Origin of the sequence: Terasakiispira papahanaumokuakeensis (genome assembly GCF_001709345.1) — a bacterium.
GTDB lineage: Bacteria > Pseudomonadota > Gammaproteobacteria > Pseudomonadales > Halomonadaceae > Terasakiispira > Terasakiispira papahanaumokuakeensis.
On the sequence record NZ_MDTQ01000001.1, the window covers coordinates 2279298 to 2331176 of the forward strand.

A 51879-nucleotide genomic window follows, 5' to 3' on the forward strand; every position below is an offset into this window, starting at 1 on the left:
GCAATAGAGCTGGGGCTGACGTTTGAAACGGATGACGCACACCAACTGTGGGCTCAATTTGAACCCACTGAACAGGTGACGATCGTAGAGCCCTGGCAGTTAGGCCCCATTGCAATGGAAGCAGGCGTGGATACCACGGCCTGTCCGATTGATCAGCAAGCGGCTCACGAACTCATCGACATCATGCGCCGCGGCCAGCCTGACAAAATATTGTTAGGAGGCCCTAAAGCCGCTGAAATCACCATTTACTGCAGTCAAAATCAACTGATTGCCGGCATGCTCGTGACCCCTCCTCGCGGCGCCGAAAGTGAAGACCTCAGCCGAGAGCAAATTCAAGAAGCACTCAAAGCCGCACGGATTACACAAGGAATCCGCGAAGACATTCTGAATGATTTTCTAAGTCCAGAACATCAGCAAGCATTTCGAGCCCATGGCATCCCCGAATGCTGGCTCGTCGCTTTTGGCCAGGCCGCGCATCAAGGTGAAGATGGCTGGCTCGAGTCATTAGTTGATGATGTGTCAGATCGGAGACCCGTCATTCACGAAGAAGATGACCGCGTCGACTTTCTGGATCATGGTGAATTTCCCCATGTCGACCCTAACACCCCTTTAGCTCGCCGCCATCCCCCCACGGAAGGCCAAAACGGCTTTACGGTGACGGGCAAAACCCTCAAGGGCCGTGATGGTAAAGAAATCAATTTCCGATTATCCGATAACTCGGTGCACGTCTCATTTGAAGATGAGAACCTCTTGCTCTCCAGTATTGCCGGCTTACCGGTACTGCACGAGCATGGCGCCAAGGTTGATCAGGTCCTTAAAATCGCAGAAGTAGGCCTTCAAAGTGGACATATTGATTTTGATGGCAGTGTCCAAATCAAAGGCAATGTCAATGCTGGCATGCATGTCAAAGCCACAGGGGACATCAAAATTGGCGGTCTAGTTGAAAAAGCCTCTATTGACGCCGGTGGCAACATCGAAATCGGTGGTGGCGTCATTGGCCATAAATCCAATAGCCCTGAAAATCGCTGGGGGGAACAGAGCGAACCGGGCAAAGACGATGCCATTTTAAAGGCCAAAAACAACATCAAAGCCCGTTTTATTCAAGAAGCCTGGGTTGAGAGTGGCGGCACCATTGTGGTTGAGAAACAAGTGATGCACTCTCACTTATATGCAGAATCAACCGTACAATTAACCGGACAAGGTAAAATTGTCGGCGGGTTCACACGGGCCAATGCCAAAATTGATACCGATACAGCAGGCGTTCCAGCCAATATTCCGACCCACCTTGAAGTCGGCATGTGTGAATCGTTAAAAGCAGAACTGACCGAACTGAATCAACAGCGCCACAAGCTGACCGAACAGATGGAACAGCTTAAAGAGGTCGTCGAAAAGCTGAAACGCTCACGCAAACCCGTCCCGGATGAGAAAAAGCGGCAAATCCTTAAAGCCAAACAAACATTAACGACCCAAGCCGAAGCGCTCAATGAAGAGCATGATCGTATTGAAATGAGCATGGCTCAGCAACAGATTGCCAGAATTCAAGTCCGAAAAGTGTGCCACCCTGGTACCAACTTGGTCATTGCCGGAAAAAGCTATGCACCTCGTAACGAACTAGGCAAAGTCACTTTCTTTTTGCGTGATGGCGACATTCGCATGCGTTAATGGCTCGTCACCCCGGCCACTCATCAGACGGGAGTCTGAGGGTGGCCATGATATCTTATAAACCGCCATGACACCTTGTAAGCCGCCATAACACCGCGAAGCCATAATACTGATCGTGATGCCGACACCTGATGCCTTACCTCACACCGATACGTTGCCCAACACTCAGGCAACTTTGTCTCCAGATCATCACTGGCCGGTGTTTTGCACCCCACCGCAACGCGTCTGGCCTCAATACACCGGACCTCAATACACTAGGCCTCAATACACCGGACCTCAGACATCAGCACAATCGACACTGCATTTTGCGCTGACTCACTTCAGCGTCTCCGATTTTGTCGTCGATGAATTTGCCAAACAACAGATCCCTCTGGCATCAGGCATTGATCAGGCCGTGCCTAAAAGACAAGCCGAATACCTGGCAGGACGCTTGTGCGCACGAGAAGCCTTACAGGCGCTCACCGGACACCTCATTGTGCCTTCGCGCAACGAGGATCGATCCCCACAATGGCCGCAAGGGATCACCGGCGCCATTACCCACAGCCATGGCATTGCCGCCGCGTTAGTCGCCCCGACATTAACTTACGCCGGTATTGGGCTTGATATTGAACAGCTCATCACCGATGACAAAGCCCAACGTTTGGCTGAACATATTTTGACGCCCGAAGAAATGACACACTGGCATCAAGAATGGCAGGCTCAACCTGGGCCATGGCTCACCCGGATTTTTTCGCTTAAAGAAGCTTTATTTAAAGCGCTCTACCCCATCACCGGCACGCGGTTTTACTTCCAGGATGCCAAACTGAGCGAGTGGGACAGCACAACGGGTGACGTTCAACTCACACTATTAACCGACCTATCACCTCAGTGGCATCGTGGGCAAACAGTCACTGGCCAGGCCATCACACCTGAGCGCTGGCCTGACTATGTGTTCAGCCGTGTGCTCATTAAGTCCTATCAAGATTGAATTCCGCTCAACGACGATGGCACATCATCAATGCAGCGCGTTTGTGCGGGAAATCAAAATCACGCACATGCTCAAACCCGAATTGCTGAAGATAACCGATCATCTTGGCGTTATCCGCACGCGGCTCGGAGACTAATCGACGGGTGCTCGGTTCATCCGCCCACAGATAATCCATCAATGCAGGCAACCAGCAGGCGACTTTATGGGGCCCACGGTGATGCGCCTCACCGACGAGCATATGCAACCCACGATCATAAGGATCGACCTCATAATAGGGCCCCAAACGATCTTCCAGCGCCCAGTACACATCAAAAAAACCAAACGGCTCATCATTAAAACAACCGATCAACTGAAGGCAATGCGGATCAGCCGCCAATTGCTCAAGATGCGCTTGATGGACCGTGATGTCATGCGCTTCATCCCAAAAAGCCGCCACCCGTGGGATATTTTGCCAACGATGATAAAGCGCAAGATCGTGTTTAAGGCCTGGCCCGATCTCCAAAGTGCGAAAGCTGATCCACATATTCAACGTCTGGTCATAACGCCGAAAGACCTCGCCTTGGGGTTTTGGCGGCCGTTCGGGTTGACCGGCAAGTGGCGTAGTGGTGGACGAAGTCATAATAGGACGCCTTCGGGCTGAAGCGGGGGAGCACAAATACTTTCCAGACGCTGTCGTTCTTTCTGATCAAGCCCATGCGCCTGAGCCATGGCGACCACCACCCGGCGCTCCCCTGAAAAGGGCTCACGGGCATGGGCTGCCAGCATATTATCCAGCATCATGACATCCCCCTGCTGCCAAGGAAAAATGACTTTGCACTCATCCAATACCCCGCGCACCTCGTCCAAGGCACTGACCTCGATCGGCTGACCATCCCCGTAATACACATTGCGCGGCAACCCCTCCTCGCCCACGGTCTCCAACAAAACGTCTTGGATTTCAGGTTCCAGGGCCGACATATGAAACAAGTGAGCTTGATTGAACCAAACTCGATCTCGGGTACGAGGATGGACGGCAACGGCCTGACACTGCTGAGCCGTACGCAAACAGCCGTCGTCCAGCCACTGCGCCTGAATGCCCTGAGTCCGACAAAAGGCATCGACTTGCGCCGGGTCATCGGTATTGAACACTTGCGGCCAATCCACATCCAAGCCGTTGCCGTAATGGCGAACATAACGAAGCCCACGGTCTTCAAAGCGTTTTCGCAATGCGGCATCTAACCGTTGATAAACCTGTCGACTATCCGCGATCGGCGTTTCACCGCCATGATCGGCCACTTGTGCGGAATAGAACCAAATCCGCATCGGCCACTGGGTGGTATAAGCCTGCTCATTATGGAGTGAGATTGTCCGTTGCGCCGGATACTCTGTTGACGTGTAAACCCCTTCTCCCGTCACTTGAGTTCTCGGTGTTGAGCCAAACTCATAACTTAATAACGGATCACCAAACCCTGCAGCAAACGCCTGGAAACCCGCTACATCGGGATCATCAAACCCCCGAAATAACAAAGCGCCTGTAAGCTCCAACTGTTGAACCAGAGAGTGCAATTGATCTGCCGATAACTGTGAGAAGGACATCCCTGCCTGAGTCGGTCGAACCTCAAGCGGAAAACCATCAGCGAACTGCAACCCGGGTATCGGATGATGCTCAATGCTCATCGTCACGCCTCCATGGCTTGGCGCAAGCGCTTCGGTCTCATATCGGTCCAGACTTGCTCAATATGCGCCAGGCAGGTCGCCTTATCCCCTTCGACACCCACGCTCTGCCAGCCCTCAGGCACCGGCTTATGTTGCGGCCAAATGGAGTACTGCTCCTCGTCATTCACCACCACCACAAACGTCGCGTCTTCTTGATCAAAACTCATCGTGCACCTCAATATTGTTGAAAGATTTTTTAAAAACACCCTTGAATGAACACGCCCCTGGCACAATTCAAGCTAGGTCTCGCGCCAAGTCGCCTGTAAAGAGGACGTATAAGGTGCGTTAAAATTTATCGTTTATCGTGGCTTCAGGTGTCCTAAAACGACGCCCCCCTAAAATGACAAAGCCCAAAAACAAAGAAGGCGGCCAAAAGGCCGCCTTCGTCAGCGATCAAATCAAACATCACCAGTGATAAGATACCGTGCCATTAATGGTCCGCTCCGCGCCCCAGTAGCAACGCCCGGCGTTATTACACTGAGCGACATATTCCTCATCAAAGAGGTTCTGTACATTCAGTTTAGTGCTCCAATGGGCGTTAATCTGATAACCCAGTAAAGCATCCACTAACACCTGGTCTTCCGTTTTCAACGTCGGTGTCGCCTGACCCGCCCCCGGATAGCTATAGGAGCGACCAAGGTAACGAACGCCGAGACCGGCCATCAAACCATCCAGCGGCCCTTTATAGAAACGATAACTGCCCCAGATAGAAGCTTGATGACGTGGCACGCCCGTCATTTGCTTATCTTCATAGCGAGAGCCCGCATCGTCTTTGATTCGGGTATCCACATAAGTGTAGGCCGCCGTCATCTGCAGATTATCGGTCACCTGAGCCTTCACTTCTAACTCAGCACCTTCAGCCTCAGATTTGCCGACCTGACGATACTCACCCAGCGTGCTGTCGTAAGTCACATCATCGTCTTTAGTCATACGGTAAGTGGCGGCCGTAATCTCCAACGCAGCCCCTTCCGGTGCATACTTCACCCCGATCTCGGCTTGGTCACCCGTAATCGGGTCAAAAGTGCCGCCCGACCCCGTCGAGAACTGCTGAACGGGCACAAAGGTCGTCGCATAACTGATATAAGGCGAAATACCATTATCAAACTGATACATCACCCCAGTCTGCCAGGTCACCTCATGATCCGTGCCTTCGGTATTGGTTGAGGCCAAGCGATTATCGTACTCACTCTTCGCCCAATCATAACGAGCCCCGAGTAAGGCAATCCATCCCCCAGATTTCAACTGCCACTGACCATAGAGACCGGCCAGATTTTGTGTAATCTCATCATCAGACGCCAATCGAGAGGTCCGTGGCGCGCTCGCCCATTGCGGATCAAAAATATTGATCGGCTGATAATCGTTCAGCGCCAAAGTTTGGGTGTTCGGCGGCATCCCCACATACTGGGTCTGATCAAATGACAAGCGGTCAAAACTGGCACCGATCAATACCGTATTCGCCATATTGTCAGTGTCAAAATGACCGACCAATTGGTTATCAATTGAGAAAGTCTGAGAATCATTATCGCGATCGCGCCCGTAAGCCAGGACAAAGTCATCCGTACCATCGCCGGCAGCCCCATTCGGGAACATGCCAGGCACAACAGGCAAGGTTGGCGGATAAGTCCACCAGGTTTCATTACGGTCAATCAAAGAACGCATATAACGCGCGTTCTGACGGAAGGCCCAGTCATCATTGAACTGATGCTCATACTCATAACCGAGCGTCCAGAATTTACGATCAAACCCATCCCAGCTGGGGTGCCCCAGGTTCGTATCCAGATCTAATTTTCCACCATGGGGATTATCATACAGCGTGCCATAAGCCGGCAGACCCAACTGAATCTCAGTATCATCTTCTTGATATTGAGCCAACAATGTCAGCGTGTCTTTCTCCGTCATTTTAAAGGTCAAAGACGGTGCAATATAAAAACGATCATCGGACATGCTATCGGTCTGCGTATCGGCATCCCGATTCAGCATCACCAAACGCCCCAGTACACGCCCGTCATCGGTCAGCGCACCCGACACATCCACTGAAATCTGCTTACGGCTGTGAGTGCCATAACTCAAATTAATTTCACCCTGACGGGCTTCAGTGGGTCGTTTACTGACCATATTCACCAAACCGCCGGGCACATTCTCACCATAAAGAATCGCCGTCGGCCCTTTCAGCACTTCAACCCGCTCCAGCCCGAAAACCTCCGCTGAAGTCGAATAGGCATTGGCTTGCACGCGCAGCCCATCGCGGTAAGTGCCATAACCGAAATCACGCTGGTTCATCCCACGGATATAAAAAATATCCCCCGCCAAACCATCGCCCGCCGCAAAGGGCGCAGCAGAGACCCCAGGCATATAATTCAGGACATCGCTAAGGGTCATGGCCCCCAGGTCTTCAATCTGCTGGCGCGTCGTGACGGACACTGAACGCGGCGTCTCAGACAATGGCGTATCGGTTTTCGTCGCCGTCAGACTGCGCTCCGCCAAATACCCTCGATCCGGCCCCACAGGGCCGGATCGATCCCCCATCACCGTAATATCTTCAAGCGTTGTCGCGTCCTCCTGACGCTGATCTCCATCAGCCGGTGCCTCCTGAGCCAGCACATAGCCCGATGACAGTGCGAGAGCAGAAGTCATGAGCCCCAAACGCCATGAGGGCAGTCGCTTATCTTTTTCGGTCATGCCTGATATCCCTTAAATCATCATGATATTGCGGTGAAGAATGAATCAGAATGGACGTCACACACTATCCATCACCTGAATGAAATCGATCACCATCTTATTGAATCAAAAAACACAACACAAATAATAATGATTCATATTTATCGCCATTTTGCTCACAACCGGCCTATGACGGTGTCTCCAGCCGATGGACGTCTAACTGATGAACCTCCAACCGATCAGACTCCAACCGCTGGGTGAGCGCCGACAACAAATCAGCGTGACGAATAATGCCAAGGTGATCGGTATCCAATCCCTCAGAAGCCGCCAACGGCTGCCCTAGCGCGGCTGTCAGCAATGCTTCAGCGCCCGCATTATTCTCTGGTGATTGCATCGCCCACCACGCATGGACAGGCGCTTGAATCGACCGGATTCGACGATGCTGACGCGCCAGCCTGCGCATATGCCGCTCCAATGTCATCAACTGTTGCCACTCGTCTTCTGCAACATCATCCGGTAATGACGGTTCTTCATGACCGCGTGACGTCACCCCCGCCCCGGGCACATAGCCATCCACCAACCCGACAAACGCCACCGTTTGCCCTAACCGCTCCAACAGTGCCGCCATTTCCAGCACCAAGGCGCCCCCCATCGACCAGCCCAGTAGGTAGTAGGGCCCTTGGGGCTGCTGAGTCCGCAATGCTTTCACATAATCCCTGGCCATCCCCTCCAGACTGACATCACGCCACTGACGGTCTTGAAGCTGCCGGTTTTGCATGCCCCACACCGACCAGTGAGCCGGTAAATAACGCGCCAGGGTGTAATAACCCACCACCGTACCGCTCACCGGATGTGGGCAGAACAACGTCGTCGCACTCTGGGCCGGGCCCCCTAAATGCAGCAAGGGATTCAACGTCGACTGCCGAGATAAGCTTGAGCCCCCCTCGGCCTTATCGACATCGGGCCTTGCCATCGGCACTCGGCGCATCAACTGCTGCAAGTAATCGCCCATCCGTCCCAGCAAATCCTCCATCTGAGCTTGCGGATAGCGCTGATGGCTGTAGCGACAGTTCAAGGTCAGCTGCCCGTTATGGATCTGGCCATTGATCTCAACCTCATGCGGCCAAAGCGCTTGCGGCGCGATACAAGCCCCCATCGATTCCGGAGCGACCTGGAAGCGCTCATCCGTCTGCGTCAAATCAAACTGGCCAAGGTAATTAAAGACGAGCGGCGCTTGATCCCCCCCCTGTAAAAGGGCTTGGTCTTCCGGCGTCCCGTAATAACGCAAAGCCCCGAACCCCAGCCCTTGACCCGGCACCGCCGCCTGAGCCTCTTGGACAAGCGTCAAGGTCTCCAGCAGAGCACCGGCCTTGGGCAAGCGCAGAGGATAGAGCGCCGTAAACCAGCCCACGGTATGGCTAACATCCTGTGCTTCTCGCCACCCATTACGGCCATGGCTTTCCATCAAAATACGCGGCTGCTCTATCGACCCCCACGCCTTCAACGCCAAGGTCAACGCCGTCAGCAAGAGCGTTTCAATCCCAGTCTCATAATGCTTCAGCGTGGCGCGCAATAAGTGCTCGGTGTCCGACGACGTCAACGACCACTGACAATGCACCAGATCCCGCTGCTGACGACGCCCTTCAGGCCAAGTCACCGGCCACGCGGCCCTCATCATGGTCGCATCAGGCTGCGCTTGCGCTTGCCAGAAGTCGCGCTCATCGGCCCACCGCCCCGCTTGTGCATCTTGCTGTAATTGATGTGCCCACTGCTGATACGACGTCGCGGATGAGGGCAGCGCGACCACTAGCCCGGCTTCACACTGCTGATAAGCACGGGCCAAATCGCCTAATAACAAGCGCCAGGACACCCCATCCACCAGCAAATGATGCAGCACCATCAATAAGCGCTGAGCCCCATTGGGCAACTGAATCAACCGAATCGCCACCAACGGCCCTTGCGCCAGATCCAACCCGGCCTGAACGCCTTCACAATAAGGCGTGATCTCACCTTCATCAGTGAGCGCCACCACTTGAAACACCGACTCCACCGCGATATGGCGTTGATAATGCCCTTGCCAACCATGGGGCGCCTGAGCCTCTTCGAGGAAGGTCAAACGCAGCACATCATGCTGCTGTAGCAAAGCCGCCACCGCTTCAGCCATCCGCTCAGGCCTTAACGCGCGCGTGACCGTTAATAGAAGCGCCTGATTCCAGTGCGACAGCACTTGATAAGCCGCGTCAGCCGCGTCAGCCTCTAAGGTCTCGATCAACTCAGGCTGCTGACTAAAAAAATGCGCTTGAATCGGCGTCAGCATCTGCACCCCTTGACTCGCCGGAGAGGCCGATGCCGTCTCATGGCCTTCAAGAGGCGTCATCGCCGCCGCCATCGCGGATAACTGAGGCGCCGCAAAGATCGCTTTCGGCGTCAGTGACCACCCAGCCTGACGCAAATGCGTAATCAAACTGAGCGACTGAATGGAATCGCCGCCCAACTCAAAGAAATGACTCTCCCGATAGACCGCCACGTCACCGAGCAAGGATTGCCATAACTGGGCCAGCAAGCACTCCCGCGTCCCTTCCGGCGCAACGTGCAACGCTTGATCCACCACCGGCTCAGGCAACGCCTGACGATCCAACTTGCCATTAGGCAAGGTCGGCAACTGCGCCATCATCACCCAATGGGTCGGCACCATATAACTCGGTAAGCGGTCGCGCAGCTGGGCTTGAAGATCGGTTTGAAGACTGGTTTTAAGATCGGCATGAAGATCAGCTTTCAACGCCGCTTCAGGCTGCACATACGCCACCAGACGAGCGCCTGCATCCCCTTCATAAACCGCCACTAAGGCCGCTTCGACGCCGTCACAGGCGGCCAGCGCCGCTTCAATTTCACCCAGTTCAATGCGGAAGCCGCGTAGTTTGATTTGCTGATCCATCCGGCCCAGATATTCCAGCTGGCCCGCACGGTTTAACCGTACCCGATCACCGGTGCGATATAAGCGCTTACCGGCTCGGAAGGGGTTGGGGACAAAACGTTCAGCGGTCTGAGCCGGGCGATCCAAATAACCCCGTGCTAGAGCGCCACCGAGATACAGCTCTCCGGCGACGCCGGGCGGCAGTAGGTTCAGATCCGTATCCAGCACATAGCCTTGACGTACACCAACCAGATCCCCAATCGGGGCACTGGCGCTGTTGAAATCTGCTTCATCGGCGGCCACCCGCCACAAGGTCGGCGTGACCACGGTTTCAGTCGGGCCATAGCCGTTGATAATCCACTTCGGCTTCAGGTGTTCAATGGCATGCTGCATCATCTCCCGACTGAAGGCTTCACCGGCAAAGCAATAAGTATGAACCCCCGGCGCACGCCCTTGCACTTCGGCCCACTGGGCCAACTGACGCAAATAGCTCGGTGGGAAAGCAGCCACAGTAATGCCCTGTGCGATCAGGCACTCATAGGTCTCCTGCACGCTCCAGAGCCGCTGATCTCGAATCACAATCCGCGCGCCATAACTGAGCGGCGTTAACCAGCGTTCATGAGCCCCATCAAAGCTGATCGAGAGGAAGTGTAATTCTCGATCCTCCGGGGTCAGCTGATAGCGTGCCCCAATGGTCTGGCAATGCATCGCCAGATCACCCTGAGCCACCGCCACGCCTTTGGGCTGACCGGTTGAGCCCGAGGTATAAATCAGATACGCCAGTTGCTGCGGATGGTAAGGCACTTCCGGTGCGGTGGTCGGCTGATCGGTTAAATCCAGTGACTCCAGATTGACCTGACGGCCGACCGACAGATCACGCATCAGCGCAGCAGTAGGCGTATGGGTCAATAAGAGATCCGCCCCGGCATCGCTGAGCATATAACTGAGCCGTTCCAGCGGGTAATCTGGGTCCAGCGGCACATAAGCCCCGCCCGCCTGATGCACCGCCAGCAAGGTGACAAAGAGATCAATGCCACGATTGAACGCCACCCCGACTCGGCTTTCGGGTTTCACCCCTTGCGCGATGAGCCAATGTGCCAATCGATTGGCCCGCTCGGTCAGCTGGGCGAAGGTGATCGATTGAACATGAGCCTGTGAACCGGCTTCAGCTTGTGGCCCCATTTCAACTAATGCCACCGCCTCCGGTCGCTGCTGCGCTTGTGCTCGGATCTGTGCATATAACGGGCGTGGGTCCAGTGCGGGGCGTTCATGACATTCGTCATCACCCCGGTGATCAGAAGGCGTATTCCAGTGTTGCCAGATCAACTGATCCGCCTCGGACAACAGCGTCAATTGATGCAACGGCGTGTCTAAGGTCTCACTGAACTGGGTCAAGATCGTCACAATCTGGGCGCCCATACGGGCCACGGTGTCAGCGTCTAAAATATCCGTCGCATAATCGAGGTAGCCCGTCAGCTGGCCGGTGTCATCTTCCTGAGTCCCCAACACCAAATCAAAATGCGCCTGCTCCGCCGGGCAAGCGAGCGGTCGCGCCGTCACACCCGGCAACTGAGATAACGCCGATTGATCCAGCACCTGATGGTTATAACTCACCTGAAAGAGCGGGTTCACACTCAAACTCCGTTCAGGCTGTAACACCTCAACCAGCTGCTCAAAGGGCAAATCGGCATGGGCTTGTGCGCCGCGCATCCGCTGTTGCACCTGATACAGCAGATCAACGCCTTTGAGCGTCCCGGCCACTTCGGTGCGCAACACCAGCGTATTGACAAAACAGCCCATTATCTCGGCAGTGCCGGGTTGGTCACGCCCCGCAACCGGGATGCCCACACGCAAATCCGCCTGCCCGGTAACCCGATAAAGCCAGGCCTCAAACCCGGCGAGCATCAGCGTAAACAATGACACTCGATGCGCCTTGGCCTGTTGTCGAAGACGCTCGGCCAATGATGACGGCCACTCAAAACCATAACGCGCACCACGCCCATCCCGCTCCGCCGGACGCGGACGGTCCGTCGGTAACGCCAACACAGGTGCCTCATCACCTTCATCCGCTAAGGTGTCACGCCACCAGGCTAATTGCGCTTGTAAGTGGGGCGCCAACTGAGTCCGCTGCCAGACCGCATAATCGGCGTAGCTCAAGTCAGCCTGACGCGAAAGGGCAAGCCCGGGCATCGATGCAGCAACGTCATGCTGCGGTTTTTCACGACCGGCCCGTTCTTCACAAGCCAACCGTTCTTCACAAGCCAACCGTTCTTCACAAGACAACCGTTCTTCACAAGCCAACAGCTCTTCACGATAAGCCGTTACCCAGGCCGTCAAGAAACGCTGTAGAGACCAACCATCGGCCAGAATATGATGCACACAGAGTAATAAGCGCCATTCCGCCGAGTCGTCGTCCTGAGCGTCGGAGAGACGGACCAAATGAGCCCGCCACGGCGGCGCCGCCTCCAAGTCAAACGGCGTCTGCATCACCTCGGTTTGATAGGCCTCAAAGGCCTCGGGCGTGACCGTCGCTTGCACAAGCGGCATCCGGAAATCAGGCAGCATCTGTTGTTGCGGCAACGCCTTCGCTGGCCCGCTTAACGCCCGACCGACGGGCCCGTTAGCAGCCTGAGCGCCCCCGGCGGATAAATCACCGGGCATGAAGCGCGTGCGCAGTATGGCATGATGGGCCACCAGCCGATCCAAAGCGCGTTGCAGCGCCTCAGGGTCAACATCCCCGGTCAGGCTTAACCCCGCCGGGAGATGATAGGCGACACTCTCAGGCGTCAATTGCGCCAGGAACCATAACCGTTGCTGAGCAAATGACTGCGGCGCCTGTACCGCATACTCAGGCTTGGGCCTAGGCGTCAATGCCGGTAATGCCGGTAATGCCGTCTCACCATGCGCGATCGACGCCGCCAACTCGGCCAAGGTGTGAGTTTCAAACAAGGTCCCGAGCGACAGGGTGACGCCCAAAGCGGCCTCAATCTGATGCACCAGCGTCACCCCCAGCAAGGAGTGGCCCCCCAAAGCAAAGAAGTTATCCTGCCGCCCGACCGGTGCCTCCAGGTGTAAGACATCGGCCCATAACGCCGCCAGCGTCGTTTCAATGGGGCCTTGCGGCGCTTCAAACACCGCCTCCTGACGGACCGGTTCCGGCAGCGCTTGACGATCCAACTTGCCATTGGCGGACAAAGGCAGGTGATCCAAGGCCATGAAGTGCGTCGGCACCATATAGCTCGGCAGTTGCGCCTCTAGATGTTGACGCAAGGCGGTCAAGTCCTGTTCGGTCAAACCCAGTGCTGCGGGCGCCACATAGCCCACCAGTTGATCATGACGGGCGACCACAACGGATTCCGTCACGCCGGGGAAGCTCGCCATCACCGCTTCGATTTCCCCCAGCTCGATACGCAAGCCACGCAGTTTGATCTGGTGGTCCAAGCGGCCCAGGTATTCCAGGGTGCCGTCGGCACACCAACGCGCCAGATCACCGGTGCGATACAGGCGCTCGCCGACGGCTGAAGAGGCCGTGTCACTTGAAGAATGCGGAATAAAAGGATTCGGAATAAATCGCTCGGCGGTTAACCCCGGCTGGCCGTGGTAGCCCCGCGCCAAGCCAATGCCGCCGATATACAGCTCCCCCGGCACCCCGATGGGTTGCGGGTTCAATTGCGGGTCGAGAATATGAATCTGCAAGCGGGTGATCGGTCGACCAATCGGCACCTGAGCCCGTGGATCATCTTGCTGACAGGTCCAGTGGGTCACATCAATCGCTGCTTCGGTCGGGCCATAGAGATTATGCAGTTGGATATGCGGCAACCGTGCTAAGGCCAATGTTTGCAGCGGTTTCGGCAGGGCTTCACCACTACAAATGACATGCCTCAGCGATGGGCATGAATTCGATGCGGTTGACTCAGTAGACAAATGATTCACAAAAGCCGACAACATCGACGGCACAAAATGCAGCACGCTGATACCCGACTGCTCAATCACTTGATGCAGCTGGGCCGGGTCTTGATGGGCGCCCGGTGCGGCCACCACCAGTTCAGCGCCCACCATTAATGGCCAGAAAAACTCCCATACCGACACATCAAAGCTGTAGGGCGTTTTTTGCAGCACCTTGTCCTCGGCACTCAGCGGATAGGCCTGTTGCATCCACTGTAAGCGGTTCAGCAAGGCCTCGTGCGTATTGGCGACGCCTTTGGGTAAGCCAGTGGAGCCGGAAGTAAAGATCACATACGCCTGTTGCTGGGGATATAACGTCACGTCCGGTACAGTGGTCGGCCCAGCCGATAGATCCAGCGATTCCCAATGTAAGACCGTGATGGAGGTCTGAGGCAAGTCCTCGTATAAGGTCAGCTCCACCCTCTGATGCGTCAGTAGATAACCCGCACCAGACTGCTCAATCACGCGCTGTTGCCGCGCAGGCGGGTGTTCCGGGTCCACCGGCACATAGGCCGCACCGGCTTTGAGAATGGCGTACAAGGTCACCACCAAAGCCTCGGAACGCATCATCGCCACAGCGACCGTATCTTCGGGCTGAACCCCGCGAGCGATCAACTCATGAGCGAGGGCATTGGCCTTGCGGTCGAGTTCGGCATAACTGAGTTGGGTTTGTTGGCCATCCGGCTGCCACACCGTCAGCGCAATCCGGTCGGGATGCGCCTGTACTTGTTGCTCAAAGCGGCGGGGGACTGGCGCGCTATCGGGTTCACTCGAAGCCGCCGTCTCATTCCACTGCGCCAATTGCTGGCGCTCCGCCGGGCTGATCAACGGTATCTCACCCATCGGGCGATCAGGCGCGGCCAGTAACTGCGTTAACAGTTGCTCAAAGCAGGTATGCCAACGGGCGATGGTATCGGCATCCAGTAAATCCGTCGCGTAATGCCAATCACCAGTGAAACGGCCATCGGCTTCGGCCACAAGATTCAAGGCCAGATCAAATTGAGCCCCTAGATCCTCGGTCTCAACAATATGGACATCAAGGCCCGGCCACTGAGGAGGCAACGTCGGCGCTTGCTGATAATCCAGCATCACCTGAAACAGCGGGTTATGGCTCAAATCGCGCTCGGGTTGTAATGCCTCAACCAACTGTTCAAAGGGCAAATCTTGGTGCGCCTGAGCGGCCAAGACGGTGTCACGGGTCTTCGCTAACTGCTGTCGTAACGTCGTGTGAGCCTGCACCTCACCCCGCATGACCTGAGTATTCACAAAGAGCCCGATCAAATCTCGCACTTCAGGCCGCTGGCGGCCAGCCATCGGCACCCCAACGCGAATGTCCGTTTGCCCACTCAAGCGCGCCAAGAAGAGCTGATACACCGTCAACAGCAGCATAAAAGGAGACGCCTGTTGCTCGGATGCCATCGCCACTAACGCTTGGCTCGTCTCCGTGGCCAAAGTAAAGCGCAGCCGCGCGCCTGCCTCAGAAGGCCGGGCCGGGCGCGGCCGATCATAAGGCAACGCCAGTACCGGCTGATGATCCCCCAGCTGTGCTTGCCAGAAGGCTAACTGACGCTGGCCTTCACCACCGGCTAACCACTCTCGCTGCCAATGAGCAAAATCCAGATATTGAATCGGCAGTTCGGGCAATTCAGGTCGATCAGACAATTCAAGTCGATCAGACAATTCAAGTCGATCAGACAATTCAGGTCGATCAGACAATTCAGGTCGATCAGACAATTCAGGTCGATCAGACAAATCGCCTCTCGACTCCCCCAATGCCTGACGATACAAGGCATTCAAATCACGCAACAGAATCGGCACAGAAGCGCCATCCGATAAGGCATGGTGCATGCACAACAATAAACGCCAGTCCGTCTCGCCCAGCCGCACCAACTGCACCCGCCACAAGGGGCCATGATCAAGTGCAAACGGCTGCGTGAAGCATCGTTGCGTATGCGCTTTGAATGCAATGGCCGGTTCTGGCTCAGCCCGCAGGTCAATCACCGGTAATTCAATCGACGCCACCGGTTCAACCACTTGCTGCGGCGGCATGCCGCCCAATAAGGCCGTGCTTAAAATCTGATGACGCGCGCTTAAAGCGGTTAAGGCACGCTGCAACGCCTCGACATCCAACGCGCCCTGCAAGGCCAAAAGGCCCGGCAAGTGATAAGCACTAGAGTTCGGCGCAAGCTGGTGCAAGAACCACAGACGTTGCTGAGCAAACGATTGCATCCCCCGCTGCTGATGGCGGGCGGGAATCTGATCCCGCGCGCCGGGGATGTGTTCAAGCTCACCGGCGCCGTCTAAAGCCGCCGCCATATCCGCCAGGCATGGGGTTTCAAACACCTGACGCAGCGAGAGTTGAAGGCCTTCTTCATATCGCAAGCGTGAGACCAATTGCGTGGCCAGCAGCGAATGGCCGCCGAGTTCAAAGAAGTGGTCATACCGCCCCACCGAACCCAGCGCCAACAGCTCACACCACAGCCTAGCCAACCGCTGCTCCATCAGGGTCTGAGGCGACGCCTGGGTCGCCGAGGACACCACCGGCTCAGGCAACGACTGACGATCCAACTTGCCATTAGGCAAGGTCGGCAACTGCGCCATCATCACCCAATGGGTCGGCACCATATAACTCGGTAAGCGGTCGCGCAGCTGGGCTTGAAGGTCGGCTTGAAACGACGCTTCACTGACGTCCACCTGATCTTGCGATTGCCCCTGAGCCTTGGGCTGAACGTACGCCACCAGGCGTGATCCGCTCTCCGTTTCTTTTAAAACAGCTAAGGCCACATCGACGCCGTCACACGCGGCCAGCGCCGCTTCAATTTCACCCAGTTCAATGCGGAAGCCGCGTAGTTTGATTTGCTGATCCATCCGGCCCAGATATTCCAGCTGGCCCGCACGGTTTAACCGTACCCGATCACCAGTGCGATATAAGCGCTCACCGGCTCGGAAGGGGTTGGGGACAAAGCGTTCAGCGGTCTGAGCCGGGCGATCCAAATAACCCCGTGCTAGAGCGCCGCCGAGATACAGCTCTCCGGCGACGCCGGGCGGCAGTAGGTTCAGATCCGTATCCAGCACATAGCCTTGACGTACACCGACCAGATCCCCAATCGGGGCACTGGCGCTGTTGAAATCCGCTTCATCGGCGGCCACCCGCCACAAGGTCGGCGTGACCACGGTTTCAGTCGGGCCATAGCCGTTGATAATCCACTTCGGCTTCAGGTGTTCAATGGCATGCTGCATCATCTCCCGACTGAAGGCTTCACCGGCAAAGCAATAGGTATGAACCCCCGGCGCACGCCCTTGCACTTCGGCCCACTGGGCCAACTGACGCAAATAGCTCGGTGGGAAAGCAGCCACAGTAATGCCCTGTGCGATCAGGCACTCATAGGTCTCCTGCACACTCCAAAGACGCTGATCTCGAATCACGATCCGCGCGCCATAACTGAGCGGCGTTAACCAGCGTTCATGAGCCCCATCAAAGCTGATCGAGAGGAAGTGTAATTCTCGATCCTCCGGGGTGAGCTGATAGCGTGCCCCAATGGTCTGGCAGTGCATCGCCAGATCACCCTGAGCCACCGCCACGCCTTTGGGCTGACCGGTTGAGCCCGAGGTATAAATCAGATACGCCAGTTGCTGCGGATGGTAAGGCACTTCCGGTGCGGTGGTCGGCTGATCGGTTAAATCCAGTGACTCCAGATTCACCTGACGGCCGACTGAGAGGTCACCCATCAGCGCAGCGGTCGGCGTATGGGTCAATAAGAGATCCGCCCCGGCATCGCTGAGCATATAACTGAGCCGTTCCAGCGGATAATCCGGGTCTAACGGCACATAAGCCCCGCCCGCCTGATGCACCGCCAGCAAGGTGACAAAGAGATCAATGCCACGATTGAACGCCACCCCGACTCGGCTTTCGGGTTTCACCCCTTGCGCGATGAGCCAATGCGCCAATCGATTGGCCCGCTCGGTCAGCTGGGCGAAGGTGATCGATTGAACATGAGCCTGTGAACCGGCTTCAGCTTGTGGGCCCATTTCCACCAACGCCACCGCCTCCGGTCGCTGCTGCGCCTGAGCGAGGATCTGCGCGTATAACGGACGTGGGTCCAGTGCGGGGCATTCATGACGCTCGTCATCAACTGAGTAACGCTCGTCATCACCCCGGTGATCAGAAGGCCTGTTCCATTGGTGCCAAGTGGCTTGATCCTCAGGGGTTAACAGGCTGAGCTGGTCTAACGGCTGATCAGGCATGTCGACAAAGGTGTCTAGCAGGTGCTGCAGATGGGTCAGCAAGGCCTCGGCTTCGGCGCTGGCGACCTGTTGGGCATTGGTATGCAAGTGCAAGACCAGTTGCGCGCCAGCTTCCACCGCCAAACTGACCGGATAGTGAGTGTGCTCTGAGATCGTTAAATCGCTAAAACCGGCTTCGGCGCGCAACGCCTCATCGACCGGGAAGTTCTCAAACACTAATAAGGTGTCGAACAACGACTGGCCCGCAAACGACTGATCGCTGGCTTGCCCAGCCCATTGCTGTAATTGGTACAGCGGCACCGTGTCATGTTCACGCAAATCCAAGTTGTGTTGTTGCAGCTGCGGCCACCACTGGGCCAGTGTTGAGGTGGCTTCCCCTTCACGATCCGCATCATGCCCCGGCGCCAACACCAGTGGCAGGGTATTGATCAATAACCCCAAGTGACGATCAATGTCCGCCACTTCAGCCGGGCGACCCGCGACGGTGACACCAAAGGTCACTTGTGACTGCCCGGTATAACGCTGAAGCAATAAGGCCCAGGCCGCTTGTACCAGGGTATTCAGCGTCACATGGTGATCCCGCGCCAGGGCGGTCAAAGCGTCTTGATCCAGCACACATTGACGATGCTCGTACACCGGTGGCCGGTCTTGAGACGACTGTCGTCCCAAGGTGGGTGCGAGTAAGGTGGGCGCGAGAAATGTCGGGGTGCTCAATGTCGCCAACTGAGCGCGCCAAAAACGCTCACTGGCCTCATGCTGACGCTGTGACAACCACTGAAAATAAGGGCGGTAATCGGCCGCAGGCGCTAACGATTGCCCTCGCACCTGCTGCATCACCTCACTGAGCAAGCGAGCACAACTCCAGCCATCCAACAGAATATGATGGAAGGTCCAGATCATATGACAGCGCTGCCCCGGCAACGCCATCAAATGCCAACGCATTAAGGGCGGCTGATCCATCGCAAAAGGGGTCGCTTGGGCTTGTGCCTGGGCTTGTTCGAGGGTCTTTTCGAGGGTCTGAGCGATCGCATCAGCATCGGCTAAATGCGTATATGACGTGACCTGAATCGGCAACGACACTTGCGCGGGAAGCCACTGCACCGGCTGCCCGTTTGGCCCGGTTAAAAAGGCCGCACGCAATACCGGGTAACGCTTCAAGACCGCCGTCCAAGCCTCAGCCAGTTGATCGGGCGTCACCCCATCCAGCGTCACCGCCACTTGGTTCGTATAGGGCTGGGCCTCCCATTGACCTTCAGCCTGAGCCTCCCACTGACTGTGGAAAAAGAGCCCTTGTTGCATCGGGGTCAACGGCAGTAAGTCCACCAATTGAGCCGCGGGCACGGGCAAAGCATCCAACGCGGCTTGATCAAAACTCGCGGGCAACCACGGGAAATCGGATGGGGTGACGCCGGAATATTGGCGGCATAACGCCAACACCTCATCCAGCGCCGTCATCATCCCCTGCATCAGCGTCTCGACTTCAGACTGCGGGTAACGGGCCTGGCTGAAATGGCAACTGAAACGTAACTGACCTTGGCTCACCTCCCCTTCAATCGCCATTTCATAGCCCAGCGGCGACTGCAACGACATCGCCTGACCCGGCACTTCCGGCGCCCGCCGCCAAGTGACCGGCGCCGCTGTCGTCCCTGAATCGGTCAGACCTAAGTCGGTTTGACCTAAATCGGTTTGGCCTAAGTCGGTTTGACCTAAATAATTAAACCACAGCATATCGGCGACATCGGGCAAGGCGGACTCGCCTTTAAGTTCGCGCAACACACCAAATCCGAGGCCGCCATGAGGCACCGAACGCAGCCGTTCTTTCAGTGTTTTCAGGTCATGCGCCAAGTCACCAGAACCCGGCAACAGCACCGGATATAAACTGGTCAACCAACCCACGGTCCGGCTCAAGTCGACGCCATCAAACAAGGCTTCGCGACCATGGCTTTCCAACGCAATCAACGTCTCGCCTTGCCCGCGCCAGCGACTTAATGCCTGGCCTAAAGCGGTCAGCAGCAGGTCATTAATCTGCGTTCTAAACGCCTTAGGGGCTTCACTCAATAAGGCCTGAGTCTGCTCAACGCTGAGTTGTTGATGGATCGTGACCCGTTGCGCCAGCGTATTGGCGCCTTCAGGGTCACAGCCCGGCAGTCCGGGGGCGGCAGGCAAGCGCTGCCAAAACGGGGCCATTTCGAGCAGAGATTCACTGCGGCACCATTGTTGTAGCTGAAGCGCCCAATACTGGAACGACGTGGCCACTGGGGCCAGCTGTGGGGACTGCCCATATAAGACCTGTTGGTAGGCCTGCACCAGATCGTCTAACAGAATCCGCCAGGAGACTCCATCCACCGCCCAGTGGTGAATCACCAATAAGAGCCGGGCCTCCGACATCTCCGGCAGTTCCAGATACAGCGCCCGCAGCAAAGGCCCTTGATGCAAGCTCAGACTTTGCTGAGCCTCGGTAAAGCAACGCTGCATCGCCTCATCTCGATCTTCCGTCGAAGCGTCCAAGACACGATGCCACAGCAGGTCCTCATGCGCCGCTTCCGCTTGATACCACTGGCCGGGCGTTTGCTGGTCGTCATCTTGATGAGCCCCCGCATCAAAACGCAGTCGCAGGGCGTCATGGTGGCGAACCAGTGCGTGTAAGGCGTGATCCAGGGCATCCAGATGAAGCGGCGCATCAGGGATCAAGAGGACAGATTGATTCCAGTGATCTGGCTCTGGCATCGCTTGCGACCCAAAGCGCTTTTGAATCGGCGTCAGCGGAAACGCCTGCTCATAGGTCACCGCTTGGGTCTGACGCTGCGCGCGCGCCTGCTGCAAAGCATCATGATCACGCTGTTCAATCTGCCGGGCTAACGCTGCCAAGGTCTGATGTTCAAAGATATCGCGGGGCGTGATCACCCAATCATGGGTCTGAGCCTGGGCAATCACCCGAAGGCTCAGAATGGAATCCCCCCCTAAAGCAAAGAAGTTGTCCTGCCGCCCGACCGGCGTCTCCAGCGGTAAAACCGAGGCCCATAACGCGGCCAATGTGGTTTCAATTGGGCCTTGCGGCGCTTCAAACACCGCCTCCTGACGGACTGGTTCCGGCAGCGCTTGACGATCCAACTTGCCATTGGCGGACAAGGGCAGGTGATCCAGGGCCATGAAGTGCGTCGGCACCATATAAGTCGGTAGCTGTGCCTCTAGATGTTGACGTAAGGCAGCTAAATCCTGTTCCGCGGGCGCCACATAGCCCACCAGTTGATCATCACGGGCGACCACAACGGATTCCGTCACGCCGGGGAAACTCGCCATCACCGCTTCGATTTCCCCCAGCTCGATACGCAAGCCACGCAGTTTGATCTGGTGATCCAAACGGCCCAGGTATTCCAGGGTGCCATCGGCACACCAACGCGCCAGATCACCGGTGCGATACAAGCGCTCACCGACGGCTGAAGAGGCCGTGTCATTTGAAGAATGCGGAATAAAAGGATTCGGAATAAATCGCTCGGCGGTTAACCCCGGCTGGCCGTGGTAGCCCCGCGCCAAGCCAATGCCGCCGATATACAGCTCCCCCGGCACCCCGATGGGTTGCGGGTTCAATTGCGGGTCAAGAATATGAATCTGCAAGCGGGTGATCGGTCGACCAATAGGCACCTGAGCCCGTGGATCATCCTGCTGACAGGTCCAGTGGGTGACATCAATCGCCGCTTCGGTCGGGCCATAGAGGTTATGCAATTGGATATGCGGCAACCGCGCTAAGGCCAGTGTTTGTAGCGGTTTCGGCAGGGCTTCACCGCTACAAATGACATGCCTCAGCGATGGGCATGAATCTGTGGAGTCAAACGACAAATGATTCACAAAAGCCGACAACATCGACGGCACAAAATGCAGCACGCTGATACCCGACTGCTCAATCACTTGATGCAGCTGGGCCGGGTCTTGATGGGCGCCCGGTGCGGCCACCACCAGTTCAGCGCCCACCATTAATGGCCAGAAAAACTCCCATACCGACACATCGAAGCTATAAGGCGTTTTTTGCAGCACCTTGTCCTCGGCACTCAGCGGATAGGCCTGTTGCATCCACTGTAAGCGGTTCAGCAAGGCCTCGTGCGTATTGGCGACGCCTTTGGGTAAGCCAGTGGAGCCGGAAGTAAAGATCACATACGCCTGTTGCTGAGGATATAACGTCACGTCCGGTACAGTGGTCGGCCCAGCCGATAGATCCAGCGATTCCCAATGTAAGACCGTGACGCTAGCGGGCACCATCATCTCATGCACCATCGCCTCATAGTCGGTCGTATCGATGGCTTGATGGGACTGCAGATGATGGGTCAGTAAATAACCCGCACCGGACTGCTCAATCACGCGCTGTTGCCGCGCAGGCGGGTGTTCCGGGTCCACCGGCACATAGGCTGCACCGGCTTTGAGAATGGCGTACAAGGTCACCACCAAAGCCTCGGAACGCATCATCGCCACAGCGACCGTGTCTTCGGGCTGAACCCCGCGAGCAATCAACTCATGAGCGAGGGCATTGGCCTTGCGGTCGAGTTCGGCATAACTGAGTTGGGTTTGTTGGCCATCCGGCTGCCACACCGTCAGCGCAATCCGGTCGGGATGCGCCTGCACCTGTTGCTCAAAGCGGCGGGGGACTGGCGCGCTATCGGGTTCACTCGAAGCCGCCGTCTCATTCCACTGCGCCAATTGCTGGCGCTCCGCCGGGCTGATCAACGGTATCTCACCCATCGGGTGATCAGGCGCGGCCAGTAACTGCGTTAACAGCTGCTCAAAGAGGGTGTGCCAACGGGCGATGGTATCGGCATCCAGTAAATCCGCGGCGTAATGCCAGTTTCCGCCGATCTCACCCGAGGGTAAGGTCCAAGTATGCAGGGCCAGATCAAACTGGGCATTCCCAGCTTCATGGGGCAATAAGGTGGCCGTCAGCTCAGACGTGAGCGGGAGACGCTCCTGCTCACGTTGCTGATGGTTATACAACACCTGAAATAGCGGATGATGATTCAGGCTACGCTCAGGCTGTAAATGCTCGACCAGATGTTCAAACGGCAGCCTCTGATGGGCCTGAGCGGCTTGGCTGGTGGCGTTCACCTGCGCCAGCACCTGCTGAAAGGTGTGCTCGGGCGCGAACTGATCACGCAGCACTTGGGTATTGACAAAAAAGCCGATCAGCGGCGCCAATTCCGCTTGATCACGCCCGGCCATGGGCACCCCGACGGCCAGGTTGGCTTGGCCGCTCATCCGATACAGCCAGACCTTGAAAGCACTGAGCAGCACGGTAAACACGGTCGTACCGGCCTGTTGAGCGTGTTGCTGAATCTGTCGGCTTAAGGCAGGTGACCAGTGAAAATGCTGTCGGCCGCCGCGCATTTCAGGCTGAGCCGGGCGCGGATGATCCCAAGGTAAATCCAGCACCGGCGGCGTTTCCCCCAACTGCTGACGCCAATATTCGAGATCCGTTTGACCCGCACCCGCCTCCAGCAAGGCCCGCTGCCAGAGGGCATAGTCGGCGTAGTCGAGATCAAGATCATCCAGTGCCTGCTCGGCCCCGGCCAGCGCTTGCTGATAGGCCTGGGCAAAATCTTGCAACAACACCTGAATCGACCAGCCATCGGCAATCACGTGATGCACACAGAGCCAGAGCTGATGCTGTTGCGGGGCGATGTTGACCAACGCCACTCGCCACAACGGGCCTTGCGCCCAGTCGAAGGGCCTGTCCACAAAGGTCTTAAAGCGTTGAGCACGGGTCTTGTCATCCGCCACGGTCCAGGTGGCTATCGAGACCTCAGCCTCAGGCCGAATATGCTGCAACGGCTGGCCGCTGTCATCCGCGCTGAAGGTGGTGCGTAAACTGGCATGCCGCCTCGCCAGTGCCTGAAACGCCGCGTGTAAAGCCTGCTCGTCAACCGGGCCTTCAAGCGCTAAAGCGCCGGGGAGATGGTAGGCGCTATTGCCGGGCGTCATCTGCTCAATAAACCACAGCCGTTGCTGCGCATAAGAGGCCAGACTGGTCTCGCCAGCCACACCACTGGGCATCGGCAATGCCGCCGGAGACATCCCCTGTTGGGCCAGCTTGTCGAGAAAGAGGCGTCGTTTATCGGCACTCAAGCCGAGAAAACGACGTGACAGCGCCATGGCTTGATCCTGCATTATTCAATCTCCTCCAGCTCACTCATCAAGGCCGACAGATCATCCAATCGATCGTGATCGAGGGTGTGTGCCGATAGCCGCTCAATCACTTGGGCCATGGTCGCAACCGTCGTCGCTTCAAAGGCCTCGGCCAGAGGCACCTTGACGCCAAATTCGGTTTGAATGCGGGCTAACAGGCGGGTGACCAGCAGCGAATGCCCGCCCAGTTCAAAGAAGTGGTCATCGCGCCCCACCTGCTCAATGTCCAACAACTGCTGCCAGAGCGCCGCGAGGGCACACTCGGTGTCACCTTGCGGGGGTGTTGATTGAGCGGCTTGCCATTGCGGTTGCGGTAAGGCTTTACGATCCAATTTGCCATTGGCATTACGCGGCATCGCGTCTAGGCAGAGCCAATGCACCGGGACCATGACGGCAGGCAACTGGGCTGCCAGTCGTTGCTTCAGGGTCTCCGTCACCTGCGCCACGGTGTCACCAGGATCAAGATTGCTCGCCATCACCCAATAGGCGACCAGTTGCGGTCCATGCGCGGAAGGCTGCGCCGCGACGGCGGCTTGCGCGACTTGCGGACAAGCCAACAGACAGGCTTCGATTTCTTCCAGCTCGATCCGCTGCCCCCGAATCTTGACCTGGAAATCCACCCGCCCGACGTAGGTCAGTTCACCCGCTTCATCCCAGTAAGCCAGATCTCCGGTGCGATACAGCCGACTGCCCGCCGTGCGGTCATCGGCAAAAGGATTCGGCACAAAGCGTTCTGCGGTCAGACCCGGTTGACCCACATAGCCGCGCCCAACACCGGTGCCGCCGACATATAACTCCCCCACCACCCCGGCTGGCACTGGGTTCAGTGTCTGATCCAACACATAGAGGCGGTTGTTATCGGTCGGTCGACCAATCGGGATCGTCCGATCCAGTGACGATTGAGTCGTCAGGCAGTGCAAGGCGACATCATCGGCACACTCCGCCGGGCCGTAAGCATTGACCAAGGGGACTTGGGGATACCGTGCCAACCATCGTTGCACCAGATCTCGGCTGAGGGCTTCTCCGGTCGGCAGCAACCAGCGCAGGCCGCTTAAATCCGCCGGGGTCGATGTCGTCTCAAGCGAGGGGTCCTGCTCGGTGCTCAACATACCTTCGATCACGGCGGGTACGCTTTCGAGCACCGTGACGCCGGTTGTGGCGACACGCTCAATTAACTGCGCCGGATCATGAGCCACCGTGTCGGGAATAATCTCCAGACGACCGCCAAAGAGCGGGGCGGTCAGCAATTGCCAGACCGAAATATCGAAGCCCGTCGCCGCCGTTTGCGCGATCACATCATCAGCCGTGAGGCCTAAATAAGGCACCTTGGACAGCTGGTTATTCAGCATTCCCGCATGGTGCACCATCACCCCTTTGGGCATGCCGGTTGAGCCCGAGGTATAAATCAAATAAGCCCGTTGATCCGGATGCGGATAACGCCCAGGGTTATCGTCCCGCGTCGCCTGCAACAAGTCTTCCCATATCAAGAGCTGAGGGGGCCGCTCACACTGGGATAAAATTCCTTGGGCCTGATCCAGACACCCTCGCGGCGTAATCAAGACCGGCGCGTCACTGGCCGCCAGCATGCGCGCACTGCGTTCTTCAGGGTGACGTTCATCCAATGCCAGATAAGCGCCACCGGCTTTGAAAGCCCCCACAATCATCGACAATAGCGCCAGCCCGCGGGGGGCATAGAGCGCGACCACTTGATCATCCTCCACACCGGCGGCGATCAGGCGATGGCCGATCTGGTTCGCCTGCTGGTTCAGCCGCGCGTAGCTGAGCGACTCGCCTTCACACGCCGCGACGACTCGGGAGGGCTGTGTCGCCACCCAGCGCTCGAAGCGCATCAGCCAGCTTTCGGCCATCCACTCAGGCACCACCGGGCCTTGCGTCCATTGTGCAATCTGCGCTTGCTGCGCGGGTGTAAGCAACGCCGTTTGGGCTAACGGCTGTTCCGGTGCCTCAATCCATTGGCTGAGCACCTGCTGGAATTGCCCCAGCAAAGCCTGCATTTCATGGCGATTGAAATAACGGCGGTCATAACTGAACTGAAGTTGATAGCGCTCGCCCGGCAGAATCACCACCGTCAGCGGGTAGTTAGTGTGAGTCCGGTTCGCTCGCGGGGTAATGCCGTAGGCCTGCGCAGCCGCTTGAACCGCTTCGCCAAGCGGTACATTTTCAAACACAAATAAACTGTCAAATAGCGGCTGTCCGCGTGGGGTATCGGCCAGTTGCTGCACTTCTGCCAGGGATAAATGTTCATACTGGCGCATCTCGACATTCAGCGCTTGCAGACGCTGCATCAGCTCGCGCCCCGTCATCTCCGGCTCATGGGCCTGCACCCGCAGCGGCAAGGTATTGATAAAGAGCCCCAAGGTCTCTTCAATGCCCGTCAGTTCAACCGGGCGACCGGCGACGGTCACGCCAAAGACCACATCGGATTGTCCGGCATGGCGCATCAAGACCCAGGCCCAAGCCGCCTGCATCAGGGTATTGACGGTTAAGTGCTCCGCTCGCGCCCGTTCTGCCAAACGCTGCGACATCGCCACACTGAGCTGCTCGGCGACATCTTCAATCACGGCATGGGCGGTATCAGCCCTCGCTTCAACCCCTGAGCGTTGATAAGGCAGTGGGGTCACTTCAGTCACGCCGCTCAGTTGCTGACGCCAGAACTGCCGCGCCTGATCCGGCGATTGCTGCGCCAGCCACGCCATAAAATCACGATAAGGGCGCACGGGCTTCAGGATGGGAGCCTGAGACGGAGATTGAGCCGACGTGAACTGTTGATAACAAGCAAAGAACTCCGCCAGCATCACACCACGACACCAGGCATCAATCAGGGCATGGTGATGACTTTGAATCAACCAATAGTGATCGGGCGCTAAACGAATCAAGCGCAACCGCAGCAAAGGCGGCTGTGTGAAGTCAAAATCTTCGGCTCGCTCCTCGGCCAACAAGGTGTCTAGGCGGGCTTCGGCCTCGGCCAGACTCAGCGATGACCAATCAAGCCACCGGGCCGGAGACGGCACTTGTCGATACACCACCTGATGGGGCTGTTCATCATCCAGCGCACAAAAAGCGGTGCGCAGCATGGGGTGGCGCTCAACCACACGCTGCCAAGCCTGATCAAAGGCGGCAAAATCCATCTCACTGCGCACGTCATATTGATCCTGCATCAGGTAGATGCCCGTCCCTTGGGCCAGCAGGCTATGCAGCAGAATCCCGGATTGCATCGGCGCTAACGGCATCACCTCTTCGATATTGGCCGGGTGCGGCAATGCGTCCAGCTGTGCCTGGGTCAGTGTCGACAAGGGGAAGTCCGCGGGGGTTAAGCCCCCCGGCACCGCCAAGCAATCTTGCGTCAACGTCAGTAAAGCATTGCGGTAAGCCTCGACTAACCGGGCCACCGCCGGGCGCTGAAAACGAGCCGCGTTGAAGTGCCATTGCACTTGCAGTTGACCCTCACGCACATAGGCATCCACCACCATCGCATTGGCCATGGGCCCTTGCGGGTCACGCATCACCCCCGCAGACGCCGTCGATAAGGCCAGTGGCCCTTCACTGTCCAGACGCCCGAGATAGTTAAAGGTTAAGCCCGTGCCCTCGGCATCCTGCGCAGCTTGCGGCTGACAGAAGCTGAACCCTAAGCCGTCATTCGGGACTTGTCGCAAGTGATCCTTGGTCGCCTTAAGCGTACTCAGCGCATCCCCCTGAGCGGTCAACACCACCGGATAAATGACCGTGAACCAACCGGTCGTGCGACTCAAATCAGGGGCCTCGCCGATCAACGCTTGCGCCGCGGCCAACGGATGACGACCATGGCCTTCCAACATGATCCGGTGCGTCGCTTGCTCATCCCATTCACGCAGCGCATCAGCCAAGGCACTGAGCAACAGATCATTGACTCGGGCCCGCCAAAGACCGGGCACTTGATTCAACAAGGCATCGGTTTGCGTCGCATCCAGCGCCAGCGACACTGTCTGCTGATCGGCCAGACGATTGGCGCCCTGTTCATCCGTTTCATTATCAAGACCGCTATCAAGACCGTCCCCAAGGCCGTCATCAAGACCGTCCTCAAGACCGCTATCAAGACCAATGGACAGCGCAGCAGGCACCGCCATCACGGACTGCCAATAGGCGTGTTCCGCCTCAAACACGCCCGCCTGCTGCGCCTGCTGTAAATACTGTGCCCAATCCGCACTGGTGGCTTGTTCGGGGAGTAAATCGACGGGCTGCCCGGCCAATAACTGCTGATAGGCCTGCAATAAATCTTCGAGCAAGATGCGCCAGGAGACGCCATCCACCGCCAAGTGGTGAATCGTCAGCATCAAGGTTTGACGCTGATCCGGCCATCGAGCCAACACCCCTTGGATTAAAGGCCCAGCCGTTATATCCAACTGCTGATGGGCCTGATCCAGTGCGCGCTGTAACGCCTCTTCATGGGTCACATCGAGACAGGTCAAACCAAACGAGGCTTCAGCGGTCGGCGCTTGGGCCGTGGTTGAACGCTGAACCGCCCCGGATGACCGATAACCCCACTGCACACTGGCATGGGCCGCCACCACCGCCGCCAGTGCTTGGCGTAAGGGGCCGACTTCCAACGGGGCCTGGGCTTCAAAACGAAGCGCCTGATTCCAGTGAGCGGGATGAGCAATCGGCAGCTGGAAAAAGCGCTGCTGAATCGGGGTCAACGCCCATGAGGTCTGATGGGAGACGCCAGCGTTCGCCGAGGCCGAAGATGGCGCACCGGGTTGAGCGGAAGATTTCAACTGGTTTTTAGACTTCAACTGGGCGACGGCGGCCAACTCGGCAATCGTCTGATGCTCAAATAACTGTTTGGGGGTCAGTTGAATCCCTTGCTTACGCGCCCGTGCAATCACTTGCAAGCTGACGATGGAATCCCCGCCCAAGCTGAAGAAGTTATCATGACGCCCGACTTGAGGTTGCTTCAGTAGCTCACACCAAAGGGCTGCCAACTGCGTTTCAACGCCGGGTAACGGCGCGGCAAAGTCGGTCTGTTCAATGGTCGGTGCGGGCAGGGCCTGACGGTCTAACTTGCCATTCGCCGTCAATGGGAAAGCGGCCATCGCCACCCACTGAGTCGGCACCATATAATCCGGCAGGAGCATGGCAAGTTCAGCTTGGAGGACGGCCGTCGCCACGGTTTGAGGGGTGACATAAGCGACCAAAGCGCCGCTCTCATCCTGCTGAACATGAGCTTGTGCGACTTCAGGTAATGCGCTCAAGCGCTGAACAATTTCACCGAGCGAGACACGATAGCCGCGAATTTTGACCTGATCATCCGCACGCCCGGCAAAGGTCAGCCGGCCGGTGGCATCGAGATAGACTTGATCGCCAGTGGCATACCAGCGTTGCCCGGTCGCATCGACATAGAAGCTCTTGGCGGTCTGATCCGGCTGCTGCCAATAACCCTCCGCCAAAGCAGGCCCACTGATGAGTAACTCACCTACCGCGCCCTGAGGCAAGATCAGGCCTTCAGGGTTGACCACACGTACCTGGACATTCGGCAGCGGCCGCCCCAAGGGTAAGGGGTCTCTCGGGGCTTGATCGAGCCGGGTGGCTATCACGCCCACCGTGGCCTCGGTCGGCCCATAGTGGTTCCAGATCTGACAACCTGGGTGGAGCGCTTTCACTTGCTGCCACAGCTCAGACGACCAAGGCTCACCGCCCAGCAAGAGGGTATGTCGCGGCAATAAACGGGCAGGATTTTCGGCCTGTAGCAAAGCGTTCAGGTGCGTCGGCACGATTTTCAGCACATCCACCGGATGCAACGCCATCACCTCGGCCAAGGCATCCGCATCCGTGACCTCCTCATCACGCAGCAGATGTAAAGTCCGGCCGCTACACAAAGCACCGAACAGGGTGGTATGACCCAAATCTGCGGCGACCGTCGACACCATCGCCATATCCTGCACCGTCTCGGGTAATGACAAGATCGCTAAGAGGCCTTGCACATAATCCGCCAGCGCCCCATGACTCACCACCACCCCTTTAGGCTGCCCCGTGGTGCCTGAGGTATAAATCAAATAGGCCGACTCGGAGGCATTGAATGAGGGCGATAAAGCGGCTGGGGTCAACGATTCAGGAGATAAAGTGGAGGAATCAGCATCATCCGCGGATAACAAGGTCGCGACCGTCCCATAAAAGCCGTCAAAACCGGGCAATGGACGGTCACTCAACAAGCCTTTGGCGCAAGCATCTTGGGCCACCCATTGTTGACGCGATTCAGGCCACTTCGGGTCTAACGGGACAAAAGCCGCGCCACTTTTTAAGATGCCGAACATCGCGACAATAAACTCAACCGAGCGATCATAATTGATCAGGACATGATCCCCCGCGCCGATCTCGGCCTGCTGCAGAACATGCGCCAACTGATTCGACTGGGCGTCCAGGGCGTGATAGGTCAAGGTATCATCACCACAACGCAGGGCCTGTCGTTGCGGAAAGCGCGCGGCTTGCGCCTGGAACATCGGCACCACATGATCAACCGCCTCATCATGCTGAGGCCCAGCAACTTGAGACAGCTCGGCTTGAATCGACAGCTGACGCAAGGCTTGATCCGGCTGTTCGACCACTTGAGCCGCCAGTTGGACTAAGTCCACGGCCATCCCCGCAATACGCGGCGCATCAAATAAATCCGTGGCATAAGTGAAGACCGCTTCAATGCCCGATGCGGTATCGGTGATATCCAAGCCCAAATCAAAGTGAGCGGTGGCATCCTCACGCTGATGCATGCTCAGTGTAGCGCCGGGCAGAGCGAGCCCCTTCGGCAAAGGGAATTGTTGCGTAAACTTGGCCTGACAAAGTGGGGTGTAGCTCAGATCCCGTTCGGGCTGTAACGCCTCAACCAACTGATCAAACGGCAACTCAGCGTGGGCTTGAGCGCCGGTCGCCATGGCACTGATCTGCTCAAGCAAGGCGGTAAAAGATAGCTCAGCCTGCGGCTGCGCCCGCATCACCAGCGTATTGACGAAAAGCCCGACCAATGGTGCCATTTCCGGCCGACCCCGCCCCGCTACCGGCACCGCGACCCGCAGATCCTGCTGGCCCGAGTAGCGATACAGCAAGGTGTGATAGAGACTCAGCATCAACATAAACAGCGTCACCCCCTGCTGCTGAGCCAGCTGATGGAGCTGTTCACTTAACGCTTGAGGGAAATGAAAATGATGCCGTGCCCCGCGATAACTCTGCGCGGCCGGGCGCGGACGGTCTGTCGGCAATGCGAGCAAGGGCTGCTCATCGCCCAATTGCTGACGCCACCAAGCCACCTCATCCGCTTGCGACGGCTCAGCGCGCATCCGCTGCCAGTAGGCGACATCTTGATAACGGCACGGTAATTCAGACCACGCCGGGGCTTCCCCCTGAGCAAAGGCTTGGTAAGCCGTGGCAAAGTCTTCAACCAAGCGCTGAGCCGACCAACCATCGGCAATAATGTGATGAATCACCCAGACCAATCGATAGTCGGTATCCGTCAACTGCACCCCATAAACCCGCCACAAGGGGCCCTGCGCCAAATCCATCGGCTCATCCACCCATGAGGCCGTCAACGCCGTCAGCGCGGCTTCGGGATCAGCGGCATGGCGTAGATCACGCACCGTCCAAGCCACCGGCTCAGCAGGTAAGATATGCTGAACCACCTGCTCGACCGGGTCATCAATAAACCGGGTGCGCAAACTTTCATGGCGCATCACCAAGGCATCCAAGCTGTGCTGCAAGGCCGCCGAATCCACCACTCCGGCCAACTGCCACTCACCGACCAAGTGATAGCCGCGCGAATCGCCTTCGAGACGATCTAAAAACCACAGCCGCTGCTGGGCCGGAGACAATCGACAAGGGGCATCTTCAGGCTTGGGTGCAATCTCATCTAAATGATGAGCCGATGACGCGCCAGACGGCGCCACACACGGTTCCACACGTTGCGCCACTTGATCCGAGAAATCGGCCAAGCGGGGGTGCTCAAATAACACCCCAGGTGCCATCACAATGCCAAGCGTTTGCTGCAACGTCTCCGCCACCTGCATCAGCGCAACCGAATCGCCCCCTAAAGCAAAGAAGTGACTCTCCGGGGTCAGGGTGGCATCGGGGAATTGAGCCTGCCAAGCCGCGACCACCGCGGGATCAAGGCGCGCTTGCTGTGAAGGAGACGGGGTTTGAGCATGATCGGATGAGGCGGCCACGGGCTGTTCATCATCCAACACCACCCCCTGATGCCAGATCGCATAAGTATTCAACGTCTGCTGTTGCCAACCCACACGGCAAGCCGAGCGCTGCAATTTACCGCTGGTGGTGCGCGGCAGGGCCCCAGGTTCCAGCAACAGAATCCATTGTGGCGCGATCTGCATAGCGGCCATCAAGGCATCAACAATCTCACTACAAATCATCCAGGGCTTCATCAACTTGCGCACCCGGCGGCTGATTTCAAGCGCCAGCCCCACCCCTTCGATACCGTGCTCATCGGTGGTCGCAAAGGCCGCCACCCGACCCTGACGCATCACTTCAAGCGACTGCTCCAGCGTGGACTCAATGTCCTGTGGATACAGGTTCTGGCCGTTCAGAATAATCAGATCTTTGCGACGACCGGCCACAAGCAAGGTTTTATCCTCCGGCTCAGCCTGTGCAATCCCCAAATCCCCGGTACGCAACCAGCGTTGGCCATCACGGGTGACAAAAGTGGCCGCCGTGGCCTCTAGCTTCTGCCAATAGCCCTGCGCAATACTCGGCCCGGCGACCCAAATCTCACCCACCTCACCTGGCGCCAGCGGTTGCAGGGTCTCCGGGTCGACAATGCGCAAATCGTGATCCTGATCGACCCAACCACAACCCACTAAACGGCTATTCGCTGACGCATCGGGTGAATGCGCTTGGGATGAGTGCGCTTGGGATGAGTGCGCTTGGAATGAGTGCGCTTGATCGTCACCCAGCCAACGGGGCAGCGAATGGCTAAACCCCTCCGAGCAAACAAACAAGGTCGCTTCCGCCAGCCCGTAACTGGGTGCCAGCGCCGAGGCTTGAAATCCTGTAGAGGCAAAACGTTCACTGAACTGCTGAAGGGTCTCGGGACGGATGGGCTCAGACCCCGAAAACGCCAGCCGCCACGACGACAAATCGAGCTGTTGCAGCTCTTCATCACGCAGCCGCTCCACGCATAAACGATAGGCAAAATCAGGCCCACCGGAAAAAGTGCCCCGATAGCGCGAAATCGCTTCCAACCAACGCGCAGGCCTGGCCAGAAACTGCTGCGGCGTCATCAAGTGGACACTATGACCATGCCAAATCGGCAACAGTAATCCGGCCATCAACCCCATATCGTGAAATAGCGGCAACCAGTTCACCCAGACGTCATCTTCGCGCGCGGCAAAGCCTTGAGCCATCGCCTTTTCATTCGCCATCAAATTGGCATGTGACACCATGACGCCTTTCGGCTCAGAGGTTGAGCCCGAGGTATATTGTAAAAACGCAATGTCATCCGGATGGAGAGCGACCGGCTGAAAACTCGCCTTTAATAACGCCGCCTCAGCTTCGCCTAACGCCTCTAGCGCATCCACCGCCGTCCACTGAGCATCTTCAGGTAAAGCCTCACTTAATACGGATTCAAACCGCTGTAAATCATCCGCCAACCCCAATACCGCTTGCGGCTGAGCATCCCGCATGATGCTGGCCAAACGTGCGGTATGGGCGGCCCGATGAGACTCCGGCGGAAACGCAGGCACGGCGATCACCCGCGCCATAAAACAACCCAATAACCCCGCCGCAAATTCCGGTCCGCTGGGCAACATCAAGAGACAACGACTCCCCGCCACCACTTGCTGCTGCAAAGTGGCCGCGACAGCCAACGATTGTTGATAGAGATCGCCGTAGGTGGTGATCTGCTCAGGCTGATCATCCCCCATCCATCGACGAATAGCGGGCACCTCCGGCTGCTGGCGCGCATAGGCCGCCAACACATCGGCAAAATGGGGAAGCAATTGCGGATTAACACTCATGACAGTCACCTACAGCGGGAAGCCCAAGGGCACAAGCCCCATCCGGGTCATCAATAACGAATCCATCAGCCTCGGCAGCAGGCCCGCTTAAACGGGCCCAAGCCTTTGGACATAACGCGAAAAAAGGGAAATACAGTAGACATCAGGCCAGCACCGCTTCACGCTGGCGCTGCGTTGACGATTCGAAAATCGCCTCCACAATCTCCTGAGAACGCACGGCCAGCACAGACAACAAGGTGTCGCTGAGGCCATGGCTCATTTCACAACAGCCCTGAAGGTAAATACGGGATTCACTATTGCGCAGGCGTAGGCTGTAATCGCGATCGGGCGTCATCGTCTCCAGATGCTCAGCCATCCCCGCCAGCAAGGTTTCGTGTTGATCACGGCGATAGCCTGTGGCGAGAATCACGACATCGAAATGCGTGTTGTACTGACGCGCGTCCAGCACATCGGTCAGCGTCAGCTGAATGCCTTCAGGCTGGGCCGTCGCCTGCTCCACCGCATGATGAGTGAGCATGTGATGGCGAGGGTCTTGGCGCAGTTTCTGTAGGTAGAACATCTGATAAATGCGCTCAATCAGCGGCAGATCAACCACGGCATAGTTGGTATTACGGAACTCGGTCAGCATCTCCCGTCGGCGGCGATTACTCTGGGTATAAATCTGATCAATAAAAGACGGGTTAAAAATTTCATTCACGAAGGGGCTATCATCCGACGGCTTCAACGCCGCAGCCCGCACGATCATACTGGCCTCCACATGGGGGAAGCGCTGCGTTAAATCTTCAAAAATCTCTGCCGCACTTTGCCCGCCGCCGACCACCGCCACCTTGAGCGGGCGCTGATGATCCGCCAGCAAAGTCTCAATACGGCCGCGATACTGAGAGGAATGAATCACACGAGCATCAGTCACGCCGGAAAACGCCGCCGGGATATTCGGCGTACCCCCAAGGCCCATCACCAAGTGGCGGCTATAATGCTGCGTCACCTGACCATCGGCCTGACGGGCAGACACCGCCATGCCCACGACCTCGCCATCCTCCAACCACGGCGACACCGCCTCGACCTGCTGCCCATAGTGCACTTGCTCTTTAAAGTGCCCGGCCGCCCAGCTCAAGTAATCGTTATATTCTTCACGCGTCGGGAAAAAGGTCTGGATATTAATGAAATCCTCTAACCGCCCCTGCGCTTTGAGATAATTGATAAAAGTGAAATGACTTTGTGGATTACGCAGCGTCACCAGATCCTTAAGAAAAGAGATCTGCATGGTCGACCCTTCAATCAACATCCCTTCATGCCAATTGAAAGCAGGCTTACGCTCAATAAAGGCCAAATCCCCCTGACCACCGGCCTGCTGCCACTCCTTCGCCGCAATCGCTAACGCCAAATTGGATGGCCCAAACCCCACCCCCAACACATCATGAACGTTCTGCATCACAACACTCCCCTTGATCGGCACACATCAGAATATTCGTTCAACTATGGGATTTACGGCCTATAGCAAACGATTCTCATTAGTGACGAACAGAGCATCAAGGTGTTTAAGACATCACGCAAAATCGGATGATGAGGGGAGGGAAAGCCCCCAAGATGAGCACTCACCAATAGGAGTACTCATCAATAGGAACACTTAAGAGGAGTACTTAAGAGGAGTATTTAAGAGAAACACTCAAGGGGAATAGTCAGAATGGTGGAGCGAAATGCACAAGTTGGCGTGGAAAGTTGGACGCCGCTGTGTAGTCTATTGTTATAAATCATATTTTGAGGCTTCATTTAATGCCATTTCTGTAATTGCACAAAGTGCATAATAGCTCATTAGATTTGAGGATCTGTTAGATGGATGCCAGAAGTTAATATAAATAATGTTTTCAGAAACATACGCGCGATCTGTTATTTTTTTCTTATTTTTAAGCTTGTTAGCAATCAGAGACCAGGTCTTTCCGCAAACAACCACTCGTGGGGAAATTGCTTTAATTTGAGAATACAAAAGATTCCAGTCTTCATTGACGTAATTTAAAAGATCGGTATTGCTTGAAGCCTTTTTGCCGCTGCTTTTTTTGATATTGACAACCGAAGACGAAAGTAAAGATTGTTTTACGTCTGAGCTATTATCTACATATGGAGCAATTCCTTTGCCTTTGAGTAGATTCTGAACACCATATGCCCATTGCGCCATGGGTTTAAAGGTTCGACCGGAAACACCTCGTCTCTTGATTAGTTCAGGGAGATCCCAAGTTCCTGAATGCCTTTTAGAATCATATGCTTCTTTTAGAAGAAACATTACTTTCGAGTTTGATGAGCGCCATAAATCTTGATCGATGACTCCGTCGGTAATAAAAAGCTGACCCTGATGATTCTCTTTTTTCTTCCAGTCTTCAAACATATTTGTCACTAACCAATTCCTTAAAAGTTATAACGAGCCTGTAGAAAAACCTGTTTTCAAACCAGCCTTCCCCACCAATAGCTCGCTTTCTGTTGTTTATTTCCGATGGCCGGTTTTCATCGGCCATCGTTTGTTTATTCTGTGTTTTTGGCCTTTTTAGGCTTTGGCTGCCTGTAAGCTCGATTCGTGCTGCTTTCAGTGCCTATTTTAAGGCGGTATGACTCTATTTTACTGGCTGAACTGTCCAGTTTTTCTACATTGCGCACCAAGCAGTAGAGCAGCCATTGTCCGTTTCTCGTTGCCCGCGATAGGGCAGCTCTTCGCCGGTTGAGCAAATCAAAGTTAAGCATGCGCTCAGGGGCATTCAATCCCCAATGCTCTCCCGACAAACCCGCGCCGTTAATTCCTGCAAACGCTGCACTTCACCGGCCAGATAATGAAGCTCTTCTTCGGTGATTTCGTAATGTTCAGAGTAGCGAGCTTCAATGTAAGCCCGTTGCAGGCGGCGGAAGCTACGGCGGTGAAACTTGTTATTGAGAGGGAAAATGGTTGTAAATTCAGCATCGATTTGGGCGCATAGTTTGCCCAGTTTTTCGATGTTGTGGGATTTGGGTAAGTAGTTGGTACAAGTAAGCAAAGTGCAGGCATAAGCTTTTTCTGTAGCTTGATGAAGCATAAAGGCTGCATGAATCCAATCTTCATCAGAAGCAGCAACTTCATAATAACGAAAAAACCGCTGCGCTGAATAAGACCACTGCTCATAATGCTTGCGGGCAATATCCCGACGCTCTTCTTCGGTTAAGTTCCCCGGTTCAACGAGTGCCTTCCCATTGGCGTTATAAAGCAAGATGCCTTGTTCACGAATATCGGTAAAAAAGTAGTGACCTTGTCTGAGCTGTTCATTCACGTCTTCCAAGGTATGTACAATCAGCCCTAACGGTGCGCTTTTGACTTTACGCTCGATCTGCTCTTCCGCACTGCGCCAAACAAGGTCGTCTTCCACCAGCGCGGCTTTGTTGACGATGACCAAAATGTCGTAGTCACTGACATAACCATTGGGAATATCCCGCACCCAGCCGCCTTTGGCATGGCTACCAAACAGAATGATTTTTAAAATCCGAAACTCGTTTTTACTCCCGTTCTTACCCTGAAGGTAGTCTTCCAGCGTATCGCGCAAAATGGTCGAGATCGTCGCCAGCTCACGCTGTTTATATTCGGGCAGATGGTCGAGGGATGTTCTCATAAAGCCATGTTTGGTCTGTGACTGAGTCGCCATAGCATAAAAGAAGGGGCAGACAAAGAACACCGCCGCTCCCCCACTTTGCGCACATCACTGAAAAGAATGTGATTCAATTCAAAGCGGTGGTTTGTGATATTCAAGGCTTACTCGGCCCTTTATCGATAAACGGCAGATGATGAAGCGGGAACGGCTTTCGGTGATAGAGCCTAAGCGGACTTACGGGAGGCTTGCGGACACCATGAGCCTGATTCGGGGGGATAAACAGTCGAAAGTACGCATTGATTGATATCGGTTGAAAATCGCAGGCAGATTCCCACAGCAAGTTCAGCGGTTAATTGAGGGTTGTGGGAGCTTGCTTGCAAGCGAAGCAATGCTCGCTTACACCTCCTTGTCTTCAGCAATCGAGGAGCCTATGCCCGCTTCATTGCCGAAGTTCAGACACGCGCTGGCGGTTTTGAGCAAGGCTTTGTTCTCATCCTGATCAAGCCCGCTGCCTAGGTACCGAACGGCCGCAACCAACCCGCATTCTAATTCGCTAAAAAAAGCCAACCACTTGACCACGCAGGACACTTGCTCAGAGTGGCCGCAGCGCTCAACCTCACCTCGACGTTTAGTGATCGTCGTAATGCTTAAATCGAGCCATCACCGCCTCCTGCGTTTCAAAACCCGATCACATCATAGTGCCGGAGGTTTTTCTACAGCCTGAACGCCCGCCATCACCGGTGACAAAAGCGAAGCGGAGGGGTTGGCATCCGGTGCATGGTTTGGTTATGTGTTGCTTCAGGCTGCAACAAGCTTCTTCACATTGAGCTCTTTGCGATGTTGTTCGGCATGCCAGAGTTCATATTGGGACTGCTGATTCAGCCAGCTTTCTGCCGAAGTGTCGAAAGCAATAGAGAGCCGGATCGCCATTTCGGGACTGATACCAGCCTTGCCATTCAACACGGCACTCAGCGTTTTTCGACTAACGCCCAATGCTTCTGCCGCCGCCGTGACAGAGATGCCAAGTGGCTCAAGACAAAGCTCTCGCAGTACTTCACCCGGGTGCGGAGGGTTGTGCATTAACATTGACGGTACCTCAGTGATAATCTTCGTAGTTCACAATCTCGGCATCTCCGTCTTCGAACCGGAAAGTCACTCGCCAGTTACCATTAACAGTCACTGACCAAATTCCAGCCCGATTGCCAGAGAGTTCGTGCAATCGGAGACCGGGTAAGTCCATATCTTTGGCATTCGACGCTGCATTCAATCTACCGAGAATTAGCCGAAGCCTCTTTTGATGAGCAGCCTGAATCCCTTCAGTGCTGCCGGACTTGAAAAATTTTGCCAAGCCCTTGTGTTTGAAGCAACCAACCCGCATTCTAATTCGCTAAAAAGCCGACCACTTGACCACGCAGCGCGCTTATTCAGAGTGGCCGCTGCGCTCAACCTCACCTCGACGTTTAGTTATCATCGTAATGCTTAAATCGAGCCATCACCGCCTCCTGCGTTTCAAAACCCGATCACATCATAGTTCCGGTGTTTTTTCTACAGCCTGAACGCCCGCATTTGCGGCTGGTTTGGAGCACAGCGGAAAACCAGTCCGACAACATGCGCTTGTTAGGCGATACTTTGATTTGAGGATTAATACCGCCGGTTTCTGGCCTTTCTTTTTTCCTCTTCTTCAATTCTTGTGTTTTCTTCATCTCTGGCGATTATTTGATCTTTGTGCTCAAGCAAATACTGCCAAACGAAGTCGCAGACAACAAAAGGGTAATAATCTTGATGGTGAGTACCGCCAGGCGTGCGAATTAAACCTTTAAATCTAAGAGTGGACGCGCTAGGACTATGAACATAAGAGGTAAATGATTGGCTGTTTTTTCTCAGACAATCTGCTAAATAGTTAAGCTCGTCTTTGGATAAATGGTCTATCCGATCAAGCACCATTTGTTTCTGTCTTTCAATCTGTTCATCTTCTTCCGCTTTACGCATGTCTCTTCGTTGCTGTAATAGTGTCTTTTTTCTGGTTGCCGTAACTATTTCTATTGCAAAGGCAATAATGGCAGTAAATGTAAGTGCGCCAGAAGCTACACATAACAGGATTGTTGCTGGTTTAGCCAATGTACCAAAAGCAGAAAGAGCCAATATTTCCTCTTTGTCTAGGAACAGAAGAATAACGCTGGTAATAAATAGACCAGACAGAACCTTTGTTGGTAGCTTTAATGCGTTTATCCAATTAGCGTCTAAAATTGCTTATCTCCTCTGCTGCTGTTTTATCGCCTAACGCTTGTAGCTGCGGAAAATTGCGAGCGCAGCGAGTAATTTGTCCGACAGCCTACATTTTTAGCTGCCTCTAGTATGGTGCACTGTCATGAATTTCTTGTGCGACTTCTTTTAGCTTTGTTGATATTGAAGCATACCGACCTTGAAGTTTTAGCCAAGAGCCGGATGTACCTACTCTCTTTTGCCTAATAGCAGCAAGAGCAGCTCTTTTTGACTGCGCGCTCTCATGAGCCGCGTAGTTTCTAAGCGCCGAGAGTTTCTCAAGCGCATCTTTATACTTTGACTTTTTTACGGCACTGATTAAGTAATGGGCTTCGGGAACATATTTCTTTAGTGTTTTAATCAGACCATCTCTACCTTTGAAATCAAAATATCCGCCACCAAGTACAAGATATTCACAAACTTCATCTGTTAAGTGCTTAGGAAACTCCACACCTGTAGTTTCAGATATGACAGATGAATCATTGTTTATTGCTCCAATAATTACATGAAGCATCATCTGCTCGAATTCACGATAAAGCCGAATAATAGCGTAATCATGGCACCACGATTTCTGCATATCTGATAGTGCTGCAATATCTGAATTTACGAATTCTTCCAACTCATTGGCTCTTTCTATGAAATCGGAGGCCGTCTTTTTAATGCTCTTCTTTCTAGGCACGATTCTTCCTTATGCAGCTAACATCTATGGACGCCCCGTTTTGTGCAAGCAAAGCTCTTCATGACATCAAGGTATTGCAGCCATCTATCCGGATTTTACGAGGTATAAACCCCTATCCCTGATGAATTCCGCAAACTAGGGGCTCATCATTTTAACGTTCTCTATTGCGAACGATGTTAGTCACAGCCTTATCCAGTCCCGGCTCTACCTGCTTGTCATCCACTCGCTTTGCCTACGCAAATCTCAGCATGCCCGTACGAAATACGGTGTTCGATATCACACACCATTACATCATCAATGCATGCTTTAAATATTGAAACATCTTGTGCAATGATGCCAGTGAAAATCGACCATTTATTGACATGTATTGATGCACCAAAACAGGTAAATAACTATATCAATAGAGCAATAGACTGACGTGGTGAAGGTGAGGTGCATGCTGGGGTTATTATGTTCGAAGGCGGTACGCTTAGGCCACACTGCGAGCCCAAAGGGCCACAGTGGTAATAGTGCTGAGATGCATATGTTCAGGAGGGCTCGACGTCAGGCGAGTACCGGCTAGCTGCGAGGTTATGCCGAATTGGCACGGGTGAGCAATTCAATGGCCTCGTCGAAGATTTTCTCGACATGTGCTCTATCTTCGATATTTTCCGAGAGTGAAGCGCGATCACCTTCAACACCCTCGATCATGTCTTGAATCATCCCTGGCCGCTCTGTTTCAAGACGCTGAAGCAACCCGGTGAGAATATAAAGCGCCGCATCGGCCTTGGCATTTTTCATCTGTAAACCTCAACGCTTGAAGGCGACATCACCATTCAGTCATCTTACTCAACCATCACGCCCGCGCCAAACGATCGTTAGATTCACTTTCTATACAGCGGAAGCTTCGATGTAATACGAGCGACGGGAAAAATCCCATGCGGGCATTATCGCCAGACACTGCGTTAAGAAAACGACATGATGCGGCCCAATCTCGTAACAATCGAACATGGGGTCTTCACTTGAAACACCCAACGCGGACTGAAAAGCTTCGAGGTTGAATGCGACAAGCTCATAGTCTGCTAGCAACGTTTCCGTTTCATTCGAATATTCTGTAACGAAGCGGCGAACACTAAATTCCTGATCGATCATATTGTTGTATAACGAGGCTGTAGAAAAATCCTATTGAGCGCTGCCTGCTTCCTCTTTCATTGACCCTGCCAGCCATTGGCCTGGAGCCTCTCCCCGCCCGACTCACACGCTGGTAAAAATGAGAAGTAACGGCAAACCGGTCACTGTGCAGCCGATTGTTAAACCCTTTGACGTACGCTATTCTGTACGTGAACAACATCCTGTACAGGAGAGGTCTTATGGATGCCATTAGCTACACTGCCGCAAGAACCAATCTAGCCAAAACCATGGAGCAGGTCTGTGAAGACCACTCACCTGTGATTATCACCCGGAGCAAGTCACCATCCGTGGTGATGATCTCTCTTGAGGACTATGAGGCGTTGCAAGAAACGGCATACCTTCTGCGCGCACCCAAAAACGCCCGTCGTTTGCTGGAATCAGTCGCCGAGTTGGAACAAGACGGCGGTCAAGAAAAGGAACTTCTTGAATGAAACTCATCTTCTCCGAAAACGCCTGGGAAGACTATCTGTACTGGCAAAAAACTGACAAAAAGATCCTGAACCGCATCAATAAGCTAATCAAGGAGACCAAGCGCGAACCGTTCGAAGGAGTCGGTAAACCGGAGCCGCTCAAACATAGCCTCGCAGGTTATTGGTCCCGCCGAATTAACGATGAACACCGCATGATCTACAAAGTCACGGATGACGCTCTGCTCATTGCCCAGCTTCGGCACTACTACTGATTTAACACCGAAGTGCTCTGATCCTACCCCATCAAAGGGCGATTTTGAGTTTTTCTATGGCCGCATTTGGTTAACTGATCTTACCCAGCAACGGCGCTAATAGTTTTGTATGAGCGCAGCGGATAAGCCAAAACGGCCATGCAGTGAAGACCGGATAGCGCTGCCTGTTATAACTCACGTTTTAGTGCTTGCATCAATGTTGATATATTGTCGGGTAACTCTTCAATCTCATGCCCTTGAAAAGCGACCAACCTCCAACCTTGAGCATCTGACATACGGTATGCAAACATGTAACCTGAAAAGTTATCAGCAATAAATTTGTACTCAGTCAATCCTTTTGAGGTCTCTTCATCGAAAATATCATCGGCGTCTAGTGGATAATTATAAATTTGAAAAACACCTTCACCAATTTCACCAAAGCCAAAGTTTGCTAAGAAATCAATATATTCGTCTGGGGCCGCTGGCTCATACTCGCACAACTCAGAGAAAGCATTAGCATTCAAGGCTTCTAGCGTTGACAGTGGATATTGATTTAATACCCAGTGTCTAAATTCAAGATATTCATTCATCTGGGGTTACCACTCAAAATTCAGTGGCCAAGGACTTGGCTCTGATATCAAGATTCAATATTTTCGAAACATACTTTTTCAACTGATTCGGTTTTTTAACTGATCCATTGAAAGAAGTCTTCTTGAATACCCGCATTCTTGTACTCAATCCAAGAGAAATATAATCGTTTATAGTGATTAAAATCACCACCAAATCTAGTTTTGCAATCAGCCAACTCTGGCTTTTCGGCGATAAGAGATTCACAGCGGGCTATTGCAGCAAGGCAAACTGATTCATTGAGCAGCAATCCATGGGGCAACTCATGCAATGCAAAATCCAAGGCATCGATTTGACTCAAGAACATTAATGCTTTGGCTTCATCATGATCTGGATTTGATTGTAAAATCGTGTCCAACAAGTGCTCGGGCTTTTCTAGACCAATAATATCCTCAATACCTTTAAACCCAATCGCTTTATAAGCCCACAACAAATACTGTTCATTCTCCAATGCAATCTCATCGGCCCAAAGATTCAATACTTTGGAAAGAATCTTCGGGTGTTGAATAGGTATGGTGGTACAGCCATGATCAAAGTACTCAACACAGAGATTATGGATCTCTAATTTCAACTGCTCACCTTGAAGTGACTCAAGGTATGAAATCTTATTTTCAAGCAACGGTTTCCACAGTTTCTTTACACCACTTTGTCTGGCAACTAGATAGTCATCCCATTGAATCAAAACAATTCCTCTGAAAACATCGCATGCGGTTAATTAGACAGACATCCAATACAAGCGCCGATCCACTCACTTCTAAATAAACATCATCGTAAATCCCAAAGTGCCACTTTGAGCATCTGCTCGAACAATTGATTATGCTCGTAACTTAACTGCAGTACCAAAAACGAGTATCTCTGATGCATTATCAGTAACAGAACTCGTTGTAAAACGTATACCCACTATCGCATCTGCATTTAATTTTTCAGCCTCTTCGATTAATCGTCCTATCGCGATATTTCGAGCCTCCATTAGCATCTCGGTATAGCCTTTGATTTCACCGCCGACAATACCTTTCAAACCCGCCATGATATCTCGACCCACATGCTTAGACTGGACCACGCTGCCATTAACAATGCCCAGTACAGCGTCTATTTCTTGACCTGGAACGGTTTCTGTTGTCGTATAAATCATCATTTTCCCCTCTTGAATAGGGCTTCACTTGGACTAGACCTTAATCGGCAAGGCCCTTAGCATATCGACTGAGACACTTATTATATAGCCAAACATATTCAGCAATAGCATTAGCTTATTCACCGTTAATAATGTTAAGCTCTTCTAATAATTGCTCGAATTTAATTGCGTTTTTGACATCATCCAAAGTAACATCAAACCAACTCGTTGAGTTTAGATTGAACGTCAAATTATGATCCGTCGTATCAATGGTGACGTATGCGGTCAATCCACGTATTACAAAATAATGATCATACTCAATCCAAAACGGTTTACCCTCGATTATTAAAGGTGGAGGGCACCAAAAGTCCGGGCTTTCCTGATGCCATTTTATTTTGATACCCAAGGCGCTTAAATAGGATAAAAGCGTTTTTGAATCATCACATTGGATCGTACCAAGAAGTTCATAGCCGTCGTTGTACTGACCCCCTCTTGGGTGCTTGAGCCTGAATACTCGACACTGGCTGATGGCGTCACGGAATGGAGCACTTTCGTATAAGTCAGTTGCTGATGGCACGCCGTACTCCTCAGGTTTAACTCACGTGAACCTTACCCTACCACAAAGCTTATCGGAGTATACAAAGGGGAGCAGATCACAATGCCTGTGATAAATGGGCGTATCGCCGGGGAATGAGTCGCTCAATGCAGATGGCTTTTCATTGGCCATGAGATCGGCTGTAAAGCGCTTACGAGTCAGCCAGTAGAAGGTCAGTTTTTAAAGTTGATTAAAATAGCCGCCATTTTTTTGCCGAAAAAAGACATTACAGTTTTCAAGCTGAAGTTCAAGTGGCTCAACACTTAGCACTGAAACATAAGGGTTGATTTCTAGTGTAACAGTCACATTTTCAGAAGCATTGAGTTTGTCATATAAGTTTTTATTTGCTTCCGTATCGTGAGAGTACGGCATACGAATAATGATGTTTTCTTTGCAGTTAGGCGCAGCAATAGGAAAATTAACTTTAGGAACGAAGACTTCAAACTGTCCACCCTCATTGTAACCATATTCTGTATTCAAAGCATAACGGCCTGAGACAAGCTCAAGTTTAAGATGATAATCATCATGATATTTTCCAGGGGTCACTTTAACGCCTGATGCCTTGACGGATGTCGCAACCCCAATAAAAACAAACATTAACAATATAGCTTTCATAATCACCCTATTGTATTAACGACTCAGCATACAGGCCCAAACACATAACTAGCTGCCTTCACTTTGATTAAATCACCACTCTGCATTTGAATTGAAAACTCGTTACCTGTCAGCTCTGTATCCAAAATTGAGTTAGAAAGCCCCCATTCGTTGCATCGCGGACACTCCAATGCAGTTACAGATTCAAAGCTTAATACACAAGGAATAGCACGCTGCCCCTTGGTGATAAAAGCCGATAGAGATATTTTGACTTCAGCTTTAGGCCAATCGAAAAAGATTCTTTTGAGTATCGCATCATGAAGTGGCAGACTCTCAAAGCTCAAACCATGTCCCTCAGTTGATAACAAGGCTGTAGAAAAACTCATTTCTGAGCACACGCTACTGGCCTTTTGTTGACTGATTCGTCTCAGCCTGTCATCGGCTTGGCTGCTGTCATTGTCCATACCACCATCAGATCTTATCTGATATCGAGTAGATTTCTCCTGCTAACGGGCTGATTAGAGGATTTTTCTCTCTTACGCTGCCAACGGCCCATCACTCGCTAACTTCTCTATGTTATTCACCACCTACCGCTCGCAACCTTTGATATTGGAGGGGTAAAAAATGGACAAGTCGATCTTATGCTCGATCAGATAATGGACCGCATATAAAGGTACCGGGCTGAAGCTAATCCTGGTCGTCGTTGTCATGCTTGAAGCGAGGCATCTGAAGACTCCTTGTCTGTTTACCTGATCCTACCAAATTAAAGGACGATTTTGAGTTTTTCTACAACCTCAACGCCCGCGTAATAGCCGCGAGCTTGCGAACGTCCTAATTGACGCGCTTGTTAGAATTCTTCTACTCATTAGCCTTAATTAAAGCGCTCCGAATGCCTATTCTTGCAGTATAAAAACTAAATGCGTTGAGTGATGTTGCGACAGCAAACATGAAAAATAACCAAGCGCCATCAAATTTATCCAGCCCCCCAATAAACCAGACTGCTACGCACGGTAGAAGGTATAAAATGCTGTTCATTATACCAACATTAAAATGAATTTTAAGTTTCCAGAAATCAGGCCATTCATGTAAAATTTTCGATGTTTTATCATCAGGAAAAATCACATCAACACCATTCTTCAAAGTCCACCCAGAAATGCTAATGGGGAATAGCATTGCCCACCTTAAAGCATCCTCATTTATTGAAACTACGAGAAAATGCTTTTCAAGTAACTCTCCTAAAAGGATATATAAGGCCGCGCTAAAGCCCAGAAAAATAAACTCATAGCTAACAAGGAAAACCTTTAAATAGTAGATTGCTTTCATTAATGCTTCATATCTCTTTCTTTTGATACTTTGTCAAAATGGGATTTAGTCTTTACAGCAAGTTCTTGTGGCTCTGGCTCTTTCTCATGAAGAAAATTTTTTTGAGTGTCACTTGTTTTTATAACTACTTCATCGCCTTTTTCAAAACCAACTACTTTGCCTCGCCCATAACCATCTGCAGCCATAAGGATTGCAGCATCGCCTATCGCAGGAGCCTCTTCAGGTTCGTATTCTGGCGATTCCATGATCCTATCCATCAATTCAACTATTTTTGATTTCAGGCCTTTTGGCTTAGAAGTCTGTTCTTTGATTGCTACTTCAGATGCATTTCGGCTATCAATATACTCATTTAGGCTACCCCACAATCGGCCGAACAATGGGTTTGGTGGGTAAACTGTTGCTGAAAACTCTGTAAAATGACTCAATCTCTTTAGCCTACTAGTGAACGCTCTGTAGTCAGATATTGGCTCGATATCACAAGCGACCATAAAACCATCAAAGGCCGCCTCAATTACAGACTTGAATCGCCGAGGAAATACATCTTCTTGTATCCCATTCCATACATGCAAAAACGCTATACCTGAGCATTCAGGCAAATATATAAATGATGAACTAGCCTCAAGCAAGTTCGGAACATCGGTGTCTACTTGAGAACGGCTAATCTCGTCAATTACTTTTGCATGACCATCCTTTGCATACTTAGACAGCTTTCCGAAAATATATGGGAATTCATCATTCCTATTGTCTTCGGTGTCAGTAATAGTCCAGTCGAATTTTCCTACCGTGATGATAGGAGCATTCGTCATCGCATCCATCAAGCTTTTTTGATCGAGATTTATTTTAACGACTCGTCCAAGATAATATCGACCTCTTCTCATCGGATATCCCTATACTTCCAAAAAATTCTAACGTGCCTGTAGAAAAACCTGTTTTCAAATCAGCCTTCCTCACCAACAGCTCGCTTGCTGTTGTTTATTTCCGATTGCCGGTTTTCATCGGCCATCGTTTGTTTATTCTGTGTTTCCGACCCTCTTAGGCTTTGGCTACCTGTAAGCTCGATTCGTACTGCTTTCAGTGCCTATTTTAAGGCTGTATGACTCTATTTTACTGGCTGACTAATGGCGTTTCCGGCTGACAGATCCAGCTTTTCAGAAACGAGGTAACACGGGTCATATTCAAATGATCCCGGCTGCAGCTGATCCTGATCATTGATGACCACCATCGACGTTGGGTTGTCGTCGTAGTGCTTGAATCGAGCCATCACCGCCTCCTGCGTTTCAAACACCCGATCACATCATAGTGCCGGTGTTTTTTCTACAGCCTGAACGCCCGCCATCACCGGTGACAAAAGCGAAGCGGAGGGGTTGGCATCCGGTGCATGGTTTGGTTATGTGTTGCTTCAGGCTGCAACAAGCTTCTTCACATTGAGCTCTTTGCGATGTTGTTCGGCATGCCAGAGTTCATATTGGGACTGCTGATTCAGCCAGCTTTCTGCCGAAGTGTCGAAAGCAATTGAGAGCCGGATCGCCATTTCGGGACTGATCCCGGCCTTGCCATTCAACACGGCACTCAGCGTTTTTCGACTAACGCCCAATGCTTCTGCCGCCGCCGTGACAGAGATGCCAAGTGGCTCAAGACAAAGCTCTCGCAGTACTTCACCCGGGTGCGGAGGGTTGTGCATTAACATTGACGGTACCTCAGTGATAATCTTCGTAGTTCACAATCTCGGCATCTCCGTCTTCGAACCGGAAGGTCACTCGCCAGTTACCACTCACGGTCACTGACCAGATTCCAGCCCGATTGCCAGAGAGTTCGTGCAATCGGAGACCGGGTAAGTCCATATCTTTGGCATTCGATGCTGCATTCAATCTACCGAGAATTAGCCGAAGCCTCTTTCATGAGCGGCCTGAATCCCTTCAGTGCTGCCGGACTTGAAAAATTTTGCCAAGCCCTTGTGTTGAAGCTTCGAATCATTCTCTGAATGCACCCTGCAACGTATCAGGTGTCAAAGCACATAACGCCCGCCAGCATGCGCGCCTTTGTCGTGGAGGCAAAGCCGCAACGAAAAGGCGTCGCCGTGCTTGGGTAGGATCATTGCGATATTTGGGGTAAAAAATGGACAAGTCGAGCTTGTGCTCAATCAGGTAGTCAACAGCGTATTCAAAGGTGCCGGGCTGAAGTTGATTCTGGTCGTCGTTGTCATGCTTGAAGCGAGGCACCTGACGACTCCTTGCCTGTTTGCCTGATCCTACCAAAGTAAAGGACGATTTTGAGTTTTTCTACAGCCTCAACGCTTGCATAAGCGGCGCAAAATGCTTGGCTAAACTTAGCGAAGAATGAGCGCAAGCCAAGCTTTTTGCGTCCGTTCTTGATGCGCTTGTTAGGTGTTACGGCCCCTCAAATGCTAGATAATGAGAGTCTTTAAAACATAAACCATATTCAATAAATTTACGGATTTCCGTTAATGTATTGAGGTAATCCTCAGAATACCCTGATGGTTCACGTTCGCCACACAATAGCTCAATAAGTTCGTCATCTAGTATGGTTTTTCCATAATACTGTTCACCACCGATCTTACCAATAAAGTCTCGCCCAACAGAATCAAATATCTCTTCAGGTATATACAAAATTTCGTTAGGAGAACTCTTCTTCCAGTCAATTGATAATCCAATTTTTGCTATGTAAAGCATGACGCAAATATCATCTTCGTCTTTAGCAAACTTTAACAATTGCTCATGCTCAACCATAAGTACACCTAACGAGGCTGTAGAAAAACCCGATTTCGAGCTATCTCCACCGCCTGTTGTCCTTATTCATTTACCCAGTCGATCATATGGCTGAGTCATCTTAATATTGGTATTTAACCACGTGACCGCCCAACTTAGGCTCGCTGAAAGCGGTCTGCTGGGTTCAAAAAGCGATATACTTCGCACCTGACACTTCATGACGCAACCAAACGACCATAATTCGCTAACTTCTCAATATTGTGCACCAAACAGTGAAGCTTCCACTGGCCTTGGACTTTTTTCTTACCCCGTAGGCTGAAACGGTTCAGGCGTTTGGTCGTACCGATGTTGCCGAATACAGGCTCTACCACCGACATCCTGCGGCTGTCGATTTGTTTACCATGGGGGCTGTCGACGCGATGTTTCATCCAATCGGTGTAGCACACGGGTCGTTGGGTTGTAGTCGTAGTGCTTAAATCGAGCCATCAACGCCTCCTGCGTTTCAAAACCCGATCACATCATAGTGCCGGAGGTTTTTCTACAGCCTGAACGCCCGCATTTGCGGCTGTTTTGGAGCGCCGCGGAAAAACAGTCCGGCAACATGCGTTTGTTATGCATTTGCGTGCTTCCAGTTAAGGTATTTACAAAGCCCCTCAAGGTCTGGGAACAATGTTCTACTGCTTACACCATGCCTTTCCAATGATTTTAAAAGTATCGGTCTAGCTTCTTCTGGGACTTTAATTTCCAATACAGAGGTCTTAATTTCATTGTTCTTTTCTAGCGGCACAAATTTTTTTGTCTTACGGGAAAATTTGTGCGCGGTGAACCATCCATGCTGAGCTATGATTCTTGGATTATTCAGATTTGGACGAATAACCTGCGTTTTCCCTGTTTCGAATGGCCCTTTTTTAGGTTCACCCAAAAACTGCATTGCATCGAGAGCATATACGTACACGGTCCCTTTCTGCCAATCGTTGCAGGCAAAGAATAGTGCCGCCAAGGGATTACTTGTCCAATCCAACAGCCTTGTCTTCATTCCAAAGTGCTGAGCGACAACTAATAGCTCCCAATCATCCATATCTGCTCTAGGAAGAATAGAGCTACCCATTCTTCGTAGTTCCTTTAGTAATTCCTTTTCATCTTCAGTTGAATCATAAGAAGGATCATTCCTAGCAATGCTAGGCAACAAATTACCTTTTTTAGCCTGCCCACGGAATAGCATGAGATCAGAATTTTCACTGAGAGATTCCACTTCTTCCACAAACTCAGCAAAAGTGGTCACTGTTCTTGTTTTCATCCGATCACCTTTTTATGCATAACGCCGCATTAAGCGGTGAGTAAGAGTTTGCTAAAATGTGTAGCGAAGCGGAACCGAGCAAACTGTTACGAATCCGTTTAAATGCCTTGTTATAAATCTTTTCAACGATAGTCTCTAAGTAGCATGTCCTCCCACTTCTTTTCAAGTTCACTTAACTCGACTTCGTCGATACCATTCTCCCAAAATCCTTTACGATACTGAGAATGCTTTAAATGATATTTAAGCTTAGGTATTCGAATTAAGCAAATCGAGTTATTAACTTTTCTTGTTTCAATGCTTAATCTATCGTTGATTTTTTTAGCCGTATAAATCTTAGCTTTAGCTGCATTTTTTATGTCACTAGGGCATATATCTCCAAGGCGAACACCCTCTGCCCATAAAAGATCTATTAGTATTAAGCAGCGTCGTCTTATTCCGTCATGATAAATCAACCAGTTTTGCAGCTCTTTTCTAATGCCACCATGCGCTCTTCCCTCCATTGGGTCATGATCCTTGGGATAGTAAACATCCAAAAGTATTCTGAGTGGGCGTCCTTGTCGTAGTAATTAACTACCAAATATTGGGTATACATCTTTTATATCCAAGTGTCCTTGAAGTATCCGTATACAAATATCACTAAATATATTCGAAACGTCTCGGACCGATTCTAGTGCCCAGACGGTAGGTGCGCTAAGAGAATATTCGCCTTTAACCTTATCAAGCACTTTAAGTAGACTTTGATCTGCGACTTGATAATAATCACCTTCTCGTCTTCCGACATACACAACAGTCGCCCATTGCTTTTTTAGGTTCCACCACCTATTTCTATAGTCCTGAAGTAATGCAAGTTGATTTTGATGCTTTTGACTAAATAGCATTTTAATCTGCGCAATACCGACTAATACAAGCAATGCAGTTAAAATGGACATTATTAATTCATTATTCATCTTAGCGGCCAATACTCGAGTAGA

The 51879-nt window shown here is 53.1% G+C and carries 35 protein-coding genes and 2 pseudogenes; 4 read left to right on the forward strand and 33 right to left on the reverse strand.

What is annotated here, in order from left to right:
* Both BFW38_RS09980 and BFW38_RS09985 read left to right on the forward strand, forming a co-directional pair.
* Positions 1–1662, forward strand: a 1662-nt coding sequence (locus BFW38_RS09980) for a FapA family protein (protein WP_175400965.1), incomplete at its 5' end; no start/stop codon positions are given.
* 118 nt (positions 1663–1780) lie between these two features.
* Positions 1781–2629 carry a 4'-phosphopantetheinyl transferase family protein gene (locus BFW38_RS09985; RefSeq protein ID WP_068998384.1) on the forward strand — a complete coding sequence of 283 codons (849 nt, stop codon included), beginning with the start codon at positions 1781–1783 and terminating at the stop codon, positions 2627–2629.
* A gap of 7 nt (positions 2630–2636) precedes the next feature.
* On the opposite strand, the gene BFW38_RS09990 is transcribed toward BFW38_RS09985, so the two are convergent.
* From BFW38_RS09990 to BFW38_RS18475, 16 genes are all read right to left on the reverse strand, one after another.
* Positions 2637–3248 carry a GNAT family N-acetyltransferase gene (locus BFW38_RS09990; RefSeq protein ID WP_068998386.1) on the reverse strand — a complete coding sequence of 204 codons (612 nt, stop codon included), beginning with the start codon at positions 3246–3248 and terminating at the stop codon, positions 2637–2639.
* Positions 3245–4285: a TauD/TfdA family dioxygenase gene (locus BFW38_RS09995; RefSeq protein ID WP_084004578.1), complete on the reverse strand. Its 1041-nt coding sequence runs from the start codon at positions 4283–4285 to the stop codon at positions 3245–3247. The genes BFW38_RS09990 and BFW38_RS09995 overlap by 4 nt, the downstream gene beginning before the upstream one ends.
* A 2-nt stretch (positions 4286–4287) precedes the next feature.
* On the reverse strand, positions 4288–4491 hold the full coding sequence (locus tag BFW38_RS10000; protein WP_068998388.1) for an MbtH family protein: 204 nt from the start codon (positions 4489–4491) through the stop codon (positions 4288–4290).
* A gap of 238 nt (positions 4492–4729) precedes the next feature.
* Positions 4730–7003, reverse strand: a complete 2274-nt coding sequence (locus BFW38_RS10005) for a TonB-dependent siderophore receptor (RefSeq protein WP_068998390.1) — start codon at positions 7001–7003, stop codon at positions 4730–4732.
* Between the two features lie 166 nt (positions 7004–7169).
* Positions 7170–24236, reverse strand: coding sequence for a non-ribosomal peptide synthetase (locus BFW38_RS10010; RefSeq protein ID WP_068998392.1), 17067 nt, complete (start codon positions 24234–24236; stop codon positions 7170–7172).
* A complete protein-coding gene (locus tag BFW38_RS10015) occupies positions 24236–34261 on the reverse strand; it encodes a non-ribosomal peptide synthetase (RefSeq protein WP_068998394.1) in 10026 nt (3341 codons plus the stop codon). The genes BFW38_RS10010 and BFW38_RS10015 overlap by 1 nt, the downstream gene beginning before the upstream one ends.
* A 142-nt stretch (positions 34262–34403) precedes the next feature.
* Positions 34404–35693: a lysine N(6)-hydroxylase/L-ornithine N(5)-oxygenase family protein gene (locus BFW38_RS10020; protein ID WP_068998396.1), complete on the reverse strand. Its 1290-nt coding sequence runs from the start codon at positions 35691–35693 to the stop codon at positions 34404–34406.
* Between the two features lie 312 nt (positions 35694–36005).
* Positions 36006–36650: a hypothetical protein gene (locus BFW38_RS10025; RefSeq protein WP_139116595.1), complete on the reverse strand. Its 645-nt coding sequence runs from the start codon at positions 36648–36650 to the stop codon at positions 36006–36008.
* A 355-nt stretch (positions 36651–37005) separates the two neighbouring features.
* Positions 37006–37884, reverse strand: a complete 879-nt coding sequence (locus BFW38_RS10030) for a HEPN domain-containing protein (RefSeq protein WP_069000371.1) — start codon at positions 37882–37884, stop codon at positions 37006–37008.
* Positions 37885–38259: 375 nt separating this feature from the next.
* Positions 38260–38442, reverse strand: a complete 183-nt coding sequence (locus BFW38_RS10035; protein WP_068998400.1) for a hypothetical protein — start codon at positions 38440–38442, stop codon at positions 38260–38262.
* Positions 38443–38661: 219 nt separating this feature from the next.
* Positions 38662–38949: a HigA family addiction module antitoxin gene (locus BFW38_RS10040; RefSeq protein WP_068998402.1), complete on the reverse strand. Its 288-nt coding sequence runs from the start codon at positions 38947–38949 to the stop codon at positions 38662–38664.
* Between the two features lie 10 nt (positions 38950–38959).
* Positions 38960–39241 (reverse strand): type II toxin-antitoxin system RelE/ParE family toxin, encoded by a 282-nt coding sequence (locus BFW38_RS10045; RefSeq protein ID WP_068998404.1) that lies wholly within the window; start codon positions 39239–39241, stop codon positions 38960–38962.
* A 263-nt stretch (positions 39242–39504) separates the two neighbouring features.
* Positions 39505–40005, reverse strand: a complete 501-nt coding sequence (locus BFW38_RS10050) for a hypothetical protein (RefSeq protein ID WP_084004580.1) — start codon at positions 40003–40005, stop codon at positions 39505–39507.
* 208 nt (positions 40006–40213) lie between these two features.
* The gene (locus tag BFW38_RS10055; RefSeq protein WP_068998407.1) at positions 40214–40804 is read right to left on the reverse strand and encodes a hypothetical protein; all 591 of its coding nucleotides are present in this window, start codon (positions 40802–40804) and stop codon (positions 40214–40216) included.
* Positions 40805–41374: 570 nt separating this feature from the next.
* Positions 41375–41584, reverse strand: coding sequence for a hypothetical protein (locus BFW38_RS10060; protein ID WP_068998410.1), 210 nt, complete (start codon positions 41582–41584; stop codon positions 41375–41377).
* Positions 41585–41674: 90 nt separating this feature from the next.
* Positions 41675–41935, reverse strand: coding sequence for a DUF7683 domain-containing protein (locus tag BFW38_RS18475; RefSeq protein ID WP_068998412.1), 261 nt, complete (start codon positions 41933–41935; stop codon positions 41675–41677).
* 218 nt (positions 41936–42153) lie between these two features.
* Between BFW38_RS18475 and BFW38_RS10070 the strand changes: the two genes are divergently transcribed.
* Entirely contained in the window at positions 42154–42405 is a 252-nt protein-coding gene (locus tag BFW38_RS10070) for a type II toxin-antitoxin system Phd/YefM family antitoxin (RefSeq protein WP_068998414.1), read from the forward strand.
* Positions 42402–42656, forward strand: a complete 255-nt coding sequence (locus BFW38_RS10075; protein ID WP_068998416.1) for a Txe/YoeB family addiction module toxin — start codon at positions 42402–42404, stop codon at positions 42654–42656. The genes BFW38_RS10070 and BFW38_RS10075 overlap by 4 nt, the downstream gene beginning before the upstream one ends.
* Before the next feature lie 167 nt (positions 42657–42823).
* On the opposite strand, the gene BFW38_RS10080 is transcribed toward BFW38_RS10075, so the two are convergent.
* The 17 genes and pseudogenes from BFW38_RS10080 to BFW38_RS17730 all read right to left on the reverse strand — a co-directional run.
* Entirely contained in the window at positions 42824–43225 is a 402-nt protein-coding gene (locus BFW38_RS10080; protein ID WP_068998418.1) for a hypothetical protein, read from the reverse strand.
* A 95-nt stretch (positions 43226–43320) separates the two neighbouring features.
* The gene (locus tag BFW38_RS10085; protein WP_068998420.1) at positions 43321–43944 is read right to left on the reverse strand and encodes a hypothetical protein; all 624 of its coding nucleotides are present in this window, start codon (positions 43942–43944) and stop codon (positions 43321–43323) included.
* A gap of 132 nt (positions 43945–44076) precedes the next feature.
* Positions 44077–44397, reverse strand: coding sequence for a heavy metal-binding domain-containing protein (locus tag BFW38_RS10090; RefSeq protein ID WP_245686132.1), 321 nt, complete (start codon positions 44395–44397; stop codon positions 44077–44079).
* A 112-nt stretch (positions 44398–44509) separates the two neighbouring features.
* Entirely contained in the window at positions 44510–44950 is a 441-nt protein-coding gene (locus BFW38_RS10095) for a hypothetical protein (RefSeq protein ID WP_068998422.1), read from the reverse strand.
* 198 nt (positions 44951–45148) lie between these two features.
* Positions 45149–45583 (reverse strand): hypothetical protein, encoded by a 435-nt coding sequence (locus BFW38_RS10100; RefSeq protein ID WP_139116596.1) that lies wholly within the window; start codon positions 45581–45583, stop codon positions 45149–45151.
* Positions 45584–45606: 23 nt separating this feature from the next.
* Positions 45607–46026, reverse strand: coding sequence for a hypothetical protein (locus BFW38_RS10105; protein WP_068998426.1), 420 nt, complete (start codon positions 46024–46026; stop codon positions 45607–45609).
* A 394-nt stretch (positions 46027–46420) separates the two neighbouring features.
* The gene (locus BFW38_RS10110) at positions 46421–46885 is read right to left on the reverse strand and encodes a hypothetical protein (protein ID WP_068998428.1); all 465 of its coding nucleotides are present in this window, start codon (positions 46883–46885) and stop codon (positions 46421–46423) included.
* Complete coding sequence (locus BFW38_RS10115) at positions 46885–47763, reverse strand: hypothetical protein (protein ID WP_068998430.1); 879 nt, start codon at positions 47761–47763, stop codon at positions 46885–46887. The genes BFW38_RS10110 and BFW38_RS10115 overlap by 1 nt, the downstream gene beginning before the upstream one ends.
* A gap of 221 nt (positions 47764–47984) precedes the next feature.
* On the reverse strand, positions 47985–48146 hold the full coding sequence (locus BFW38_RS17970; protein ID WP_175400966.1) for a hypothetical protein: 162 nt from the start codon (positions 48144–48146) through the stop codon (positions 47985–47987).
* Between the two features lie 138 nt (positions 48147–48284).
* Positions 48285–48572 (reverse strand): HigA family addiction module antitoxin, encoded by a 288-nt coding sequence (locus BFW38_RS10120; RefSeq protein ID WP_068998402.1) that lies wholly within the window; start codon positions 48570–48572, stop codon positions 48285–48287.
* A 10-nt stretch (positions 48573–48582) separates the two neighbouring features.
* A complete protein-coding gene (locus tag BFW38_RS18195; RefSeq protein ID WP_245686133.1) occupies positions 48583–48726 on the reverse strand; it encodes a type II toxin-antitoxin system RelE/ParE family toxin in 144 nt (47 codons plus the stop codon).
* A 252-nt stretch (positions 48727–48978) separates the two neighbouring features.
* Positions 48979–49104 (reverse strand): annotated as a pseudogene (locus BFW38_RS18480) (transposase); the annotation flags it as partial.
* 168 nt (positions 49105–49272) lie between these two features.
* Positions 49273–49632 carry a hypothetical protein gene (locus tag BFW38_RS10130; RefSeq protein ID WP_068998433.1) on the reverse strand — a complete coding sequence of 120 codons (360 nt, stop codon included), beginning with the start codon at positions 49630–49632 and terminating at the stop codon, positions 49273–49275.
* Positions 49633–49826: 194 nt separating this feature from the next.
* A pseudogene (locus tag BFW38_RS17720) lies at positions 49827–50057 on the reverse strand (transposase); the annotation flags it as partial.
* 164 nt (positions 50058–50221) lie between these two features.
* Positions 50222–50908: an FRG domain-containing protein gene (locus tag BFW38_RS10135; RefSeq protein ID WP_068998435.1), complete on the reverse strand. Its 687-nt coding sequence runs from the start codon at positions 50906–50908 to the stop codon at positions 50222–50224.
* A gap of 122 nt (positions 50909–51030) precedes the next feature.
* Positions 51031–51408: a hypothetical protein gene (locus BFW38_RS17725; protein WP_084004582.1), complete on the reverse strand. Its 378-nt coding sequence runs from the start codon at positions 51406–51408 to the stop codon at positions 51031–51033.
* Positions 51409–51474: 66 nt separating this feature from the next.
* A partial coding sequence (locus BFW38_RS17730) for a hypothetical protein (protein ID WP_218186403.1) occupies positions 51475–51879 on the reverse strand: 405 nt, incomplete at its 5' end.

Coding starts and splice junctions, on each gene's coding strand:
- BFW38_RS09985 (WP_068998384.1), top strand. CDS start 1,781: ATGCCGACACCTGATGCCTTACCTCACACCGATACGTTGCCCAACACT.
- BFW38_RS09990 (WP_068998386.1), bottom strand. CDS start 3,248: ATGACTTCGTCCACCACTACGCCACTTGCCGGTCAACCCGAACGGCCG.
- BFW38_RS09995 (WP_084004578.1), bottom strand. CDS start 4,285: ATGAGCATTGAGCATCATCCGATACCCGGGTTGCAGTTCGCTGATGGT.
- BFW38_RS10000 (WP_068998388.1), bottom strand. CDS start 4,491: ATGAGTTTTGATCAAGAAGACGCGACGTTTGTGGTGGTGGTGAATGAC.
- BFW38_RS10005 (WP_068998390.1), bottom strand. CDS start 7,003: ATGACCGAAAAAGATAAGCGACTGCCCTCATGGCGTTTGGGGCTCATG.
- BFW38_RS10010 (WP_068998392.1), bottom strand. CDS start 24,236: ATGCAGGATCAAGCCATGGCGCTGTCACGTCGTTTTCTCGGCTTGAGT.
- BFW38_RS10015 (WP_068998394.1), bottom strand. CDS start 34,261: ATGAGTGTTAATCCGCAATTGCTTCCCCATTTTGCCGATGTGTTGGCG.
- BFW38_RS10020 (WP_068998396.1), bottom strand. CDS start 35,693: ATGCAGAACGTTCATGATGTGTTGGGGGTGGGGTTTGGGCCATCCAAT.
- BFW38_RS10030 (WP_069000371.1), bottom strand. CDS start 37,884: ATGAGAACATCCCTCGACCATCTGCCCGAATATAAACAGCGTGAGCTG.
- BFW38_RS10040 (WP_068998402.1), bottom strand. CDS start 38,949: ATGTTAATGCACAACCCTCCGCACCCGGGTGAAGTACTGCGAGAGCTT.
- BFW38_RS10045 (WP_068998404.1), bottom strand. CDS start 39,241: ATGCGGGTTGGTTGCTTCAAACACAAGGGCTTGGCAAAATTTTTCAAG.
- BFW38_RS10060 (WP_068998410.1), bottom strand. CDS start 41,584: ATGAAAAATGCCAAGGCCGATGCGGCGCTTTATATTCTCACCGGGTTG.
- BFW38_RS18475 (WP_068998412.1), bottom strand. CDS start 41,935: ATGATCGATCAGGAATTTAGTGTTCGCCGCTTCGTTACAGAATATTCG.
- BFW38_RS10070 (WP_068998414.1), top strand. CDS start 42,154: ATGGATGCCATTAGCTACACTGCCGCAAGAACCAATCTAGCCAAAACC.
- BFW38_RS10075 (WP_068998416.1), top strand. CDS start 42,402: ATGAAACTCATCTTCTCCGAAAACGCCTGGGAAGACTATCTGTACTGG.
- BFW38_RS10080 (WP_068998418.1), bottom strand. CDS start 43,225: ATGAATGAATATCTTGAATTTAGACACTGGGTATTAAATCAATATCCA.
- BFW38_RS10090 (WP_245686132.1), bottom strand. CDS start 44,397: ATGATGATTTATACGACAACAGAAACCGTTCCAGGTCAAGAAATAGAC.
- BFW38_RS10100 (WP_139116596.1), bottom strand. CDS start 45,583: ATGAAAGCTATATTGTTAATGTTTGTTTTTATTGGGGTTGCGACATCC.
- BFW38_RS10105 (WP_068998426.1), bottom strand. CDS start 46,026: ATGGACAATGACAGCAGCCAAGCCGATGACAGGCTGAGACGAATCAGT.
- BFW38_RS10110 (WP_068998428.1), bottom strand. CDS start 46,885: ATGAAAGCAATCTACTATTTAAAGGTTTTCCTTGTTAGCTATGAGTTT.
- BFW38_RS10115 (WP_068998430.1), bottom strand. CDS start 47,763: ATGAGAAGAGGTCGATATTATCTTGGACGAGTCGTTAAAATAAATCTC.
- BFW38_RS17970 (WP_175400966.1), bottom strand. CDS start 48,146: ATGGCTCGATTCAAGCACTACGACGACAACCCAACGTCGATGGTGGTC.
- BFW38_RS10120 (WP_068998402.1), bottom strand. CDS start 48,572: ATGTTAATGCACAACCCTCCGCACCCGGGTGAAGTACTGCGAGAGCTT.
- BFW38_RS18195 (WP_245686133.1), bottom strand. CDS start 48,726: ATGGACTTACCCGGTCTCCGATTGCACGAACTCTCTGGCAATCGGGCT.
- BFW38_RS10130 (WP_068998433.1), bottom strand. CDS start 49,632: ATGGTTGAGCATGAGCAATTGTTAAAGTTTGCTAAAGACGAAGATGAT.
- BFW38_RS10135 (WP_068998435.1), bottom strand. CDS start 50,908: ATGAAAACAAGAACAGTGACCACTTTTGCTGAGTTTGTGGAAGAAGTG.
- BFW38_RS17725 (WP_084004582.1), bottom strand. CDS start 51,408: ATGGAGGGAAGAGCGCATGGTGGCATTAGAAAAGAGCTGCAAAACTGG.